The sequence below is a fragment of the Marinobacter excellens LAMA 842 genome (genome assembly GCF_001574445.1).
In the GTDB taxonomy this organism is placed as follows: domain Bacteria; phylum Pseudomonadota; class Gammaproteobacteria; order Pseudomonadales; family Oleiphilaceae; genus Marinobacter; species Marinobacter shengliensis.
The window spans coordinates 1-52,106 of sequence record NZ_LOCO01000027.1 but is presented as its reverse complement, the minus strand read 5'-3'; the positions used below and the strand labels follow the sequence as shown (position 1 = coordinate 52,106).

51 protein-coding genes and 1 pseudogene are annotated in these 52,106 nt (G+C 56.8%); 25 read left to right on the top strand and 27 right to left on the bottom strand.

The window, feature by feature from the left end:
- The first annotated feature begins 24 nt into the window (after window positions 1-24).
- Entirely contained in the window at window positions 25-1,437 is a 1,413-nt protein-coding gene (locus tag J122_RS17470) for an efflux transporter outer membrane subunit (RefSeq protein WP_227510264.1), read from the top strand.
- On the opposite strand, the gene J122_RS17465 is transcribed toward J122_RS17470, so the two are convergent.
- The 7 genes from J122_RS17465 to J122_RS17435 all read right to left on the bottom strand — a co-directional run bounded on the left by J122_RS17465 (window position 1,415) and on the right by J122_RS17435 (window position 8,855).
- Entirely contained in the window at window positions 1,415-2,209 is a 795-nt protein-coding gene (locus J122_RS17465) for an RES family NAD+ phosphorylase (RefSeq protein WP_061333409.1), read from the bottom strand. The genes J122_RS17470 and J122_RS17465 overlap by 23 nt on opposite strands.
- The gene (locus tag J122_RS17460) at window positions 2,206-2,571 is read right to left on the bottom strand and encodes an MbcA/ParS/Xre antitoxin family protein (RefSeq protein ID WP_061333408.1); all 366 of its coding nucleotides are present in this window, start codon (window positions 2,569-2,571) and stop codon (window positions 2,206-2,208) included. The genes J122_RS17465 and J122_RS17460 overlap by 4 nt, the downstream gene beginning before the upstream one ends.
- A gap of 77 nt (window positions 2,572-2,648) precedes the next feature.
- Window positions 2,649-4,208, bottom strand: a complete 1,560-nt coding sequence (locus J122_RS17455; RefSeq protein ID WP_061333407.1) for an FGGY-family carbohydrate kinase — start codon at window positions 4,206-4,208, stop codon at window positions 2,649-2,651.
- Window positions 4,209-4,213: 5 nt separating this feature from the next.
- Window positions 4,214-5,800: a glycerol-3-phosphate dehydrogenase/oxidase gene (locus J122_RS17450; protein ID WP_061333406.1), complete on the bottom strand. Its 1,587-nt coding sequence runs from the start codon at window positions 5,798-5,800 to the stop codon at window positions 4,214-4,216.
- A 7-nt stretch (window positions 5,801-5,807) separates the two neighbouring features.
- Complete coding sequence (locus tag J122_RS17445) at window positions 5,808-7,412, bottom strand: FAD-binding oxidoreductase (protein ID WP_061333405.1); 1,605 nt, start codon at window positions 7,410-7,412, stop codon at window positions 5,808-5,810.
- Window positions 7,413-7,521: 109 nt separating this feature from the next.
- Window positions 7,522-8,181, bottom strand: a complete 660-nt coding sequence (locus J122_RS17440) for a transglutaminase-like cysteine peptidase (protein WP_061333404.1) — start codon at window positions 8,179-8,181, stop codon at window positions 7,522-7,524.
- Between the two features lie 8 nt (window positions 8,182-8,189).
- Entirely contained in the window at window positions 8,190-8,855 is a 666-nt protein-coding gene (locus J122_RS17435; RefSeq protein ID WP_061333403.1) for a type II secretion system protein N, read from the bottom strand.
- Between the two features lie 237 nt (window positions 8,856-9,092).
- On the opposite strand from J122_RS17435, the gene gspE reads away from it, so the two are divergent.
- Genes gspE through gorA form a run of 11 tightly spaced genes read left to right on the top strand, consistent with a single transcriptional unit; the run spans window position 9,093 to window position 18,946 of the window.
- Window positions 9,093-10,583: a type II secretion system ATPase GspE gene (gene gspE, locus J122_RS17430; RefSeq protein WP_230714764.1), complete on the top strand. Its 1,491-nt coding sequence runs from the start codon at window positions 9,093-9,095 to the stop codon at window positions 10,581-10,583.
- A 3-nt stretch (window positions 10,584-10,586) separates the two neighbouring features.
- On the top strand, window positions 10,587-11,801 hold the full coding sequence (gene gspF / locus J122_RS17425; RefSeq protein ID WP_058091060.1) for a type II secretion system inner membrane protein GspF: 1,215 nt from the start codon (window positions 10,587-10,589) through the stop codon (window positions 11,799-11,801).
- 54 nt (window positions 11,802-11,855) lie between these two features.
- Window positions 11,856-12,308, top strand: a complete 453-nt coding sequence (gene gspG, locus J122_RS17420) for a type II secretion system major pseudopilin GspG (RefSeq protein ID WP_061333402.1) — start codon at window positions 11,856-11,858, stop codon at window positions 12,306-12,308.
- 6 nt (window positions 12,309-12,314) lie between these two features.
- Complete coding sequence (gene gspH / locus J122_RS17415) at window positions 12,315-12,845, top strand: type II secretion system minor pseudopilin GspH (RefSeq protein ID WP_061333401.1); 531 nt, start codon at window positions 12,315-12,317, stop codon at window positions 12,843-12,845.
- Window positions 12,839-13,216, top strand: a complete 378-nt coding sequence (gspI, locus tag J122_RS17410) for a type II secretion system minor pseudopilin GspI (protein WP_061333400.1) — start codon at window positions 12,839-12,841, stop codon at window positions 13,214-13,216. Before gspH ends, gspI begins: the two co-directional genes overlap by 7 nt.
- A complete protein-coding gene (gene gspJ, locus J122_RS17405) occupies window positions 13,216-13,977 on the top strand; it encodes a type II secretion system minor pseudopilin GspJ (RefSeq protein ID WP_082780631.1) in 762 nt (253 codons plus the stop codon). Before gspI ends, gspJ begins: the two co-directional genes overlap by 1 nt.
- Window positions 13,974-14,984: a type II secretion system minor pseudopilin GspK gene (gspK, locus tag J122_RS17400; RefSeq protein ID WP_058091057.1), complete on the top strand. Its 1,011-nt coding sequence runs from the start codon at window positions 13,974-13,976 to the stop codon at window positions 14,982-14,984. The genes gspJ and gspK overlap by 4 nt, the downstream gene beginning before the upstream one ends.
- 2 nt (window positions 14,985-14,986) lie before the next feature.
- On the top strand, window positions 14,987-16,294 hold the full coding sequence (gene gspL, locus J122_RS17395) for a type II secretion system protein GspL (RefSeq protein ID WP_061333399.1): 1,308 nt from the start codon (window positions 14,987-14,989) through the stop codon (window positions 16,292-16,294).
- Between the two features lie 4 nt (window positions 16,295-16,298).
- Window positions 16,299-16,832, top strand: coding sequence for a type II secretion system protein GspM (gene gspM / locus J122_RS17390; RefSeq protein ID WP_058091055.1), 534 nt, complete (start codon window positions 16,299-16,301; stop codon window positions 16,830-16,832).
- Window positions 16,833-16,880: 48 nt separating this feature from the next.
- Complete coding sequence (locus J122_RS17385) at window positions 16,881-17,558, top strand: GNAT family N-acetyltransferase (protein WP_061333398.1); 678 nt, start codon at window positions 16,881-16,883, stop codon at window positions 17,556-17,558.
- 26 nt (window positions 17,559-17,584) lie between these two features.
- A complete protein-coding gene (gene gorA, locus J122_RS17380; RefSeq protein ID WP_061333397.1) occupies window positions 17,585-18,946 on the top strand; it encodes a glutathione-disulfide reductase in 1,362 nt (453 codons plus the stop codon).
- 13 nt (window positions 18,947-18,959) lie between these two features.
- Here the strand turns inward: gorA and J122_RS17375 are convergent, their stop codons facing one another.
- The 3 genes from J122_RS17375 to J122_RS17365 all read right to left on the bottom strand — a co-directional run bounded on the left by J122_RS17375 (window position 18,960) and on the right by J122_RS17365 (window position 24,138).
- Complete coding sequence (locus J122_RS17375; protein WP_061333396.1) at window positions 18,960-20,891, bottom strand: response regulator; 1,932 nt, start codon at window positions 20,889-20,891, stop codon at window positions 18,960-18,962.
- Window positions 20,888-21,694, bottom strand: coding sequence for an ABC transporter substrate-binding protein (locus J122_RS17370; RefSeq protein ID WP_227510263.1), 807 nt, complete (start codon window positions 21,692-21,694; stop codon window positions 20,888-20,890). Before J122_RS17370 ends, J122_RS17375 begins: the two co-directional genes overlap by 4 nt.
- A gap of 224 nt (window positions 21,695-21,918) precedes the next feature.
- Window positions 21,919-24,138: a TonB-dependent receptor plug domain-containing protein gene (locus J122_RS17365; protein WP_082780630.1), complete on the bottom strand. Its 2,220-nt coding sequence runs from the start codon at window positions 24,136-24,138 to the stop codon at window positions 21,919-21,921.
- A 123-nt stretch (window positions 24,139-24,261) separates the two neighbouring features.
- Between J122_RS17365 and J122_RS17360 the strand changes: the two genes are divergently transcribed.
- On the top strand, window positions 24,262-24,936 hold the full coding sequence (locus J122_RS17360) for a J domain-containing protein (RefSeq protein WP_061333394.1): 675 nt from the start codon (window positions 24,262-24,264) through the stop codon (window positions 24,934-24,936).
- Here J122_RS17360 and J122_RS17355 read toward each other — a convergent pair.
- The 4 genes from J122_RS17355 to J122_RS17340 all read right to left on the bottom strand — a co-directional run bounded on the left by J122_RS17355 (window position 24,904) and on the right by J122_RS17340 (window position 29,135).
- Window positions 24,904-25,911 carry a bile acid:sodium symporter family protein gene (locus J122_RS17355; RefSeq protein ID WP_061333393.1) on the bottom strand — a complete coding sequence of 336 codons (1,008 nt, stop codon included), beginning with the start codon at window positions 25,909-25,911 and terminating at the stop codon, window positions 24,904-24,906. The genes J122_RS17360 and J122_RS17355 overlap by 33 nt on opposite strands.
- The gene (locus J122_RS17350) at window positions 25,908-26,588 is read right to left on the bottom strand and encodes a FadR/GntR family transcriptional regulator (RefSeq protein ID WP_061333392.1); all 681 of its coding nucleotides are present in this window, start codon (window positions 26,586-26,588) and stop codon (window positions 25,908-25,910) included. Before J122_RS17350 ends, J122_RS17355 begins: the two co-directional genes overlap by 4 nt.
- A 79-nt stretch (window positions 26,589-26,667) precedes the next feature.
- Window positions 26,668-28,152 carry a flavin-containing monooxygenase gene (locus tag J122_RS17345; protein WP_061333391.1) on the bottom strand — a complete coding sequence of 495 codons (1,485 nt, stop codon included), beginning with the start codon at window positions 28,150-28,152 and terminating at the stop codon, window positions 26,668-26,670.
- A gap of 74 nt (window positions 28,153-28,226) precedes the next feature.
- Window positions 28,227-29,135 carry a LysR family transcriptional regulator gene (locus J122_RS17340; protein WP_061333390.1) on the bottom strand — a complete coding sequence of 303 codons (909 nt, stop codon included), beginning with the start codon at window positions 29,133-29,135 and terminating at the stop codon, window positions 28,227-28,229.
- 116 nt (window positions 29,136-29,251) lie between these two features.
- Between J122_RS17340 and J122_RS17335 the strand changes: the two genes are divergently transcribed.
- Together J122_RS17335 and J122_RS17330 are read left to right on the top strand one after the other, a co-directional pair.
- On the top strand, window positions 29,252-30,859 hold the full coding sequence (locus J122_RS17335) for an NADH-quinone oxidoreductase subunit L (protein ID WP_061333389.1): 1,608 nt from the start codon (window positions 29,252-29,254) through the stop codon (window positions 30,857-30,859).
- A complete protein-coding gene (locus J122_RS17330; RefSeq protein ID WP_061333388.1) occupies window positions 30,859-33,252 on the top strand; it encodes a YbcC family protein in 2,394 nt (797 codons plus the stop codon). The genes J122_RS17335 and J122_RS17330 overlap by 1 nt, the downstream gene beginning before the upstream one ends.
- 3 nt (window positions 33,253-33,255) lie before the next feature.
- On the opposite strand, the gene J122_RS17325 is transcribed toward J122_RS17330, so the two are convergent.
- The 6 genes from J122_RS17325 to J122_RS17300 all read right to left on the bottom strand — a co-directional run bounded on the left by J122_RS17325 (window position 33,256) and on the right by J122_RS17300 (window position 39,401).
- Window positions 33,256-34,377 (bottom strand): sulfate/molybdate ABC transporter ATP-binding protein, encoded by a 1,122-nt coding sequence (locus J122_RS17325; protein ID WP_061333387.1) that lies wholly within the window; start codon window positions 34,375-34,377, stop codon window positions 33,256-33,258.
- A gap of 1 nt (window position 34,378) precedes the next feature.
- Window positions 34,379-35,236, bottom strand: a complete 858-nt coding sequence (cysW, locus tag J122_RS17320; RefSeq protein ID WP_061333386.1) for a sulfate ABC transporter permease subunit CysW — start codon at window positions 35,234-35,236, stop codon at window positions 34,379-34,381.
- Window positions 35,237-36,109 (bottom strand): sulfate/thiosulfate ABC transporter permease CysT, encoded by an 873-nt coding sequence (gene cysT / locus J122_RS17315; protein WP_058091040.1) that lies wholly within the window; start codon window positions 36,107-36,109, stop codon window positions 35,237-35,239. It lies immediately after the preceding gene.
- A 9-nt stretch (window positions 36,110-36,118) separates the two neighbouring features.
- Complete coding sequence (cysP, locus tag J122_RS17310) at window positions 36,119-37,123, bottom strand: thiosulfate ABC transporter substrate-binding protein CysP (protein WP_061333385.1); 1,005 nt, start codon at window positions 37,121-37,123, stop codon at window positions 36,119-36,121.
- 122 nt (window positions 37,124-37,245) lie between these two features.
- Window positions 37,246-38,214 (bottom strand): beta-ketoacyl-ACP synthase III, encoded by a 969-nt coding sequence (locus J122_RS17305; protein WP_061333384.1) that lies wholly within the window; start codon window positions 38,212-38,214, stop codon window positions 37,246-37,248.
- A gap of 131 nt (window positions 38,215-38,345) precedes the next feature.
- Entirely contained in the window at window positions 38,346-39,401 is a 1,056-nt protein-coding gene (locus J122_RS17300; RefSeq protein WP_061333383.1) for an NAD(P)-dependent alcohol dehydrogenase, read from the bottom strand.
- A gap of 177 nt (window positions 39,402-39,578) precedes the next feature.
- Here J122_RS17300 and J122_RS17295 point away from each other — a divergent pair, with 177 nt between their 5' ends.
- Window positions 39,579-40,280, top strand: a complete 702-nt coding sequence (locus tag J122_RS17295; RefSeq protein WP_061333382.1) for a hypothetical protein — start codon at window positions 39,579-39,581, stop codon at window positions 40,278-40,280.
- On the opposite strand, the gene J122_RS17290 is transcribed toward J122_RS17295, so the two are convergent.
- Window positions 40,277-40,558, bottom strand: a complete 282-nt coding sequence (locus J122_RS17290; protein ID WP_061333413.1) for a YebG family protein — start codon at window positions 40,556-40,558, stop codon at window positions 40,277-40,279. The genes J122_RS17295 and J122_RS17290 overlap by 4 nt on opposite strands.
- Window positions 40,559-40,713: 155 nt before the next feature.
- Between J122_RS17290 and J122_RS17285 the strand changes: the two genes are divergently transcribed.
- Together J122_RS17285 and J122_RS17280 are read left to right on the top strand one after the other, a co-directional pair.
- Window positions 40,714-42,177, top strand: a complete 1,464-nt coding sequence (locus J122_RS17285; protein ID WP_061333381.1) for a malate:quinone oxidoreductase — start codon at window positions 40,714-40,716, stop codon at window positions 42,175-42,177.
- A gap of 21 nt (window positions 42,178-42,198) precedes the next feature.
- On the top strand, window positions 42,199-42,660 hold the full coding sequence (locus J122_RS17280) for a methyltransferase family protein (RefSeq protein WP_156471777.1): 462 nt from the start codon (window positions 42,199-42,201) through the stop codon (window positions 42,658-42,660).
- A gap of 10 nt (window positions 42,661-42,670) precedes the next feature.
- On the opposite strand, the gene J122_RS17275 is transcribed toward J122_RS17280, so the two are convergent.
- Together J122_RS17275 and J122_RS17270 are read right to left on the bottom strand one after the other, a co-directional pair.
- Window positions 42,671-43,585, bottom strand: a complete 915-nt coding sequence (locus J122_RS17275; protein ID WP_061333380.1) for a pirin family protein — start codon at window positions 43,583-43,585, stop codon at window positions 42,671-42,673.
- 211 nt (window positions 43,586-43,796) lie between these two features.
- Window positions 43,797-43,970 (bottom strand): annotated as a pseudogene (locus tag J122_RS17270) (hydrolase); the annotation flags it as partial.
- Between the two features lie 12 nt (window positions 43,971-43,982).
- On the opposite strand from J122_RS17270, the gene J122_RS17265 reads away from it, so the two are divergent.
- Window positions 43,983-44,903: a LysR substrate-binding domain-containing protein gene (locus J122_RS17265; RefSeq protein WP_061333378.1), complete on the top strand. Its 921-nt coding sequence runs from the start codon at window positions 43,983-43,985 to the stop codon at window positions 44,901-44,903.
- 73 nt (window positions 44,904-44,976) lie between these two features.
- Window positions 44,977-46,695 carry a protein adenylyltransferase SelO family protein gene (locus J122_RS17260; RefSeq protein ID WP_061333377.1) on the top strand — a complete coding sequence of 573 codons (1,719 nt, stop codon included), beginning with the start codon at window positions 44,977-44,979 and terminating at the stop codon, window positions 46,693-46,695.
- On the opposite strand, the gene J122_RS17255 is transcribed toward J122_RS17260, so the two are convergent.
- Window positions 46,690-47,589 (bottom strand): LysR family transcriptional regulator, encoded by a 900-nt coding sequence (locus tag J122_RS17255; protein WP_061333376.1) that lies wholly within the window; start codon window positions 47,587-47,589, stop codon window positions 46,690-46,692. The genes J122_RS17260 and J122_RS17255 overlap by 6 nt on opposite strands.
- Before the next feature lie 89 nt (window positions 47,590-47,678).
- On the opposite strand from J122_RS17255, the gene J122_RS17250 reads away from it, so the two are divergent.
- The 3 genes from J122_RS17250 to J122_RS17240 all read left to right on the top strand — a co-directional run bounded on the left by J122_RS17250 (window position 47,679) and on the right by J122_RS17240 (window position 49,539).
- A complete protein-coding gene (locus J122_RS17250) occupies window positions 47,679-48,428 on the top strand; it encodes an NAD(P)H-dependent oxidoreductase (protein ID WP_061333375.1) in 750 nt (249 codons plus the stop codon).
- 84 nt (window positions 48,429-48,512) lie between these two features.
- A complete protein-coding gene (locus J122_RS28065) occupies window positions 48,513-48,827 on the top strand; it encodes a type II CAAX prenyl endopeptidase Rce1 family protein (RefSeq protein WP_227510262.1) in 315 nt (104 codons plus the stop codon).
- Window positions 48,828-49,131: 304 nt separating this feature from the next.
- Entirely contained in the window at window positions 49,132-49,539 is a 408-nt protein-coding gene (locus J122_RS17240) for a RidA family protein (protein ID WP_061333373.1), read from the top strand.
- Window positions 49,540-49,617: 78 nt separating this feature from the next.
- Here J122_RS17240 and J122_RS17235 read toward each other — a convergent pair whose 3' ends face one another.
- Window positions 49,618-50,340, bottom strand: coding sequence for an SDR family oxidoreductase (locus J122_RS17235; protein ID WP_061333372.1), 723 nt, complete (start codon window positions 50,338-50,340; stop codon window positions 49,618-49,620).
- A gap of 60 nt (window positions 50,341-50,400) precedes the next feature.
- Here J122_RS17235 and J122_RS17230 point away from each other — a divergent pair, with 60 nt between their 5' ends.
- Window positions 50,401-51,072 carry an AraC family transcriptional regulator gene (locus tag J122_RS17230; RefSeq protein ID WP_082780629.1) on the top strand — a complete coding sequence of 224 codons (672 nt, stop codon included), beginning with the start codon at window positions 50,401-50,403 and terminating at the stop codon, window positions 51,070-51,072.
- Between the two features lie 110 nt (window positions 51,073-51,182).
- Window positions 51,183-51,431 (top strand): YdcH family protein, encoded by a 249-nt coding sequence (locus J122_RS17225; protein ID WP_061333371.1) that lies wholly within the window; start codon window positions 51,183-51,185, stop codon window positions 51,429-51,431.
- Window positions 51,432-51,503: 72 nt separating this feature from the next.
- On the opposite strand, the gene J122_RS17220 is transcribed toward J122_RS17225, so the two are convergent.
- Window positions 51,504-51,953 (bottom strand): 2Fe-2S iron-sulfur cluster-binding protein, encoded by a 450-nt coding sequence (locus tag J122_RS17220; protein WP_061333370.1) that lies wholly within the window; start codon window positions 51,951-51,953, stop codon window positions 51,504-51,506.
- A gap of 29 nt (window positions 51,954-51,982) precedes the next feature.
- A partial coding sequence (locus J122_RS22550; RefSeq protein ID WP_227510266.1) for an ATP-binding protein occupies window positions 51,983-52,106 on the bottom strand: 124 nt, incomplete at its 5' end.

The following is a 52,106-nucleotide window of genomic DNA, read 5'->3' as shown; positions in this document are numbered from 1 at the left end:
ATGCCCTGGCGTCGGAATAAGACTATGACTATGAACGCCCGAATATTGGTTTTACTGCCGGCTCTCATGGTTGCCGGGTGCGCCACGTTCACACCGGAGCCGGTGCCTTTGCCAGTTACTCCACCGGAGCAATGGTCCGCTCAACTCGATGAGGGGCAGGGCATCGATGCCAGCTGGTGGCAGGCTTTCAATGATGACAATTTGAACCGGCTGATTGACAAGGCCCTGGCGGCCAACCCCGACTTGGCGGCCACTGCCCAGTCCGTCATTCAGGCCGATTTGCAGCTGCAGTCCGCCGGTGCTGGCCTCTTGCCCTCGGTGGGGGCATCGGCCAGTACCGGGCGGCAGGCTTCCCGGGCCTCCGGTGGTGATACCAACACCGGGGGTTCAACCAGTGCCGGCTTATCCGTGGACTATGAGCTGGATCTTTGGGGGCGGTTGTCTGCCGTCGAAGGCGCAGCTCTGGCATCTTTCCAGGCCACCCGGTTTGACTACGACGCAGCTCGTATCACCCTGATTGCATCGGTCGCCAGCACCTGGTTTGAATGGCTGGAGTTACAGCAGAGAGTAGAGGTGGCACGGAATAACCTGGCGATTGGCGAGCGTACTCTGACATTGGTGGAGGCCCGCTTCCGCAATGGTGCTGCCAGTCGGGCTGAGCTGGCGCGCCAGCAAACTTCGGTATTGAGCCTGCGTAACGCGGTGCCGCCACTGGAATACCAGGCCCGGCAACGGCTGGTAGCATTACGGGTGCTGACTGGAGAATTACCGTTTGAGGGCGACAAGCCAGATGCCGATATCTCAGAGGTAAGCATACCGGTGATCAGTCCCCTGGCGCCGGCCAGTCTGGTCACACGTCGACCCGACCTGGCCGCCCAGGAGGCAAGATTGGTGGCTGCCAGCGCCGATATTGAACAGGCCAGGGCAGCCCTGTTGCCGTCGGTTTCCCTGAGTGCAGCGGTTCGGTTATCCACCGACAGTTTTCTCAGCCTTGCTGATCCGACTCGAAGCGTGAGTGGTCTGTTGGGTTTGAGTCAGTCGTTGTTTGATGGTGGCCAGAGGCGAAACGCCCTGGCGATTTCGGAATCCCGGCGGGTGGCCCTGCTCGAAGGCTATCGGGGCAGTCTGTTGACGGCATTCCAGGAAGTGGGCGATGCCCTTGACCGGGATTCTCTGTTTGAGCTTCAAGAGCAGCGCCTGCAAGAGATCCTGGTGCGTGCTGAAGAAACACTCAGGCTGACCGAAGTTCGTTATCGGGAAGGCGCGGACGACTTGTTGACCCTGCTGGAGAGCCAGCGCAATGTGTTCGACGCCCGTCAGCAACTCAGCCAGATGCGCCTGAACCGACTGATTGCCGCCGTCGACCTCTACAAAGCTTTGGGCGGAGGTTGGCAGCGCGATGACGGGGTGGTGGCTACAGGGCCGGTTGAGGAATAACACCCTCTACCAGAAAGGCTTCCCGACCAAAGTTGTGAACCTGCTTACGGCCATCAGCCAGCGTCAGACTCATGGATACTTGCTGGTCTGAGGTGGCGACGATGAGTTTGTGGTACGACTTCGGCGCCGTGTCCCGGAGTGCCCGGGGGCTGAACAGCGCCACGTTGAGTCCGTCCATTCCGCGCTCAGGTTGCCAGGGTAGCTGGTACAAGCCGGCTTGAAGAGCCCTGGCAGAGAGAAACTGAAACGCTTCCGCGCCGCATTGGCGCAGGTCGCTACCCAGCGCCTGGGATTCCCGGTAGCTGACCGGGTCGGTCAGGGTTTCTTGAAGGTCCTGCCACTCAGGGGCCTGAAGCCGCACTCCGTGGCTTGAACGAAAACGGGCGGTGAAAACCGTGTGCAGCGTGGTCAGCGGCCGTTTGAAGGGTTTTGACACGTGGCTGGTGAACACAAACCGATAGAAAGCGGTCTCTGCCAGGGCTGTCGGAATGCTCATGGCGCCGTAGAAAAGGCTGGGTTCGAAGCTACGGCCGAACCGAGAGCCGTATTTGAGTGGCGGGTATCGAAAGGGCGTTGACAGCAGGTAGTGCAGTTTACTGGCCTGCTCGGGGATCGTCGGTTTGCTGGCATCCAGCAGTTGCTCCAGGCGCGCCTGTTCCTGCATGTTGTCAACGATTCGGGTGGTGGCGATGTCTTCCTGACTCTCAACCACCCGAAAGACCTGCCCCTGTAGGTTCGTCAGGGTGTTTTTAATACGCTCCTTGTAGTTCAAATCCTTCCCCGCATGGCATCCAGATAATGAATCACCCGGACCAGCCCTTCCGTTGACTGAATCATATCCCTGGGGGTGTCCTGAAAGTAATTATTTGGCGTATTGAGCCAGTGGGCCATGGCCTGGTTGTCGCCACCGGTCAGGGCGTAAACGCTCCGATACAGGCGAACGAACAGCAGCGCCAGTTCTCCCGCCTTGCTGTCTGGATCAATGCCATCGCGGGTCAAACCGCTGCGATTGCGGCCAACAATGGCGGCGGCTTCGGCCTGGGAAATACCAAACGCCTTGGCGGAGTTCAGCAAGGCCTTGGCCAGCAGGGCTTTGTCGCTGGTCTGAGGGGCCAGGGTAGCCGGCTCGTTCATGGCTAGGGCTCCTTTGTGCATTTTTCACCATTATATACCTAAATGGCGAAAATGCATCATTCTGTGCTCGTCAATCATTACTCGGGGTAGCCGGTGATACTCCTGATTTTCCGATACAACGGTTGTAACCTTGGGTACATGTCCAGATACACCTCGGAATAGAGGCGCTGGTAGAGTTCAGTCGCTTGCTCAGACGGGGCGAATACCTGGCCGACACGAGTCATTTCCCGCACTGCGGTGTCAAAATCCGGGTGCAGCCCCAATCCCACGGCGGCGTCTATCGCCGCGCCCAGGCCGGAGGTTTCATAGGTGTGCGGTCGCTCGGCAGGCAGTCCGAAAATATCGGCGGTCAACTGCATGGCAGCATCGCTTTGTGAGCCGCCACCGGCCACCCTGAGCCGGCGAATTTTCTGACCGCTGCGTTTCTCGATCCGCTCCTTGCCTTCGCGGAGTGCGTAGGCAAGGCCTTCCAGAATGGCGCGATACAGGTGTGCCCGAGTGTGGACGTCGCCGAACCCGATGATCGACCCCTTGGCTTCGGGGCCCGGCTGGCGCACACCCGGGCTCCAGTAGGGTTGCAGCATCAGGCCCATGGAGCCAGGCGGTACCGTATTGACCAGTTCATCGAACAGGACCTCCGGTTCAATCCCCCGTTGTTCGGCCAGCTTTTGCTCCCGCAAACCAAACTCTTTCTTGAACCAGCTGACCATCCAGAAGCCCCGGTAGATCATCACTTCCGTTGAGTAGTGACCGGGCAGGGCGGACGGATAAGGTGGCATGAACCGGGTGGGCTCAACGTACCGATGATTAGTGGTGTTGATCGTCGCGGTGGTGCCGTAGCTCATGCAGCCGATGTCCGGGCTGAGCCCGCCGGAGCCGAGTATTTCGCAGGCCTTGTCTGACGCCGCCGCAATAACTGGCAGGCCTGCTGGCAGGCCAAGGTGACTGGCTGCTTCCGGAACCAACTGGCCGATGACTTCACCCGGTCGTACCAGGTCCGGCAGCATGTCACGGGTGATTGGCATGGCCTGCCATTTGAAATCCCGGTTACCGGCCCACTGCTGTTTTTTGTAGTCAAAAGGCAGGTAGCCCACCTGGCTGCCGGTGGAGTCTTTGTACTCGCCCGTCAGGCGGTAATTCAGGTAGCCGGAGAGCAACAAAAACTTGTGGGTTTGTGCCCAGAGTTCCGGTTGGTTCTGGGCAATCCAGTTGGCCTGGGTTTTCTCCCGGAACCGCTCAATGGTGTCTTCCAGTCTCGCCAGTTTGAACAACAGTCCCCAGGGGCCCTTTAACGGGCCGTCCACCCGGGCATGGCGTTGGTCCAGCCAGATAATGGCCGGGCGCAACGGTTGCCCGTGTTTGTCCAGGTTGATTACCGTGCCCCTCTGGGTCGTCACGGTTACGCCGGCGACCTGGTCCGGTGTCGCATCGGTACTTTGCCAGAGCGCCTGGCAGGCCAACCCGAGATTGCGCCAGAAGTAGTCAGGATGCTGCTCGGCCCAGCCCGGGTGTTCTGAGAAGTAGGGTTCGATTTCCTGCTTGCCCTTGCCGTGCAAATTGCCCTGTTGGTCAAACAGCAGCGCCCGGACGCTCTGAGTGCCATTGTCGATCGCCAGAATCAGCGGTGTGTTGGCCATACTGTTTACCTGCCCTCAGATGGCAGGGCATAAGCCTGCTGATACAGCGACAGATAGCGCTCCACTTCCCGTTGCCAGTGGTCGTTAGTCCAACCCAACCGGCGTTGGCATCGTTCCTGGATGTCTGGCAGCAGGGCTCTGGCGCCGGCGGGGAAGACAAGCCCCAGGCGGGTTCGGCGAAGTAAAAGGTCATCCAGGTGGTGTACCTGCTCAGATTGGCAGGCCCACTCCAGTTCAGCCCAGAGCACGTTGGAATCGGCGATTTCAGTGAAATCCGCATCGCGACACAGTTCGCCCAGGGCCGGTCCGTAGTAGCCCTTGAGACGGTGCCAGGTCAGGTGGCGAACCTGAGTGGGTCGCGGAAGGTCGGCCGGTGGAGTGAACACTGGCTGGTCATCGGCCCGGAGCCTGTGGCTGCCATCCGGCCCGAGCGCGGCTTCCAGAGCCTCCCGGGCAATCTGTCGGAAGGTCGTGAGTTTGCCACCGGCGACGCTGATCAGGCCCTTGTCCCGGCGCAGGGCGTGCTCACGGTTCTCACGGGAGGGGGCTTTGCCCTGACCATCCGTCACCACGGGCCGGACACCAGCCCAGGTGGAGATCACATCCTGGGCGGTCAGGCTGGCGCTGGGGAACAGGTGTTCAGCCACTTTCAACAGGTAGCGAACCTCCTGGTCGTTAATAACCGGTTCCTGGTCCAGGTTTCCCGGATGGTCAAGATCGGTAGTCCCCAGCACCGTTGTGCCGGCCCACGGAAAGGCAAACACCGGGCGCTTGTCCTCGGGATGGAACAAAGACACCGCACAGGTTACCGGTAGCCGTTGCCAGGGCACGACAAGGTGGCTGCCCCTGAGCGGGCGAATGCTCAGTGGTTGTTCTGACGGGCCCTGCTGTTGCAGTTTGTCTGCCCAGGCACCGGTGGCATTGATAACCGTGTTGGCTGATACGGAAATGCCAGCTTGCAGTGGCTCTCCCTCCGGAACCAGAACAACACCATTAACCCTACCGGCCTCATCCCGGGTGATCCGGTTGGCGGATACATAGTTGAGGCAGAGGGCGCCGTCCCGGCTCGCCTCTGTGATCAGCCTTTGCACAAGCCGGGCGTCGTCGGTGAGGGCGTCGGTAAACAGGCTGGCACCCAGAAGGCCGGCCTGGCTCAGACCGGGCGCCCACTGCTGGCTTTGTGAGGGGGTCAGGCGTTGCCGGCTGCTCACACCGGCAAGCCGATCGTATACCGATAACAAAGCCTGGAACAGTCGGGGGCCGGGGAACTGGCCCCGGTAATGGGGCATGACAAACCGGAGTGGGTCAACCAGCCCCGGGGCCTCCTCCATCATGCGCTGGCGCTCCCTGACGGCATCCCGGGCCAGGCCAATATGGCCACTGCCCAAGTAGCGTAATCCGCCATGAACCATCTTTGACGATCGGCTGGAGGTGCCCCAGGCAAAGTCTTTCTGTTCCACCAGAAGGGTTCTCAGGCCGCTCCCGGCGGCTTCTCTGGCAGCACCTGCGCCGGTGATGCCGCCACCGACAATCACCACATCGAATCGGGCATCACCGCTTTTCAGTTCTGCGAGAATCTGCTGTCGTGTCATACCGACCTCAGTCCAGAAGGGTTTTGGGATTGAGGCGGGCGTCTGGGTCAAAACTCTCGGTCAGCGCACGGATGGCGCGCATGCCCAGTTCACCTTTTTCCACCGGCAGGAAGGGGGCATGGTCCTTGCCAACCCCGTGCTGGTGGCTGATGGTTCCCCGGTTGCGGACGATCAGTTCCGAGGTGGTGTTTTTCAGGTGCTGCCATCGGGCAACGGTTTCCGGATAGGTATCGGCTACGCGGAACACATAGGTTGTGTAGATGGAACAACCCTGTCCGTAAAAATGGGACAGGTGGGTGAACACGTGGGTTCTTTCTCCGTCCTTACTGAGACCCTCCCGCAGGTTGCTCTCAATGCGATTGAGCAGGTTATCGACGTTATCCCAGTCTGTCGCCGTTTCCAGGGTGTCTACCGCATAGCCCATTTGCCAGAGCGCCTCCCGGAAGTAGGGCATGGTGAAGCGCTTTTCAGCCCACTTGGTGCCAAGTTTGGTGCCTGTATAAACACCACCATGGGCACTGCACACTTTCCTGGCTTGAGACAGGGTAGAACGACACTGGGCTTTGGTGCCGGTAATGCCAAAGGTCATCATGCACTTACCTTCGCGTACCCCACGGAACGACAGGAATTTCTCAAGCATGCCGATCAGTTGGGGGTGGCCGGCCAAAGCCAGTTGGGTTTCGGTTTCTATGGCGTTGCTTAACCGCAACATGGACAGGGGAATCCGGTTCTGAACCAGTTTTCGGCAAGCCGTTTTTGCCTGTTCCCAGCCTGGGAAGAACACGACATAGAAGGCTTCCTGGTCAGCCAGGTGGCTGACACGGGCTTTAACCTCAGTGATCAGCCCCAGACGACCTTCGGAGCCCAGAATCATCTCCCGGATATCCGGCCCGGCGCTGGATGCGGGCAGGGTGGGCAGGTCCAGCGTGCCCTGGAGGGTTTCGATTCGGCCTCCGGCAAACAACTGCTCAATTCGGCCGTAGCGAAGGGACTGTTGTCCGCTGGAGCGGGAGGCCACCCAGCCGCCAATGGTGGAGAGCTCGAAGGACTGGGGAAAGTGGCCCAGGGTATAGCCGTGAGCACGTAACTGCGCCTCGACCAGGGGGCCCGGCGTGCCGGCGCCAAACGTGGCCAGTTGGCTTTCCCGGTCCAGGTCCAGAAGGCGGTTCATTTTGGCCAGGCTGACGGTCAGAACCGGTTTGCCCTGGTCGATGGGGTTGATGTGCCCCGCCACGCTGGTGCCGCCACCGTAGGGAATCAGATGCAGGTCGTGGTCGTTGGCGTAGCGCAGCAAGGCCCGAACATCCGAATTGGAGTCTGGAAATGCAACCCCGTCGGGAAAGGTCCCGATCTCACCACTGCGAAGGGCGAGCCAGTCCACCAGGCTTTGGCCCCGGGCGTGGCGCACTCGTACCTCCGCGCTGGTATCGATCAAATCATCAACCTTGGCGTCGGCAGGCAGGCGTGTGGCCGGTACCTTCAGGCAGACCTTCTCCAGGGTGGCATCCTGTAACGGATTGGCAGAACCAACTCGCTGTTCAAGAAATGCCTGGCCCTGCGCAGGCAGCTCCAGGTTGAACTGATCATCACCCCATCCATTCCAGCGTCGCATCGACCACAACTCCCGATTTCATGAAAAGTGTCGGCATTCTATAGCGTTGGCGCCAAAACCCAGTGGCAGAGTGCGACATTGGCTTTGTCATTTGGCGCCATGCGAAATGCTAATGTCGCAGGGACTCGGTCAACCGCCGGTTCAGGTCCTGCCAATGCTCAAGCCTTTGGGCATCGCCAATCCGTGACCGCTCCCCGGAGGAACGGTTGAGCCAGAGACCTTCACCGTTAAAGCTATAAACGGGCTCTAGATCAGTTCTTTGAGAGGCAGGTTTAATGTCGTTTATCAGGTTGTCGAGGATCAACGGATCGGCGTCCGGGGTCTTGTACCAGGCCAGAACCATGTGGGCCTGGTTCAGCTCCAGGGCTTTGACATAGACAATACGCAGCTCTTCGTCGGGAACGCCCATGGCTCTGAGTGTCAGGTACTTGGCAATGGAGAAGTCTTCGCAATCTCCACCATTTGTGGTCAGCAATTCTACGGGCGTGGCCCAGTAGTCTTCTTCACCCCAATGCTGGATGTCACTGACGAAAGGGATCCGATTGAAGAACGAATTGACCAGGCGAAGCTGTCGGTCGATCGGGGCATTACGGGCCAATTGATGCAGCCGCTGCCAGTCTTGCAGCCTTTGATGGGCTTCCTGGCCGAATTCACTCAGCACGTAGGTCATCAGCCGGTCACTGAGTTCAATGGCGCCCGCCAGGGAAAAAGCAAATACCAGGGGGATTAGGATGGAATGGCGACGTGCAGACCAGGTTGCCGTTGCCATATCAGGCCTCAATTACTGTTCTGTAGCCGTTGGCGTAACTGCTCCAGTCGCTGTCTGATCTCCTCTCTGCGTTGTTGTTCGCCCGCTGGCGTGGCCGTGCCGCTGGATGATGCACGTTGTGCAGGCTGCGGTGTTTGCCGTTGCTGTATCTCCTGGTCGAGTGCTTCTGCATTGCTGCTGGCCAGAGAAACGCCTGAGCGATCATCAAGCTCCGGAAAATAGAGGTTTTCGAGTTTGCCGGCGCGCTCGATAATGACCCGGTTAGGGAACACGGTGCGTAGCTTGGCGTTGCCGGGAAGCTCGTTGCCCACCAGGTAAGCTTCGGTCTTGCCCTTGTCATCTTCAATCAGCGCGCTGCCCGGGAACTCGCCGTCAGCAGCCAACACACCGCGCAGCGAAAGCCTGAGGTTGGTTTCTGGCAGATTTTCGGTATCCACCTCCACAGCGCCACCGGTGTCCGTGGCTGCACCGAACAGGGTCAGGTTTGCCAGCTGTACCTCTGGCACGTTCTGTCTTGTTGTGTCCGTTCCATTGCCTGCTACCTGCGCCTGGGGCAGGGTACGCTGCGACTCGTTTTGCCAGAACTGGTATGCCTGCCAAGTGGTCAGCCCTAGCATGGCCACAACCGCAGTCACCGCAAGTAACAATGGTATCCTTTGATCAAGAGCGAGCATCGGGTTTCCTGAATGAATGATCGTAGGCGTAAAAAGCTCACAGGTTATCAGACTGAAATGAATTAGTGGCAGTATAGTGTATAGAGTTGTTCAGTGGTTCCCATTCCTGTGGTAGCCTTTTTTAGTGCCTTTGTATGGCTAAAGAATTAAAGGATTTTTCCGGCGCCGGAAAGTCCCAGAAGAATAATGAATGATCTGACGGAAACAACGAGGAAGACCTTGACCACCGAAACTGAAATGCAGCCGCAGGATGCGCCGCTGGGCCGTCTTCCGTTCACCTTTGCCAAGCGCAACGGTGTCATTCTTACCCGCAATGAGGATGGTGAAGCGATTATCCTGGTGCGACCGGGTGCGTCCCACTCTGCACTTGCTGAAGCAAACCGGATCAGTGGTGGTCGGGCCCGCTTTACCACAATTGAAGCAAACCGTTTTGACCAGGCTCTGAACGCTGCTTATCAGAATGATTCAGCCGAAGCCATGCAGATGGTGGAGGGTATTGGCGATGACATGGACCTGGCGTCGCTGGCGGATTCTGTGCCGGAGACCGAAGATCTTCTGGAGCAGGAAGACGACGCCCCGATCATTCGCCTGATCAATGCCATTCTTACCGAGGCAGTGAAAACCAACGCTTCGGACGTTCATATCGAAACCTATGAAAAGCACCTGGTGGTGCGCTTCCGCGTCGATGGCGTGCTGCGTGAGGTGGTTCAGCCCAAAAGGGCCCTGGCGCCTTTGCTGGTTTCCCGCATCAAGGTCATGGCAAAACTGGATATCGCTGAAAAGCGGGTGCCCCAGGATGGTCGTATTGCGCTCCGGGTTGCCGGCCGGGAAGTGGATATCCGGGTGTCCACCATGCCGTCATCCAGTGGCGAGCGAGTGGTGCTGCGTTTGCTGGATAAACAGGCGGGCACCATCCGCCTGGAATCGTTGGGCATGGCGGGAAATGACCTGAAGATCCTGCGCAAACTCATCTACCGCCCTTACGGAATTCTGCTGGTTACTGGCCCGACCGGTTCCGGTAAGTCGACCACCCTGTATGCGTCATTGCAGGAAATAAACGACCGAAGCCGCAATATTCTGACTGTCGAAGACCCCATCGAATACAACCTGCCCGGTATCGGCCAGACCCAGGTCAACACCAAGGTGGATATGACCTTCGCCCGGGGGCTTCGGGCTATCCTGCGCCAGGACCCGGATGTGGTCATGATTGGTGAGATCCGGGATCTGGAAACCGCGGAGATTGCCGTTCAGGCCAGTTTGACCGGTCACCTTGTGCTTTCAACCCTGCATACCAATACTGCCGTAGGTGCCATTACCCGCTTGATGGATATGGGCATTGAGCCATTCCTGATCTCCTCAAGCCTGGTGGGCATTGTTGCCCAGCGCCTGGTTCGGGTGCTGTGTACCCATTGTCGCGAACCCTATACGCCGACCGAAGAACATTGCGAATTCCTTCAGCAGGACCCGGCCAATCCGCCCACCATCTATCGGGCTAAGGGCTGTGAACACTGTAACCAGCTGGGATACCGTGGGCGTATTGGTATCTATGAGGTGGTGGAAATTACCGAAGAAATCAGCACGCTGATTCACAAACGGGCAGGGGAGATGGACCTGGAGAAAGCCGCTCGCCTTCGTAGCCCGAGCATTCATGCGGACGGGGTCAAAAAGATCCTGGAAGGCACGACCACCGTGGAAGAAGTTCTGCGCGTTACCCACCGGAGCCAGTAATCCATGCCAGCCTACGTTTACAAAGCGCTGGACCAACGGGGAAAGCAAAAGCAGGGTGTATTGGAGGCAGACGCTGCTCGTGCCGTGCGCCAGCAGTTGCGGGAGAGAGGGTTAACCCCGCTGACCGTTGAACCGGCCGTTGACAAACAACAGGCCCGAACCAACCCATTCAGTAATCGAGGTTCCCTGAGTGCCGCGGACCTTGCCCTGGTAACCCGCCAACTGGCCACCCTGATTCAGTCAGGCATCCCCATCGAACAGGCACTCAGCGCAGCCGCCCAGCAATCCACCAAGCCCCGCATCCGTAGCATGTTAATTGCGATTCGGGCCAAAGTGATGGAAGGCTACACGCTGGCGGACAGTTTTGGTGAGTTTCCAAGAGCATTTCCCCGGCTTTATCGCTCCACCGTTGCTGCCGGTGAACACGCCGGCCACCTGGACCTGGTACTGAACCGGCTGGCGGACTACACCGAAAACCGCCAGGAAGCCCGGCAGAAAATCCAGCTGGCCGCGATCTACCCGATCATTCTCAGTGTGGTTGCTATCGCCATCGTGGTCTTCCTGCTGACCTACGTGGTGCCGGATATCATCGAGGTGTTTGTCCGGCAAGGACAGGACTTGCCCGGGCTGACCATGGCCATGTTATCGGTGTCGGAATTTCTCGGCACTTATGGTGTCTATCTCTTTATCCTGTTGATGTTGGCACTGGTTGGTTTTCGGGTTGCCCTGAACAAACCCGGGTTCCGGATGAAATTCCACAAGCAGTTATTACATCTTCCGTTGTTCTCGGGCATGGTTCGGGGTGTGAACACGGCGCGCTATGCAAGCACCCTGAGCATCCTGACCACCAGTGGTGTGCCACTGGTAGAGGCCATGAAAATCGCCGGTGAGGTACTGTCTAACGACTACCTGCGTAAAGAGCTGAAAGATGCGGCACGTAAAGTCAGCGAGGGCGGCTCGTTGCATCGGTCGCTGGATCAGACTGGCTACTTTCCGCCAATGATGTTGCACATGATTGCCAGTGGCGAGGCCAGTGGTGAGCTGGACGGCATGTTGGAGCGCACTGCCCGGATGCAGGAAAACACCCTGCAGTCGAAGATTGCAGCCATTGTCGGCCTGTTTGAGCCGTTGATGCTGCTGGTGATGGGCGTCGTGGTGCTGATCATCGTACTGGCGATCATGCTGCCCATTTTGAACATGAGCAATCTGGTGGGCTAACGCCTGCCATGAAAACGGATTAACCCAAGACCCAGGTCAATGATGAGTGGAACAATGAGTATGAAACAGAACCCGAACCCGGCCCGTAACAAAGGCTTCACGCTGATTGAAATCATGGTGGTGATGGTCATTCTTGGCTTGTTGGTAGCGATTGTGGCGCCCAACATTATGGGCCGTAGCGACCAGGCGAAGGTGACGGTAGCCGAAACCCAGCTCAGCAATATCGCTAACGCCCTGGACCTCTATCGCCTGGATAACAGCCATTACCCGTCTACCCAGCAAGGTCTGGAAGCGTTGGTGCGCCGGCCCAGCGGATCACCGGAACCCCGTAACTGGAACGCAGACGGCTACCTGAAAAGCGTCCCGGAAGATCCCTGGGGTAACGAGTATCAGTACGTGAGCCCCGGAACGGAGGGGCCCTACGATCTTTACTCCTTCGGCTCTGACGGTCAGGAAGGTGGTGAAGGCGATGCTGCCGATATCAGCGTCTGGAAAACCGGGAACTGATCGATTGTGAAACGCAGGGCGAACCAAATCGGTTTTACGCTGATTGAAATTCTGGTTGTCCTGATTATTGTCGGGCTTCTGGCCGCGTTGGCGGTGTTCAACATGGCCGGAAGTTCCCAGAAGCGTGAGTTGGAGAATACCGTTCAGGATCTGTTCCTGCTGATGCAAACCGCATCGGAACAGGCAATCCTGAACAATCTGGAGCTTGGGCTGTTAATCGAGGACGACAACTATCGATTCGTGTCGTATCAGGATGATACCGGTGAATGGAAGATGTCCGGGGAGCGGCTGTTCCGTGCCAGGCCCTTGCCTGAATGGCTAACCCTCACTGATTACATTGAAAACGACGCGCCCCGCCTGACCTCGGCAGAAGATCGTCTGCGCCCGGACGTGGTGTTTTTCTCCAGTGGCGAAACCACACCCTTTATTCTTGAGTTCACCATCGGCAGCAACACCGACGACATGCACGTGATCGAGTCCGACGGTGTATCCCCGCTCCAGTGGCGCAAACCGGGCAGTGAGGATGAGGCATGGTAAACCGCGCCGGAGGTTTCACTCTGCTTGAAGTGCTGATTGCCTTGCTGGTGTTCGGTTTGATAGCCACTGCAGCGGCGGAGGTAGGCAGTCAATACATTTCAAGCTACGAACGGGTTCGCGATAAAACCCTGGCCGGCTGGGTGGCAGATAACCGGATCAACGAACTCCGTTTGCAAGAGGCGTTGCCGGGCATTTCCGAAAACTCCGATGATCGGGATTTCGGCCAGTACCGGTGGCGGGTCACCACGGTTGTTCAAGGTACCGCCGAGCCGAGCATGCGCCGGGTGGAAGTAACCGTTGCCCGCTACACTGACAGTGGGGGCGATCCGGTTCCTGTGCATACCCTGTCAGCATTTCTTGGGGAGAAGTGATGCGCTCCCGTTCAGGCTATTCAGGTCTTTATACCAGTTCCGGTTTTACCCTGATGGAAGTGTTGATTGCGGTGACCATCACCGCTGTTATCGGTCTCGGAGTCTGGCAGGTGATCAATGGCGTGGTGACTGCGCGGGACCGGGTGAACGACGTGTCTGGTGAGTTCGAAAACCTCCAGAAAACCATGTTATTGCTGGAGCGGGACCTGAACCAATTGGTTAACCGGCCGATTCGGGACGTCTACGGCGACTTCCGGCCTGCACTCAGCAGTCGTGAGGACGCCTTTGAACTGGTATTAACCCGCCAGGGCTGGCGAAACCCCCTCGGCCTGAGGCGTAGTGGGCTGCAACGGGTTGCCTGGGAATACACCGGGACCGAGCTCCGGCGCCGCTATTGGCCGACGGTTGACCAGGGACAGGAAGACAATAGCCAGGATCTGCTGTTACTGGACAACGTGGTGTCTCTTGAAATTCGCTTTCTGAACAGTCAACTGAACTGGCAGGATGACTGGCCGTCAGATCAGGACCTCGCCAGCCTGTCGCCCGGTGCCAGGCCGGTGCTGCCCATGCCGAGGGGCATTGAAATTACTCTGGAGCATGAACTGTTCGGAGAACTGGTCAGAACCTTTGCCCTGACTGACTTTGACCTTGCCCAGGCACAGGCCGTGGTTAACCAGCAGCAGGAGGCAACTGGCAACTCGGATACCGATGAAGAAGAATCTCAGGAAGTTCAGGATACCCAGCAAGGGGCCGGCACATGAAGCGGCAACCTGTCAGGAGTAAGCCGTCCGGACAGCAGGGCGTAGCGCTGATCATGGTGCTGCTGGCCATGGCGCTGGTGGTGATGCTGGCCACAGGCATGAGCAGGCAACAAAGTGTTCAGGTGTTCAAGGCCGGGCATTACCTGGCGCAGCAGCAGGGGCACAGCATTGCACTGGGCGCCGAAGAGTTCGCCCGCCGGATTCTGGTACGCGATTTTGAGCAGGACCGGGAGGACGGCGTGATGGTGGACAGCCCCGATGAATTCTGGGCTCAATATGCTGCCATCCTGCCACTGGACGACAACGGTGTGGCGGAGGTTCAGATAGATGACCTGGCAGGGCGCATCAATCTCAACGACCTGGTTACCCCAAACGGCCAGGTAGACCCTTTGACCCGCGACAGACTGGTGCGGCTGTTCCGGGCTCTCGGCATTACCGCTGTTTCAGTCGACGCACTGATTGACTGGATTGATGCAGATGACCAGACGATCAGTGCCTATGGCGCCGAAGATGGCCAGTACCTGATAGCGGAGCCGGCGTATCGGGCGGCCAATCAGCCGTTTGTGTCAATCACCGAATTACGCCTGATCGATGGGATGACTGAGGAGATCTATGTGGCGCTCAGGCCCCATGTCAGTACACTGCCGGTCAGTGGTATCGGGATCAACGTGAATACCGCCACTGGCGCGGTGTTGATGTCGTTGCACGATGACATGACGGAAGCTCAGGCAGAGTCAGTCCTGGCCAAGAGAGAAGAAGAGCGGTTTGAGAATTTGCAGGATTTCCTCGCCTTGCCAGAGTTTTCCGGTATGGGCCTGAAAACCACCGGGCTGACCTTGCAAACCCGTTTTTTTGAAGTTGTTTCACGGATTACCTACGATAATCGTGTCGTTAATATGGTCAGCACGGTATTCAGGAGTCCGGAGGGTGAAGTCCGGACGGTGCACAGGGATTCCGGGCAAAAGAATCGCATCACCAAAGAGCCATATACATTCTCAGAAGGATAGCCATGTCTTACCGCCTTTTTGTTCGGCCGGTCCCGCCCTTCGCAGACCTGGACCAGAACCCGGAATCACAGCTGTTCAGCTGGCTGTTACAGGATGCCAGTGGCGATACCCAGGCCAGTGGTGCGGCAGATACCCGGGATGCGATTGAGCAGACCCTCGGCCAGAATGCATTGGAAAAAGTGCTGCTGATCGGCCTTATTCCGGGTGACGAAGCCCTGTTTTGCCTGGCTGATATTCCGGCCAAGCAAAGCCGGTTTGTACACCAGGCGCTGCCATACGCGGTGGAAGAACAGATTGCCCAGGACATCGAGAGCGTTCACTTGGCGCTTGGCCGTCATACTTCGGATGGATACCATGTCGCGGCAATAGATCAATCCCAAATGGGGCAGTGGTTAGAGCTGTTTACAGGTTGGGAGCATGTGCGCCTGGATGCCATTTACCCGGATGCCTCCCTGTTGCCGACAACTGATAACGGCTGGACCGCCTGCCTCGACGGCGAGTGGGCCATGCTGGTAAGTCATAGAGGTGAGTGGCTGCGACTGCAGACCGCCAATCTAGGCATGCTGGGTGTTACCCTGGCGGCGCCAGCCACTGAAGAAGTGGTCGCGGAGATACCGGTCACTGTTTATGGAACCGAGCCCGAGCTGGAACTCTGGCAGCCGGCATTGTTGGAACTGAGCGGTGCCGATGGCCGGGTACATCTGGCGCAGAAGCCTCTGGAATTTACGGCGCTGGAGCTGCTGGCGTGGTCCCACCATCATCATATGTGTCACCCGGTCAATCTATGCCAGGGCGCCTTCTCCGTTAAAACGAACGGCAGCAGCCCGTTGAAGCCCTGGAAGCCACTGATTGCGGTTGCGTCCGTCTGGTTTGTGATTCAGCTGGGGCTTGAGATTGGTATGGGTGTGTATCACAACCAGGAGGCCGAGGAGCTGCAAAGCCAGGCCATGGCCATCTACCGTGACGCCTTTCCCGCTGACCGCCGTACCCACGCGGGCAATGTGCGCCGGGTGATTGAGGGCCAGTTGAGGGTGGCCGGCGCTGGCCGGGAAGAAGTGGATTTCATCACCCTGATGAAATACACCGGAGATCAGTACAGCCGGGTTGCGAATGCTCAGGCGGTTACCTTTAATTCCATCAACTACAGCCGGAACCGGGGAGAGCTAGTGGTAGACGTCCGGGCCGACAGTTATGAACGGATGAGTAATCTGAGAAACGGCCTGGCCAATCAGGGATTGCGTGCGCAGATTGGTTCTGTGGTTAATGAAAGCTCCGGCTCCCGTGGCCGGTTGACGGTTTCGGGAGGCTAACGCCATGTGGGCACGAATTAAAGACCAGCCGGCGGTCGGTAAGCTTATCGCGAGATACGATCAACTGCCGGTGCGGGACAGGCAGGCGCTGGTGATGCTGGGCATTGCTTTGCTGTTGGCCATTCTCTATTTTGGCATCTGGCGGCCTGTGGCTGATTTCAGCAACCAGGCGGAAGCCAGTCGTGAAAATGCCGAGCAACTTCTGGCCTGGATGCAGGCAAACCAGGCAACCATTCGTCGCCTTGGTGGCGCAGGTTCCGGTTCATCGGCGGGGGCCGGCGTTGAAAAGCCCGAGGACGGCCGGGCTCTGATGGCCCTGGTTACCCGCTCCGCAGGTGAAGCGGGGCTTTCGCTGCAGCGATTTGAGCCAAGCGGCGAGTCTGCCATCCGGGTCTGGCTTGAAGCCGCACCGTTCGCCGAGGTAGCGGCCTGGCTGGAACAGCTTGACGCCCGGCATGGGGTGATTGTAGATCAGGCTGCCATGGACAGGGGAAATGAGCCGGGGCGGGTATCCGTGCGGCTGACACTGACGATCTGAAAGGGGCATGCCCCAAGCTGACCGGTCATTCCGGAGGAGCGCGAGTAAATGCGTGATAAGCAGGAAAACAATAATAATTCTGATGCTGTCGTGGTTCGTCTTGATGAGACTGCCCGCAACGAGGCCCAGTCGATTCTTTGCCATGCGTACCGGGAAGATCCAACGTTCCAGTACCTGTTTGATCATCGCCGGGCCGGTTATGACCAGCGGGTAAGAGCCACGGTGAGAGAGCTGATTGACCTGTACCTTGAGCTCAATCAGGATGCCGTTGGTGTGATGAAAGGGGATACCCTGATTGCCGTGGCCTTCATCGGCGACCCGGAACTCCGGATGAACCTCGCCGAGCAGCTTAGCTGGCGAATTCGCATGGTGCTGACGGCGGGGTTTGCCTCGACTCGCCGATACCTGGATTACCATCAGAAAATCCGCGACCTGTTGCCGCACCCGCAGGCTCATCAGTTGCCTTTGATGGGGGTCAACCCAAAATATCAGAATCAGGGGTATGGTCGGGTTTTGCTCAAAGCGGTCGAGAAGCTTTGTGAGGAAAATCCCCGGGGCAAGGGGCTGGTACTGGATACCGGTAACAGCCGATATCTGCCGTTTTACGAATCCGAGGGCTTCCGCAGCCTGGGTAAGATACGCCTGGGTGATTTTGAAGATCATGTCCTGTTCCGGGAAATTGGATCTGAAGCTAGTGACGCCCGGAACGAGGCAACGCCGCATTAACACAGTATTTGTCATCAGGAGTGAATGTGTCAGACAGCCATGATTTTGATTTGATCGTAATTGGTGCCGGTTCCGGTGGGGTCCGCCTGGCTAGAATGTCGGCACAGCGGGGCGCGAAGGTTGCCGTGGTTGAGTCCCGCTACCTTGGGGGTACCTGTGTTAACGTTGGCTGTGTTCCGAAAAAACTGTTTGTGTACGGCGCCCATGTTCATGACGAACTGGAAGATGCCGCAGGCTATGGCTGGCGAGTTCCGCTGGATCAGGTCAGCTTCGACTGGCCCACACTGGTGGCAAACAAAAACGCTGAGATTGAGCGCCTGAATGGCATCTATGGCCGCCTGCTCGAGAATGCCGGAGTTGAGATCATCAATGGCACGGCAACCATCAGTGATGCCAATACCGTCACGGTAGGCGAACGGAGCTATCGTGCAAAACACATCACAGTCGCGACGGGAAGCTGGCCGGTAGTGCCGGATGTTCCCGGTAAAGACTGCATCCTTACCTCCAACGAAATGTTCTACCTTCCGCAATTACCCCGTCATGCCGTGGTTTGGGGTGGTGGTTATATTGCGGTGGAGTTCGCCGGTATACTGGCCGGGCTAGGGGTGGAAACCACCCTGTTGTACAGGGGGGATCTGTTCCTGCGGGGCTTTGATAACGATGTGCGCCGGTTCACCGAGCAGGAAATGCGGAAAAAGGGCGTCGACTTGCGTTTCAACGCAACCATCGAATCCATTGAGACCCAGGGCGCCCACTATCAGGTTATGTTGTCTGATGGAGAACGCCTTGAAACGGGCCTTGTGATGGCGGCAACGGGCCGGAGAGCCCTGGTTGATGGTCTGGGGCTGACAGAACTGGGTATTGAACTCAACGCTTCGGGTCACATCGTTGTGGATGACCACTTCCAGACCTCCGTACCCTCAATCACCGCGCTGGGCGATGTCATCGGCACACCGCAGCTCACTCCAGTGGCACTGGCCCAGGCCATGGTGCTGTCTCGTCGGCTGTTTGGTGACGGTCAGGGCGATATGGATTACAGTGCTATTCCGACCGCTGTATTCTGCCAGCCGAATATCGGTACCGTTGGTCTGACTGAGGAAGAGGCCAGGGAAGCCGGGTACAGGCTGCGCATTTACCGTTCAGAGTTCCGACCGATGAAATACACATTGAGCGGACGGGACGAGAGATGCCTGATGAAACTGGTGGTGGACGATGAGACCGACAAGGTGCTCGGCGCTCATATGGTGGGGCCAGACGCCGGCGAGATCATTCAGGGGCTGGCCGTTGCTATCAAGGCCGGTGCCACCAAGGCGCAGTTTGACTCAACCATGGGTATTCACCCGACGTCAGCGGAAGAATTTGTCACCATGCGTGAACCGGTAGCGTAAGCTCGCCGGTTCTTTACAATCGAATCCAGCGGCTTAGTACTTCCCTGAGCGTCTCGCGGCGTACCGGCTTGGGTATGTAATCATTCATGCCGCTGGCCCGGCAGCTGGCCTCGGTTTCTGTTGAGACATCAGCCGTCAGGGCGATGATCGGCGTACCGCATTGGCCGTTCCCCTGTTCCCATTCGCGAATCATTCGGGTTGCCTGGTAGCCGTCCATCACCGGCATCTGGCAATCCATCAGGATGACATCGTAGCCTTCGTGTTTGTTTTTTACCTTGTCGACCGCTTCCTGGCCGTTATTCGCGGTATCGGTTTCAAAACCGAGCTTGTTCAGCAGCGTGGTGGAGACCTTCTGGTTCACCTCATTGTCCTCGACCACCAGGGCCCAGGATTTTTTTCCCAACTGCTCCCTCGGGATATCCGTGAACTCCGGTTGAACCGTGGCCGGGGCATCCGCCAGCTCAAATGGCAGCTCAAAACGGAACGAGGAGCCCTCTCCGAAATCTGATTCCACCTGAATATGGCCACCCATCAGTTCCACCAACCGCTGAACCAGAGAGAGCCCCAGTCCGGCGCCGTCATGGGCACGGGTGTTACCGGAGTCAACTTGCTCGAATGTGTGGAAAATATTGTGGAGGCGGTCACTGGGAATACCCGCTCCGGAATCACTGACTGAACAGCCGAAAAGCACACAGCCGCTCTCAAGCGATAACCAACTTGCGCGAACACTGACAAACCCGTTCGCGGTATATTTAATCGAATTATCCAGCAGCCCTGCCAGAATCTGTCGGACTCGAGGTGCGTCGCCAACCACCACCGGTTTGTCTGGCCAGTCTCCCAGAAAATTGATATCCAGTGCCAGGCCTTGCTGCTCTGCTGCATGGCGATAGGAAGCCGCACAGTTGGCCAGAATGGACCTTAGATCAAACTCCTGGTGTTCCAGTTCCAGAGTGCCGCTGTCCATGCGGGCATAATCGAGAATATCGGAAATGACGGTAAGCAGGTCCTCTGTCGCCTGCCGGGCAGTGCCCAGGTAATCCCGCTGTCGCTTGGTTAACGGTTCCTCCTGGATTAACTCAACCATTCCCAGTACCCCATTGAGCGGGGTTCTGAGCTCGTGGCTCATGGTTGCAAGGAATTCAGATTTGGCATGGCTTGCCAGTTCGGCCTTTTCCCGGGCCTCTTCCGACACCGCGAGGGTCTGGTCGCGAGTGGTTCTGAGCTTCTCCAGATGGTCCGCCAGCTCGTTCAGTTGTTTCTGTATGGCGACAATCTCTTTGGAGTTTCCCTTGGTGGTCACGGGCTGGGAGTCATAGTCGCCGGTAATCAGTTGATCAACCCGGCTTGCCACCTTGCGAATGGGCTGCAGGATATTATTGAGGAAATGGTTAACCAGAACGATGGTGAACAGCAGCATGGCGACACCAACTGCGATAGAAGACCACAGAATACTCTGCTGACGATCGGCCAGCACGCGCGGTTCGACGCCCACTTCAACTGCACCAACCCGCAATGAACCAGAACTGAACCCATAGCCGGGGTTGAACCAGCCAGTGCCTGCTCCAAGGTCCAGGGGTTCCAGCAGGATTTCCGCAGAATAAATATCGAAGTTATGGTGTCGCTGTGACGAGCTGTCAAGACTATTGCTGACAAAGCCGAGTTCTTTTCCGACCACATCGGTTACGCGTATCCACTCGGCTTTGCTTCGCCGTAGTGACTGATTCAGTGTCTGCTCCAGGGCGGCAATATTGCCGGAAACCACAGCGTACTCGAGTGCCGGGGCCAGGCTGTCCGCCAGCATCTGGCTGCTTTCAGCCAGGTCGGTACGCGCGTCCTCCAGCCGGGCCGAGGTAAAAAATGCCATTAACGCAACAAACATGACAACGGCTGGCAAGGCCCCAAGCAACAGAAGTTTTCTGGACAGGGATGCATTCTGCCTGTTCATTCCAAATCCTCCTGGCTGGATAGCATCAGGTCGTCCAGATACTGCGATATCCATTCACGGCTCGGGAGCGGAATGTTGAGTGATCGGGCCACTTGCTCGTTGACCTCAACACGAAACTCGTTCGGATACGCGGGTTCAGGAAGAATCCCGGTTTCAAAGTATGCCTGGAGCAATTCGCCAGCCTTGGCAGCCATCGCAGGAAATGGGGCATAGCCGGAGGCCAGTACGCCCGCCTTGACATAAGCCTGGCTGGGACCAATGACAATCCGGTTACGCCGATAGGCTGTCAGCAGGATGTGCTTGATATTTCTGGGGTTGTAGATGGCGTCGTCAGAGCCGGCGAGCAGAAAATCACCGTAGTTCAGGGCCCTGATAAGGGTAGGAATCAACTGGTCGTCGCTATCCGTGACGAATACGCGTGCTTCGAGACTGTACTCCGCCAGCTGGTCAATCAAATCTTCATAGATCTCGACAGACTCCGTGGAAGCCAGCAATGCAATGCGATTGGACTGAGGCAGTATCGCCTTACCGGCCAGTGCCTGCCGCAATAACGGAACGTCATAGAAGACGGCAGACACCTGTCCCGGAGTGCGGTTAACGTACCCTTGGATAAACTTGCGCTCTACCAGCAACGCCAGTATCGGTGTGTTCCTGTTGATCTGACGAATACGGGTAAATGCGGCTGGGCCAATGGTGATGACGGGGCTGCCTGATGTACGCAGGCTTTGATCATCATGGATGAACACCAGTTCTGCCGTATCTCCGATCTGTTCACGTAGTAGGCGGGTAACATGTTGGTCCAAAGATGTGTTGCCTGAGCCTGCAATGTAGATAGTCGGCAGTGTTGGCTCACCGTTCTGACCGGAGACAAAAGGGGACCATGGCAGCAGAAGCATCAGCGCCACCACCATCGCGGCTCGGCTGATCCCTTGCAGGACTCGTGGCAGTTTAGTGTCAGAAAATCTGGATGAGATCATACCGTCCCGATTGGTGTGCTATCCCGTTGGTCAATCCTTTCAGCATAGTGTCAGAACCGGACTCCTGCCTCCACAAAGAACTGGTTGTGGTCTTCGATGTTGTTATCGGAGCTCAGTTCTGCTTCCCGGTTCAGATAGTGTTGCATGGTAAAGGCCACTTCAGCGGTATACCGCGGCTGATAGAAGCGCTTGGCAACTCTCGCATCAATGCGCTCGAATTGACTACGCCCAAATTCGTCTGCCCAGTAGAAGGCGGATGAGGCCTTGAGCCCCCACGGCAGGTCCTGAATCAGTGCCAGACTGCCGGAATGTCGCACAGAAAGCCGGGTCAGCAGACTGACCGCCTGGTCCTGTTTTCCAGTATCCAGATCACCGTCCTGGTTGATGATTGGCTGACCGGTGTACCAGGTATCCTGATCCAGGTAGCCGTAGCTGGCGCGGAAGGTTGTGCCGGGGTATTCAATCATCGCTTCCACTTCAAAACCTTGCTGATCCACGGCAACGTTGTTGTCGATGCTCCAGTCCTTGAGCTGAATAACACCGCTGATCATGTCCCGCATTTCATCCTTGAAGCCCCGCACTTCCAGAGACAGCATAGCCCGCTCTAGCGGGAACTGGCCGAAGTAGCTGACTTCCCGGGATATGATTCGTTCTTCCCTCAGGTCTTTGCCGAGCGTAAGCCACCCCAGGTCTTCGTACGCATCCGCGGTTGTTACCCTGCGGCCCTCAAGATCGGAATAAATCGCAGGGCGGACATTGCGGAGGGTGTAGCCCCAGTCCGGATTCTGCTCGAAACCATCCGGGGTTCTGACCGCCTGGGAATAGACAAAGCGGAGGGCGTGCCGGCTATTGAGCGTGAAATTCGCAGCCAACCGGGGCGAGAAGTAGTGATCGTCTGTTGTGCTTGTGCGCTCCCAGTTACCGCCTGCGTTAAGGGTCAGCCAGTTTATCGGCGTATATTCCACGTTGCCGAAGAAGCGGGACTGGTAATTGTTACCGCGGCCGTTGAAATAGGTTTCAGAGCGGAAGGTATCTTTCCGGAATCCCGCGCCGGACACAATTCTCAGGTCGTCGCTGAGCAGAATGGTGTCCTGAAACTCCAGTTCCAGGCGGGTATCCTCTGAATCCGCGTCTACCTGGGCAATGGCGGGCGCGCCACCCCCGTCTACAAAGCAGAGCCGTTCTCGACTGCCATCCGGGAAATAGGTGTACTGATACAGCGGTGTGTTGTCTCTGAGGCACTGCACAGTGCTATCCGGAAAGCCAACGGTGTACTGTTGCCGACGGTCAAAATTTTGAACACTGGCCATCACATGGAAAAAATGACGCTCGGACGCAATCACGTTCAGTTTGGATTGCAGGTAGTAATCCCGCACATCAATATCCGGATTCTCGAACGGGTTCAGCTCGCCGCTTTTGTCCTTGTCCTGGTAATTCATGCCATCCACCACGCCGCCCCGCAGCTCAACATCCGTGCGGTCGTTGATCTTGACGCGGGAATCATAGGTAAAGGAGTTGATGTCGTGGCCATCATGGAATGGAAAGCGTTCGCCGCCGTCTACCTGGTAGTCGAAGCCATCGAACTTGCGCTTTTCATAGGTTAATCGCCAATCCATATCCGGGTCGGCGTTGCCCACGGAACCAAAAGTACGCAGATGCCCCCGAGAGCCCCGAACCACCCGTGCTTCCACTCCGGCGGTATCGGCCGGGTCCCGGGTGATGATGTTGATGGTGCCCAGGAAGGCATTAATGCCGTAGGCAGCCGAGTTGGGCCCCCGGGCTACTTCTATGCGTTCAATCATCTCAAGAGGCACCGGCATGGTTTCCCAGTCCATATCAGACAGGGTTGCCTTATGCGCAGTTCGACCGTCTACCAGGACCTGCATACGACGCTGTTCATAATGCACAGTGCCATGGTAGGTGGTAACCGGTTGGTGGCTACCAACGAAATTGACCACCATGCCAGGAACCAGGCGGAACACCTCGTACAGGTTCTGGATGCCAAGGTCCCGAATCATATCACCGGTGATCACGGTGGTACTTCCGGGAACCCGGGTTTTGGGCTGGCGCAGCCGGGTGGTGGTCAGGACCTCTGGAATGTCTTCGCCAAACGCCACCAGTCCATTGCTGAACTCAGGAACACTGGTGTCTGCACCGGCAGTGCTGGTCGACAGGGCGAAAATGGCTGAGGCAAGCAGGGAATGGCCGAAGGTTCTGCGCGTGCGGAGCCGGTTAGCGCGATTTTCTGACAGGTAATTCGTAATGCGCATGGGTGTCGTTCTATAATCTGCCGAGCGGACTGATTTGTTGTGGTTCTCCCTGAATCCTAGGGGAGAACGATTGATTTGTCTCTATAAAGATTACAGATTTTACAGATCCGGAGTGACTGTTTTATGAATTGCTGGGACATCCTTGGCATCGAGCCGACCGGAGATCGCGAACGCATTCGGCAGGCCTACGAGCGCCAGATGAAATTTGCCTCGGACAACGAGGCCCGGGCGCTTGAGCAGGCGTTCAGGGAGGCAACCGGTGGCATGCCGGCGGCCAGCGTCGCCGCCCAACCCGAGCCATTCGCCGGAGAAGTCCGCCGAGAGCAGACGGAGGAATCCGGGGTTGAGAGCAACGCAGAGCGGGCGCTGGACGCCCACGAAGCCCAGGTTGTCCGCGAAGTGGTGATTCAGATTAAAGCCCTGATGAACGACAACCAACGCCAGCAGGATGCTGGTATCTGGAAGGCCATCTTGTGCGAACCGCCTGCAGATCAGTTACCGCTGCGCAGGGAAATCGCCAAAAGCCTTGAGCCCCAGATTCGTCCGATGGCGGAGAACGGCAGTTTTCCCCGTCCGGTAGCGCAGTTTCTGGGCGACTGGTTCGACTGGTTCAGCGTTCGCGACGCAAACCCGGAGCCCGACCCCCGAAACTATCCGGACGAAGAGATGTCCAGGGATCAGGCCAGCGCCGATCAGGCAGACCAGACACCGCAGATGGTCAACTTCTGGCCCGCCGTGATCGGATGGATCGTCGGCCTGGTGATTCTAGCGAGCCTCTTCGGCGGCATGGGCGGCTGACGCCCGGTCGATTTTCTCCCGATATTTCTGGGCCAGGATGGCCCCGACGATCACTTGAATCTGGTTGTAGCACATGATTGGCAACACGATCATGCCAAAGCCCGGATGGCCAGAGAACAGCACTTTGGCCATGGGCAGCCCGGACGCCAGGCTTTTCTTTGAACCACAGAACACCACCGCGGCTTCGTCTTCCAGACTGAAGCCCAGCTTTCTGACCATCATCATCGCCACCAGCATGAATAAGCCAAGCAGACCGAAGCACAGCAGAATGGTCAGCACAATGGCTTGAAGCGGCAGGTTCTGCCAGAGGCCGCTGACCACTGAGTGCGAAAAGGCCGAGTAGACAATGATCCAGATGACGCACTGATCGTATCGCGCCATCAGCGATTCGTTGCGGGAAAGGAAACCTCCCAACACCGGCCTGAAGGCGTGGCCCACCGCGAAAGGCAGGAGCAGTTGCAGGAGGATGTCCTTCAGGGCATCCGCTACGGCAAACTCCCCAGTCCCGGAAGTGGAAACCAGCAGTAGCAGCAGGAAGGGCGTGAGCATCATTCCGAATACATTAGAAGCCGCCGCGCTGCAGATTGCAGCGGGCACATTACCTCTGGCCATGGCGGTATAAGCAATGGAGGATGATACCGCTGACGGCAGCACGCCCAGATAGAGAAATCCCAGCCCCAGGTCTTTGGGCATCCATTCCGGCACCAGGTTGCTGAGGCCGTTAATGGGCAGCACCGCCAAGGGAAAGAACACGAAGGTGAGCGTGGTGATCAGGATGTGCAGACGCCAATGGGTGGCACCGTCGATAATCTGCTGCCGGGACAGGGCAGCGCCGTGGAAAAAGAACAGCAGGGCCACCGCCACAGTACCCGCAGTGGCGAGAGTCTCTGCTGCCCGACCGGTAACCGGCAGGAATGACGCCAGGACGATGGCGCCAAGCAATAGAAGGGTGAACGTATCGAGACGGAATTTCATGGCTGATTCTGCCGGTTAATCACGTCAAGGCTGGGGGAGAGCAGGGCGCGCGAAAGCATTTCTGCCTTGGCTGGATCCTTTCGGCGGATGGCTGCCAGCAGAAGTTCGTGGTCCTCCTGGCTGGGTTCTGGCAGGTCGTCATCGCGCTCCGTACGTTCGATTGTCTGGCTGACGGCGTGCGAAAAATAATCATAGAGCTCGATCAAAGCTGAGTTGTGGGAAGCGCGCACCAGGGCATGGTGGAACCATTCATCATGGTGGATTCGATCGGTGAGGTTGTCGCCAGCTCGTGCCCGTGCATCCAGCGCGTCGCTCATCGCTTTCAGATCGCTGTCTGTGCGCCGAGTGGCCGCCAGCCTCGCGGCCTCCGTTTCCAGCATCAGCCGCACCTCGAGTTGTTCCGCCAACTGGCTGCGGGCAATACGCCGCAGCGTTTCTCCAGCGTCGCGATTGGCACGTACGTAGGTACCATCGCCCTGGCGGGTTTCCAGCATGCCCACATGGACGAGCACCCGAACGGCTTCACGGATGGTGTTGCGGCTGATTCCCAGGGCTTCAGACAGCTCGGCTTCAACCGGAAGCCGGCTTCCGACAGGCCATTGGCCGTTTTCGATGGCGCCCCTCAGGCTTTCGATAGCGGTCTCCACCAGGGAGCCTTTTTTGATTGGCTTTAACATTTCCGATCACCCAGACAAATGATGAACCAATCATCCTATGTTTAGCGTTGAACTGCAACCGATTAGTTACAGCAGAGGACTAACGGCCTGCTTCAGGCTCCAGAAACTGATAATCAGCGGTGTCTGCAGCGCGGGTAGAGAAGCGATAGCTGAACGTGAACCCGGGCCAGTTGATGGTGTTACGGCCATGTTCATCCAGATACCAGGAGGTACATCCGGAATCCCAGACGCTGTTCTCAAGGCTGTGCTGGACCACCTGGCAATAGCGGGATTGCCGATCTTCCCGCACTTCCATGGCAGCCCCGGGGTATCTGGCCAGGGAATCAAGTGAGCTGATGACATAGCGGAACTGGGATTCCAGCATAAACAGAATCGAATTGTGGGCCAGATTGGTGTTGGGCCCATACAGCATGAACAGATTCGGAAAGCCATTCACGGTAATGCCTTTGAACGCTTTGCTGCCGTCTGCCCAGGCGTCGTTCAGGGCAACACCCTGACGACCAGTGATCTTGATGGGTGACAAAAACTCCGTCGCCTTGAAGCCGGTTCCGAAAATAATGGCGTCGACGGGGCGGTGTTCTCCAGTGGAGGTTACAACGCCGGTTTCATCGATCTCAGAAATTCCCTCAGTGATCAGATTCAGGTGCGGCTGGTTAATGGCCGGGTACCAGTCGTTGGAGATCAGAATCCGTTTACAGCCGATACGATAGTCCGGAATGATGTGCTTCAGTTTGTGGGGGTCGGTCACCCATGTCTGCGCTTCCTTCCTGGCCTGTCGGGCAAAGATATCCAGTAGCCGGTTGAACCGGGTAAAGGCAAGCCCGCGTGACTCGTTCTTCCAGTAGATCATGGCCCGGTAGAGCCTGTCCCAGGCCGGCAGTTTCCGGAACAGTGATTGCTCAAGCGCGGTAAATGGGCGGTCGGCTTTCGGCAATACCCAGGCAGCGGAGCGTTGATACAGGTCCAGCGCTGCAACTTTTGGCGTAATTTCCGGAACAAACTGGATGGCGCTGGCGCCGGTGCCGATCACCGCAACCCGCTTGCCGGTCACATCATAATCGTGGTTCCAGCGCGCAGAATGGAAGCAGGTGCCCTTAAAACGGTCAATGCCGGGAATGGCGGGTATGGCAGGGCGGTTCAACTGCCCGGTGGCCGTGATCAGCACATCAGCGCGATATTCATGGCCCGATTCTGTACCCACTACCCACTCATTCGACTGGCTGTCAAAGCTGGCCGTGGCTACGGCACGGTCGAACTCGATATGGCGCGCCAGGTCGTACTTCTTAACACAATGCTCCATGTACCCGAGTATTTCGGCCTGGAGGCCAAACTTCCGGCTCCAGTCGTGTTTAGGCTCAAAGGAGTAGGAGTAAAGGTGCGACTGAACATCACAGGCCGCGCCGGGGTAGGTGTTGTCTCGCCAGGTTCCGCCAACGGCACCTTCTTTTTCCAGCAATGTGATTTGCTCATAGCCGGCTTTTTTTAGCTGAATAGCCATGCCGAGCCCGCCAAATCCGGTGCCGATTATGATGACAGAAGGTTTTTGAGGGGCGCGCGATGTCATGGCTACTTCCTGATCTTGTTGTATTTTTACTCCCTATGACTATAACGGCCCCGGCGCCGCATCAAAAGACCAGTTTAACCAGAATCATTGTCCGGAAAGGTCAATAGTCGTTCCGGAGGTTGAGCCATTAACTCCTGCAGGGCCGGAGACTCAAATTGCCGGCGAATACGAATGGCATAGAATTCTTCGAACACGCCCGGCAATGCACCGTAATCCCTGAGTTCACCTTTGCGCAATTCGTCACGCACAACCACCGGGGGCAGGATGGCGAAATGCCCGCTGTCACGAGTTAGCAGGCGCATCATCGCCATGTCATCCACCTCAGCCAGAATAATCGGGTGAATCTGGTGGTACTCACACAGCTGGTCAAAAGCCTGCCGGATATTGCTGTCCTGGCCCGGCACTATCAGTGGTTGGTCACGCAGCATGTCAGGAAAGCCGACCCGGGATTCGGCGGCCGCCGGCCCGATAATGCTGACAGGTTGCCTGGCAATACGCCGTGATAGCCAAGGGGTTTCGTCGTCACCGTGAACGGGTTGATTGGACAGAATAAGATCCAAACGGTGGGCCGATAGTCTTCGTAGCAGATCTTCCAGGCTTCCGCTCTGGAGCTTGAGGCCCAGATCCTGGCGGCCGAGCAGTGGCCGAAGGAAGCCTTCCTGGAAGTTCCTTGACAGAGTCGCTACCGCGCCAACCTTGAGCACCTCCCGATTGGTCTGGCGCCCGGTTCGGAAAAGGGCTTCCAGCTCCGCGCCCTGGCGAAAAATATCTTCCGCATAGGTGAAGGCGACGCGGCCGGCTTCGGATAGTTTTAGCCGTCGCCCCTCCCGGATGAACAGTTCATGGCCAAGACTGTCCTCGAGTTTCCGGATCTGACCGGACAGCGCAGACTGGGAGATATGCAACGCATCCGCTGCGCGGGTCAAATGGCCTGTGCTGGCTACTTTCCAGAAATAGTATAAATGATGATAGTTCAGGCGCATGGATATTCCCCGGCTTTACCTTTGTTCTCTTTTGGTGAACAATTTAATCGTTATAAACCATTTTATCTATGAATTCATAATCGGCAAAGTAGCTCTGTTCGCAAAAGGAGTTCGTTATGCCGACAATCACCAGCGTATTTTCCACCTCCGCCCTGGCTACCTGGCTGGCCTTGCCGATCCTGCTCCTGGCACTGGCCGGCTTCGCCAACTGGACTCGATCGAAAACCAAGATTGACCATTGCTGGCGCTTGGCGGAGTTTTTGCTGCAAACGCTGATTGTGGTCACCGGTGTGGTGGGCTTTCTTTTGTTGCTGAAGTCGGCCGGGCTGGATACGCGGTTGCCGGAACTGGGGGCACCGCTCGGGCTGTATCCCGATGGCCTGTCGGTATGGATGGCGCTGATGGTCAGTTTTGTCTCCTGGGTGATTCTGCGATACTCCCGGGATTATCTGCGTGGCGATGCCGCCTTCCCGGTGTTCTTGCCCTGGTTCCTCACCACAGTGGCCAGTGTGCTGGTGTTGGTATTCACCAATCATCTGCTGGTTCTGGCATTCGCCTGGATTGGTGTCAGCCTGGCCTTGCACCAATTGCTGACGCTCTACCCGGAACGGTCGCAAGCCCGGTTGGCGGCAGCACAGAAGTTCATTACCAGTCGCCTGGGTGATCTGGCGATTATTGGTGCTGTGGTGTTTATCTGGCGCCACTACGGCAGTTTTCATATTCCCGAAATCTACGCATTGGCCGGGGAAATAGGTGGCTCGTCCCCCAAGCTGACGACCGCGTCCGTACTGCTTGCCGTTGCCGCGGTGCTCAAATGCGCACAGATTCCATTTCACGGGTGGCTGATCCGGGTGATGGAAGCGCCTACGCCGGTATCGGCACTGCTTCATGCTGGAGTAATTAACCTCGGCGGGTTCCTCTGGCTGCGGCTGTTCCCGGTGTTTGAAGGGTTTACAGTGGGCCACTTCCTGTTGCTTGTCGCTGGCGGCGTGACCGCCATCGTGGCAGTGTTTGCCATGATGACTCAGAGCTCGGTAAAACACGCGCTGGTCTGGTCCACAAACGCTCAGATGGGTTTTATGCTCTTTGAGATTGCGCTGGGCGCCTACACCCTGGCATTACTACATTTGCTTGCCCACTCACTTTACAAAGCGCACTCATTGCTGGCGTCTGGCCGGGCGGTAAAGGCCACGGCGGTCTACTTCTCCGGTAGCCCGGGGGCATCGCAGCTGTTGCTCGCCGGCGTGGCATCAGGTTTGGCGGCAGCCATGCTGTGGATGCTTCCCGATCTTGTGGAGGGCAAAGCGATACTGGCGGCCTTACTGGTGCTGGCAGTTGCCGCGTCGGTTCTCGGACTTCCATCGGGTAGCACGGCCCGTGCCCGGGTATTGGTTGTCGTCATGGCGATCAGTCTGGTACCGCTATATGGTCTTCTCCACCTGGTACTGGGGCCTTCGGTTGCGGGCGCAGATAATTTTGTGCTCTGGCCGGCGGCCAATGTGTTGGCCTGGGTAATGCTGGGGCTTCTGGCCGGGATGTCACTACTTGTGCTTTTCCGGCCGGATTGCTCTTGGTTGCAGCGGTTGAACCTGCCGCTCAGCCAGGGCCTGTATCTTGATCAACCGTTCGAACGGGTTACCCGACGGTGGGCCAGGCAATGGCTCCAGGGGGGCACGGAAAAGACGAAAAAAGCCCGTTACGTTCTGTCATCGGGAGAATCTTAATGAATTCCACCTTACGCGTGCCGGATGTTGATCAGAACCAGGCTGTTGATCAGGTCGCTATGGCCTGTGAACGGATTGCCCCTAGCTGGCCTCTGGATCGGTGGATAGCGGTGAATCCCTGGTGGGGCCACAGGCATCAAGGTATCGAGGAAGCCGCCATCGAACTGGTTTCCCGCAGGGGGCAGGGCATGTTAATGGCGCCGGAATTCTATCTGGAGGCCTGGCACGGGGGCCGTATCCGAGAGGGCGACCTGATAGCTGCAGCCAGGGCGCAGGGGGTAGACAGGCCGACGCAATTATTGCTTGAACAGTTGTCCCGGTTACGACCACGTGATGTGAAACCGGGGCTGGCGCTGTCACACGTTAAGCCATCGAGTGACGGTGATGTGCTATCACAGACTATGCAGTTTCTCGGGCTGCTCTGTGGTCGCTATTTTGATCATCGGCAGGGACAATGGCTGACGAATACCAAGGGTACCGACCTGTATCGCTACTGGTTATCCATGGCCGGACCCCGGGGCCTGGCTTCAAAAGCGCTGGCAGCGCAACTTCCGGATGATTGGCAGAGTGCTGCAGATTTTCTTGCTCAAGCTTTGCCCTATACTCCAGATCAGTTCACGGCGGCGGGACATTCATTGCTGCTGCATCTGCCGGGCTGGGCGTCATGGTGCCGCGGCGAAGATTGGCGAGCGTCCCTCGACGGCCAGCCATCCCACCTCTGCCACCAGTTAGCTACGGTATTACTGGCTTGCGAGTGGATGGCTGCGTCTGCGCTACCGGCCGATGAGCGGGCTAAATGGCAACAGGCGGTCTCTGGTGGGCAGCTGGCGAGGCACGCTCACGGTGATGATGCACTGATGTGGGTTTGGCATCGCGCCTATGAAATGGCATGGCAGCGCAAGTTCAGGGACTGCTTGCGGTGCCCGGAGGAACAACCCGAAGAATTGGCAAGCAGAATCCCTGAAGTCCAGGCGGCGTTCTGCATTGATGTCCGTTCAGAGGTGTTGAGGCGGCACCTGGAAAGCGCTTCGGCAAAAATAGACACTCTTGGTGTTGCCGGGTTTTTTGGGCTGCCCGTGATGCATCAAAAACTTGGCCCGTCAGACGATGAAGCCCGGTTGCCGGGTTTGCTGGCGCCGGCTTATCGTTATGTTGATACCCTTGGCAGTCTTTCGGCAGACCTGGAGCGCAACAAGCGGCTGGACGGGCGGGAACAGGTACGGGAAACGGTTCGACATGCGAAATACGGTAGCCTCTCAACCTTTACGTTGGTGGAAACCACCGGACTGGCGTGGGCATGGAAGTTGGTTCGGGACGGCTTACATAAGAACCGAAAAACCAGGGTGGCGACGCCCGAAGGCCGCCTGTTCCACCGCTATGGCGGAGATCCCTTATCGGATCCAGAGCGGGTTAACCTTGCTGAGGGGCTGCTGAGATCCATGTCGTTGACCGGCAATTTTGCACCATTGCTGGTGTTTGTTGGCCATGGAGCTCATACCGATAACAATCCGAATCAGGCCGGGCTTGCCTGCGGAGCCTGCGGCGGTAAAAACGGCGACGTTAATGCCAGCATTGCCGCACAGTTGCTTAATGACCGCAGTGTGCGCGTCGGGCTGGCGGAGCGGGGCATTGTCTTGCCGGAAAGCACTCTGGTTGTGGCTGCGGAGCACTGCACGGTGACGGATCAGGTACGCCTTCTGGGGGGAACGGCCATACCCGCCAGCCATCAAAGGATTGCCAGTGAACTATTGCAGTGCTTTGAAAGCGCTTCGGTGGCCACACGCCGTGAGCGGGCAGGAACGCTCGGATTGAATGGTCACTCCGATGAGGGCCTCCTGAAAGAACTCAACAAGCGCACCCAAAACTGGGCGGAGGTCAGGCCTGAATGGGGGCTGGCAAACAATGCCGCCATGATTATTGCGCCCCGGCACCGCAGCCGTTCAATCAATCTTGCCGGCCGATGTTTCCTTCACGAATACAGGCCAGAGCTGGATGATACAGGTTCAGTGTTGTCTGCGCTGATGTCGGCCCCGATGGTGGTGGCAAACTGGATCAACCTGCAGTATTTCGGATCGGTTACCCAGCCGTCGCTCTACGGCGCGGGCAACAAACTGCTGCATTCGGTCGTGGGAGGCAATATTGGGGTAGTCGAGGGCAACGGCACCGATCTTCGCATCGGATTACCCTGGCAATCCGTTCACGATGGTGAACGTTTGCGCCATGAACCTATACGGTTGACCGTGGTGATCGACGCGCCAGCAGAGCGAATTGAGCAAGTACTGCAGGCTCAGGACGACGTCAGAGCCCTGGTTGAAAACCGGTGGCTCTGGCTATGGCGGATGGATGACAGCGGCCTGGAGCAGTATTCCGAAGGCCGCTGGGTGGCGGCCTGAGGATTACATATTACTGGCGTTAGCCGCTGTGGTATAAGCCCAGTCGACGGATCGTGGCTGGGCACTATCGGCAACGAACAGGTGGCCGATGTCTGGCACCGCGTACCACAGTTCACCCCGGCTTGGGTTGTGGCGGGCGAATTCGTTGTGGCTCATGCCAACTTCCCAGATCTCGTCACTGTTCCAGCCCACCGGCACAAGCTCTATCCGCACTTCCGAGCCAATCAGACTGATGGCTTCGATGCGCAGCGGTAAACGGGCGTGAATCGCTGGCGCCCGGGCAAGGTGGACCTCATGGGGGCGCAAGTACAGCTGGGCTTCCTGGTCAGACTTCTGCCCGGGCAGAGACACCCAGGCATCCCCCTGAACCAGCTTATGATTTTTCACGAGGCCGGAGATCACATTGACATGGCCCAGGAAGTCGAACACAAACCGACTTTCGGGCCGTGCATACAGATCGGTAGGTTCGTTGACCTGTTCCACCTGTCCCTGGCTCATGACCACCACCTGATCGGACAGCTCCAGGGCTTCTTCCTGGTCGTGGGTGACAAAGATGCTGGTGAAATGAAACTCGTCATGCAGCGCCCGTAACCAGCGACGCAGGTCTTTGCGCACTTTCGCATCAAGCGCGCCAAAGGGCTCGTCCAGCAGCAGTATACGGGGCTGAGTGGCCAGGGCCCTGGCCAGGGCGACCCGTTGCTTCTGGCCACCGGACAATTGCGCCGGATATCGGTCGGCCAGTTGCGGCAACTGGATCATCTCCAGCAGTTTGGCCACCCGCTGACGTATTTCGGATTTTGTCGGCCGCTGTTTGCGGGGCAGGGACTCCAGGCCGAATGCAATATTCTCTGCCACGGTAAGGTGACGGAACAGGGCGTAGTGCTGAAACACGAAGCCAATATTACGATCCCGAACGTGTAGGTTGCTGACGTCATCGCCGCCAAACAGGATTCGGCCGGAGTCCGAAGATTCAAGCCCGGCAATAATCCGCAGCAGAGTGGTTTTGCCCGAGCCGGATGGCCCAAGAAGCGCAGTCAGTTTACCTTCAGGAATCTCCAGAGAGACGTCTTTCAGCGCCTGGAAACGGCCGAAGGTTTTGGAAATCTGGTCGATAGTGATGCTCATATCAGACACCTCCTTTCTCGGGCGTCAGGATCGTTGGGCGGGATTGGCGCCACTCTACAAAGGCTTTAACGACTAACGTCAGGATGGCAATAGTTGCCAGCAGGGCGGCACTGGCGAAGGCGCCTACCACGTTATAATCTTGATAAAGCAGTTCAACATGAAGCGGTAAGGTATTGGTTTCACCGCGAATATTTCCTGAAACAACAGACACGGCACCGAATTCACCCACGGCGCGGGCATTGGTCAGTACGACGCCGTAGATCAGCGCCCACTTGATGTTAGGCAGGGTAATCTTCCGGAAAATACGCCAGCCAGAGGCGCCCAGAACGACGCCGGCTTCTTCTTCCTCACTGCCTTGCTGTTGCATCAGCGGGATCAGCTCGCGGGCAACGAACGGGCAGGTCACAAACACGGTGACCATGACAATGCCCGGCCAGGCAAACATCAACTGGACATCGTGGGTGGCCAGCCAGCCGCCGAGCCAACCGTTCCGGCCGTAAAGCAACAGATACAGCAAGCCGGCGATGACCGGCGACACGGCAAATGGAATATCGATCAGGGTCACCAGCAGTTTCCGGCCCGGAAACCGGAACCGGGTAACGGCCCAGGCGAGGGCAGTACCGAAGATGAGATTGAGTGGCACCGTCAGTGCAGCAACCAGCAAGGTCAGGCCGATGGCGTGCAGGGTGAACTGGTCCAGCACGTTACCGGTAAAGGTGCTCCAGCCGGCACTCAGGGCCTGGAAGAAAATGACCACCACCGGAATCACCAGCAGAACAAGCGACACCAGAACCGCAGTACCAATGAGCAGGCGGCGCACCCAGGGTTGATCGCCTACGCGATGATGTTCAGCTGCCATCTATCGACCCTCCAGGCGGCGCAGGTATCGGCCCTGCCAGAGGTTGATGGCAAATAGCAGTACCAGTGAAGCCAACAGAACAACCGAGGCAATGGCACTGGCCGCAGCATAGTCGTACTCCTGCAAACGGATAAATACCATCAGGCTGGTGACTTCGCTGACGTAGGGGGTATTGCCGGCAATGAATATGATGGCGCCAAATTCACCCAGGCTGCGGGTGAAGGAGAGCGCAATGCCAGTGACCAGTGCAGGCCACAACGACGGAAAGATGACCTTGCGGAACACCCGGCCGTCGGAGGCACCGAGGCTGACGGCGGCTTCTTCATCGGCTGGCGACAATTCCTCGAGTACCGGCTGCACAGTGCGCACCACAAAGGGAATGCTCGTAAAGGCCATGGCAACGACAATGCCAAGTGGAGTGAACGCCACTTCAATGCCCAGCTTGGCCAGCCATTGGCCGTACCAGCCGTTTTGGGCAAACAGGGTGGCCAGCGTGATGCCGGCAACGGCGGTAGGCAGCGCAAACGGCAGGTCGACAAAGGCATCCAGTATACGCTTGCCCGGGAAGTCATAACGCACCAGAACCCAAGCCAATAACAAGCCAAAGACACCGTTAAACAGCGATGCGGCCAGAGCCGTCCATAACGTCACCTTGTAGGATTCAACCACCCGGGGATCGGTGATGGTGAACCAGAACTGATCCCAGGTCATGCCGGATGTTTCCACCACCAGGCCAGATAACGGGAGCAATAAAACCAGGCTGACGAAAAACAGCGAAATGCCGAGGCTCAAACCGAACCCCGGCAATACCCGTTTGCTACGACCTGAAAAGCGCCGCGCTGGGGCGGCGCTCACTTGAGCGGGAGCAGACATCTCAGCCTCTTACCGACGCCGTTGTAACTGGTCGAGTTTGCCACCGCTGCTGAAATGCTTGCTCATGGCGTTTTCCCAGCCGCCAGCAATCTCATCGATGGATTTCAACTTCAGCTCACGGAAACGGTCTGCGTTTTCCTCGATAACCTTTTGGTTATGGACCCGGTAGTTGAACCCGGCCAGCAAGCGCTGGGAATCTTCAGAATACAGATGGCTCAGGTACTCTTTTGCCAGTTCTTCAGTCCCGTTCTGGCGGGTGTAATCATCAATCCAGGTCACAGGAAACTCGGCAAGGAAACTGACCTTAGGGGTGACTACTTCATATTCGCCGTTCTCGAAACGATCGGCGATGTTCAGGACCTCGGATTCAAAGGTCAGCAGCACATCGCCAATGCCGCGTTCAACAAAGGTGGTGGTGGCGCCACGGCCGCCGCTGTCGAAGACTCTAACCTGGCCAAGCATACTGGCCATGAACTGGTCGATTTTTGCCTCATCGTCACCATAGGCATCCTGGGCATAACCAAGAGCAGCCAGATAGGTATAACGACCATTACCGGATGTTTTCGGATTAGGCATGACCAGGGCAACATCTTCGCGAACCAGGTCATCCCAGTTCTGGATATTCTTCGGGTTGTCCTTGCGCACCAGGAACGCCATGGTGGAGTAGTAGGGGGAGCTGTTGTTTGGCAAACGCTCTGCCCAGTTTTCCGGGATCAGTTGACCGCGTTCGTGCAGGATGTCGATATCGGTAACCTGGTTAAAGGTGGCTACGTCTGCCTTGAGGCCCTGAATGATGGCTTGCGCCTGGCGGGAGGAGCCAGCGTGGGACTGACGAATGTTGACCGTTTCACCGGTTTTTTCCTGCCAGTGCTTCTGGAACTCCACGTTGTAGGCCGCGAACAGTTCCCGGGCGATATCGTAGGAGGTGTTGAGAAGCTCTCTGTCAGCGGCCAGTGCAGGCTGGGCGGAAAGCAGGGCGGCGCCCAGTGCAAATCCTTTAAGCAGTTGTTTCATCAGACGCTCCTCAGAACCGGAAATAGTGAATCTGAGAAGCAATCTAACAAAGTTTTTTAAGAACCAAAAATACTAAAAGAAAATAATAATAGCGCTTTCGGGAATGAGGGCGCCGTCCCTGATCAGTATTTCAGCAATGCGGAGCCCCAGGTGAACCCTCCGCCGAAGGCCTCCAGCAGAACGGTTTCACCCCGTTTGATACGTCCATCCCGAACGGCCTCATCCAGCGCCAGAGGAATGGACGCTGCGGAGGTGTTGCCATGACGATTAACGGTCACCACAACCTGGTCCATGGACATATCCAGTTTTCGGGCCGTGGCGGCAATGATGCGCAGGTTTGCCTGATGCGGTACCAGCCAGTCGATGTCGGATTTGCGCATCTGGTTGGCCTGCAGGGTTTCATCCACAATCTGCCCAAGGGTGTTTACGGCAACCTTGAACACCTCGTTGCCTTTCATTTCTACAAACGCATTGCCTGCCTTGATGGCATCGAAGTGGTTAGATACGCCGCAAGGAACGTGCAGCAGATCCTCGTAGCGGCCATCGGCGTGGAGGTGAGTGGACAGAATTCCGGTTTCTTCGTTGGCCTCAAGAATTACCGCACCGGCACCATCACCGAACAGGATGCAGGTGCCCCGGTCTTCCCAATTGATGATTCTGGAGAACACCTCAGCGCCGATGACCAGTGCCTTCTTACTGGTGCCGGTTTTTATGAACTTCTCAGCGGTTGCCAGGGCATAGACAAAGCCGCTGCATACCGCCTGGATATCAAAGGCCGGGCAACCCTGAATACCAAGCCTGGCCTGGAGAATACAGGCACAGCTCGGAAAAACCTTATCCGGGGTGGTGGTAGCAAAAACAATAAGGTCAATATCCGTTACCTCAATGCCGGCGGCTTCGATGGCCCGCAGTGTGGCTTGCTCTGCCAGATCCACAGTGGACTGGCCGGGCAGGGCTATGTGACGTTGTTCAATGCCGGTGCGCTCGCGAATCCATTGGTCAGAGGTGTCCACCTTCTGCTCCAGGTCGCGATTGGTAACGATGTTGTCCGGCAGGTAGGAGCCGGTTCCGGCAATGCGTGCAAAAGTCATGCGCTGTGTCCAGGGTCGATTACGATAACAATAGACCCATGCTAACCCTTTGCAACCGGAATGGTTATTAGCGGATTGTCAAAGACCACCCGGGCGACACAATGCCAGCCCGGGGTGTTAACGGGTGGTAATCAGCCTTGCTTGAGCGTGTCCATATCGATCACGAAGCGGTACTTCACGTCGCTCTTTTTCAGTCGCTCGTAGGCTTCATTGATGTTGCGGATGTCCAGCATTTCAACGTCACAGGTAATGTTGTGTTCCGCACAGAAATCCAGCATTTCCTGGGTTTCCGGCATACCGCCGATCAGCGAACCGGCAACCACCCGCCGCTTGGTTACCAATAGTCCCGCCTGGAGTGCGGGCTCCACAGGCGTCAGCAGCCCTACCAGAATATGGGTGCCATCGTATTTCAGGCACTTCAGGTAAGGGTTGAGATCGTGGGCCACGGGAATGGTGTCGAGCAGGAAGTCGAAGGAATCCGCAGCGGCCTTCATCTGCGCCTTGTCTGTGGAAATGATGACGTGGTCAGCACCCTGCTTCTTCGCCTCCGCCACTTTGCTTTCTGAACGGGTGAAGATGGTGACTTCCGCCCCCATGGCCTTGGCCAGCTTCACACCCATGTGGCCCAGGCCTCCCATACCAAGAACGCCCACTTTGTGGCCCTTGCCGACTTTGAAGTGCTTAAGCGGGGAGTAAGTGGTGATACCGGCACAAAGCAGCGGTGCAGCGCTGGCGGGGTCCAGGTTTTCCGGCACACGTACCACGAAACGATCGCTTACCACGATGTTCTCGGAGTAACCGCCATGGGTGACGGTGCCATCGTGGCGATCCAGGCTGCCGTACGTCATGGTGGAGCCTTCAATACAGTATTGCTCCAGCCCCGAATCGCAGGCAGAACAGGTGCGGCAGCTATCAACCATGCAGCCTACGCCCACCAGATCACCGGGCTGGTAGCGGGTAACATCCTGGCCTACGGCAGTGACACGGCCAATGATTTCGTGGCCAGGAACAACGGGATACTGGGATCCGCCCCAGTCGTTCTCGACGGTATGCAGGTCACTGTGGCAAACGCCGCAGTAATCAATTTCAATGGCGACATCGTCTGGTCTCAGCGCGCGCCGGTCAAAGGAGTAGGGCGCCATGCCGGAAGTAGGGCTTGTGGCAGCGTATGCGCGGGTATTTGCCATTAGAAACTCCTTGCTGAATGGTAGTCCGTGGTACGGGAGTTGTTACGTTAACATCGATTTTCAGACCAGTGTACGAACAAAAACCTTGAGAGAAATACGGTTTTCCCACCCGGCTCACATTTCCGAGGTGGCTGAACCTTTAACTTACACGATTTACTTTATGGTGAGAGGGGCTTCATGTCAGTGCGGTTGCAGGGTGCCAGTCAGTCAATCATTGTTATGGGCGTTGTCGCTCTCTGGTTTCTCTCGTTAACACCCGCTCATGGTATGACATCGGCACAACAGGCCCGCGTTCATCAGCTGGAAGCCGGGTTCCGTGACGCCGCCCAGCACGACAAGGTATGGACCAACACCTGGGCTGGCATTTACGGCGGCGCAGCCGTGGCTTATGGCGCGGTTTCCCGAAATGCATCAGATGCGGATGACCGGTTTGATGCCCGGGTGTCTGCCGTCAAATCGGTATTGGCGCTGGGCAATCTCTACCTGAACCCCCAACCCCATCGCCCTGCGTTAAAAAAGTATAGAGCGGCTGCGGCGTCAGCCTCTGATGACGCCGAGCACTTGAAACTGGCAGAAGCGCTGAGGGAAGAGCTGGCCCGACAGGAGCGTGGCCGGCAAGGCCTGAATGCCAGAATGCTGCCGTTTGCGGTGAATCTGGCAGCAGGTCTAACCATTGGCGTGATTGATGACCGCCCGGAAGACGGTGCCATTAACTTTGCCGTAGGCATGTTGGTCAACGAAGTTGCTATACGCACCCAGCCTGACTCCATGGCGGGGTACGGCAAACCAGTGACAGTAAACATTGGTCCGCAGCCGTTGGAAGTCGCCTACCAGTGGATTGTCACACCGGCCAGTGTTGGCCTGGGCATTCGTTTCTAGTCAGCCGGAGTCTCGGCTTCAGCCAGGATCTCCGGCTTCTTCAGTGCCTTCTGGAACAGATCCTTGTTCTCGGCAATCAGCAAGGCGCATTGCTCCGCCAGTTGCTCAGGCATGTCAGGGATCTTCTTCTCAAACCAGAGCTGGATATTCTCCGAGAGCTCAAGCATTTTATCGCGGGCATCAGCTTCAGCTTTGGAAGTGAAAAGCATCGAGTCGGGATTCTTGAGTGCCATTTCGAGTCCGTCGCGGTCTGAGTAGAACAAAGATTGAACAGCCATTAAGAAGATTCCTCGCTGTTTATGGATGACTGTATAAATATACAGGCCCATAGTATCCTATTCTGATGTCGTTATCGAGCCTTCTGGAATTATGTTAGGTTCTGCGGAAGATACTTCAGTTAAAGACATTCAAACGGACACTGGCGGCTATCTCTATGAAAGTAACCATCATCGGCGCAGGCATTATGGGGACGACGTTTGCCATCCTGGTAAAGGAACTGGCCCCGGAACTGGATGTAACTATTTTGGAGCGCCTGGAGCGGGCGGGTGCCGGTAACTCCTGGGCATTCAATAATGCCGGCACCGGTCACGAAGCCAACTGTGAGCTTAACTACACGCCGGTGGACGAAGAGGTAATTTCCGTTGAGAAGGCCCTGAAAATTCACGCCCAGTTTAACGTTGCCAAACAGTTCTGGGCCTACCTGGTTGATAAAGGCGCTATTAAAGAACCGACCAGCTTCATCAACCAGACCAAGCATTGCACCATCGTATCTGAATCCTCCATCGAGGAGTTGAAACTGCGATTCAAAGAAATGTCGGCCCATCATTTCTTCGAGCATATGCGGTACTCCGAAGACTTCGATGAAATTAAAAGCTGGATTCCCTTCACCATGGAAGGCCGCGCACGCGATGAGAAAATGGCCGCTACCGTTATCGAAACCGGCACAGACGTCAACTTTGGCGCCTTGACTGAGCTAATGGCTGAGTACGCTGTGAATCACCTGGGTGTAAAGATCGAATATGGCGTGCATGTTAAGCGAGTGCATCGCAGCCCGGCAGGGAGCTGGCTGGTGGAAACCCAAACCCGGGGCGCGCCACTACAACACCGCGCTGACGTTCTGTTTGTCGGTGCCGGTGGCGGAGCCTTCCCGATTCTGAAGAAAAGCCACCTGCCGTTCGCCCGCCGGTTTACAGGGTTTCCCGTAGGCGGGCGATTTCTGCAAGCCAGGATCACCCCGGAACAGGCGGATCAATACCGGGCCAAAACCTATGGCAAAGCTGAGGTCGGGGCCCCGCCGATGTCGGTTCCGCATCTGGATTTACGGGTGGCCGACGGCCAGCACTACCTTTTGTTCGGCCCGTTTGCCTCGTTTAAACCCGTCCTGGAGAAAGGCAGGGGCTTTGTCGATTACCTCCGGGCCATGCGGCTGCATGACATTCCAGGGCTGCTGAATGTCGCCCTTGAGCACTTCCCGCTAGTGAAATATCTGATCTCCGAAACCTTCAAAGGCGACAAAAGCATGCTGGAGGCCCTCGACAAGTTTGCCCCAGGCCTGAGCAAGAAGTTTGACTGGAAACCGATAGAGGCCGGGCAGCGGGTTCAGATCATCAAGGACGGCGACCTTCAGATGGGGACAGAGATTATCGTGTCTTCCGATAAAACCTACGGCACCATTCTGGGGGCATCCCCAGGCGCTTCAGTATCACCGGAGGCGATGCTTCGGGCGCTTGAGCAGTTAATGCCAGGTATCGTTGACAACGAAGACGCCAAAACGAAACTGAAAGCCATGTTTCCGGAGGATAATCTGGACACGCTGATCAACAACCCGGAACGATATCGGGAAGTGCGGGATGCTGCCAACAAATCCCTTGGCATCACATCAAAACTGTCCGGTTAAAAAGTTGGAAAGGAACGACAAGTGAAAGCGCTCGAGCTAAAGGTTCCACCGGTTATCCTGACGCTACTCTTCGGGGCTGCCATGTGGGCAGTTTCCCGGGTGCTGCCTTCCGGGTACTTCGCGTTTCCAGGAAAGGTTCTGCTGTTTGCCGTTGTTTTGATTGCCGGTATTGTCATCGCACTAATGGGCGTTCTCGCTTTCAGGCGCGCCGGTACCACGGTAGACCCACGTACGCCCCACAAGACGAACAGCCTGGTGGTCAATGGCGTGTATCGCCATACCAGAAACCCCATGTATGTGGGGTTCCTGATGATTCTGGCAGCCTGGTGGTTATATCTCGGCAGCGTATTCGCTGCGTTATTGCTTCCGCTCTATGTACTGTATATGAACCGTTTCCAGATCAAGCCTGAGGAGCGTCATATGCGGGACCTTTTTGGTGACCAGTTCAATCAGTACGCGGAGAGGGTTCGGCGCTGGTTGTAAGAACGCCCCGCTAGCCCGGAAGAGGGATATACTCATCCTCATCGCCAGGAACGGAGGGAAATCGGCTGTTTTCCCAATCACGTTTAGCCTCTTCAATTCTTTCCTTACGACTGGAAACGAAGTTCCATTCGATAAACCGTTTACCAAGGGGCTCGCCACCAATCAGTGCGAGCCGCGTTTCCTCCAAGGCTTCAACGATGACGCCTTGCTGCTCTGACAGAACGGCCATGGAGAACTCGGGAATCTCTGTTTCGCCTGCCAGAAGTCGTCCCTTCGCCACATAGAGACCGCGTTCCTGGGAGTCCGGCAAGGTAAGCTTTTGGCCAGGCTTCAGCCAGGCCTCTATATACAGGGTGTCGGCAAACACCTTCACCGGTGAGGTCTCACCATAGGCAGTCCCCATCATCACACGAACTGGCACATCACCTACCGACACGGAGGGCACTGTGCTCTCCGGGTAGTGGTAAAAGGCGGGATCGGTTTCTTCTTCCGCCTCAGGCAACGCCAGCCACAGCTGCAAGCCATGGAGTGTGTGATCAGTTGCGGTAATCTCCGGGCGTTCCCGTTCCGAATGCACAATACCATGCCCGGCCACCATCAGATTGATATCGCCCGGGCGGATGGGTTGCAGGCTCCCGAGGGAATCGCGATGCAGTATTTCGCCTTCAAACAGGTAAGTGACCGTAGCGATACCAATATGCGGGTGAGGGCGCACATTGATACCATCCCCCGCGGGAAAATGTGCAGGGCCCATGTGATCAAAGAAAATCCAGGGCCCGATCATTTTTTGGCCCACCACCGGAAGTACCCGCCGCACTGAAAAGCCGCCGAGGTCTCGTTCTCGAGGTTGCAGGAGTTGAACCAGAGCGCCGCATTCTTTGGTAATTGGGCAGTCGAATTCGGTTTGTGGTGAGAGATTGCTCATTTGGGCTCCAGATCTGACGGAGAGGCAGGTTTATGTAAGAAGATTGGTTCCAGGTGTAGGCTCTGTCAACTGAAGAACCCCGCACCCAAGCGCTTTGGCTGCGAGGTTTGACCGCATTATCCCTGCTGGGCGCCGTAGCTTTGCATCAGGTTGGCATAATGGGGCAGGTGCTTGGCCAGGATGCCGCCAAAACCTTCGATGTCATTGCGCCAGTCACCAGGATGGTCGGGATATCAAAGAACTTGGCAATGTCTGCCAGCGCCAGCACATTGTTCTTGAAGTCGTCTGGCGAGAAAGCCCAAACCAGCGACAACAGGCCGGACTGTTGGTCTACCATCAGCAGAGCCACATCATCCTTGTTCAAACGATTGTATTTAAACGCCATATCCATTCTCCTATGCAGGATCTCAACGACCTCTTTTACTTCGTCAAGGTGGTGGACCACGGTGGCTTTGCGCCGGCGGGAAGGGCGCTTGGCGTGCCCAAATCCAAACTGAGCCGTCGAATCGCGATGCTGGAGGACCGCCTGGACACCCGGTTGATCAATCGCTCTACACGACGCTTTACCATCACAGAGCTGGGACAGGAGTATTACCGTCACTGTGTTGCCATGTTGGTGGAGGCCGAGGCCGCTCAGGAGGTGATAGATCGATCGCGGGCGGAGCCCAGAGGGGTAATCCGGATGAGCTGCCCTCCAGGCTTGATCTATTTTCATGTTGGCCAGCTGTTAGTGCGCTTTATGGCCAAATACCCGGAGGTGAAAGTCGAGATTGACGCTACCAGCCGCCGGGTGGATGTCCTGAAAGAGGGGTTGGACCTGGCGCTACGGGTCCGATTTCCTCCGTTGGAAGACAGCGGGCTTACCATGAAGGTGCTGTCAAAAAGCCCGCAATGTCTGATGGCTTCCAGGGATTTCTTCAACCATTACACCAAACCTGAAAATCCGGATGAGCTGGCAAATCTGCCGAGCCTGGATTTTGAACAATCCGACGGCAAACACATCTGGTGCCTGGATGGACCGGGTGGCGCCACGGCGCAGGTACGGCATTCGCCCAGGCTTGTCACTGACGATGTGTTTACACTCAGACAGGCGGCCCTGGAGGGCTTGGGAGTAGTGCGTATGCCGTTGATTGTAGGTGGTCGGGACCTGGTTGAGGGACGATTAATCAATGTGCTACCGGGTTGGCAGCCAAGGGGTGGAATACTTCATGCGGTATTTCCGTCCCGCAGGGGATTGTTGCCTGCGGTCAGGGCACTGTTGGACTTCCTCGGAGATTCAATGGATGAGGTGGATTTTCCACTGATGGAGCAGTCGTGACGTTCTGCTTGCGAAGAGTTACACCCTCTGTCAGCGTTGTTTCTCAGGCCCAATCCACGTATCAGGAGTCTTTATGGTCAAGCGACCGCTACCGCGTAATAATGCCCCGATGATCACGAACCTAAACGATCTCGCAGCGTTGGCGGACTTCTCGCTCATGGACACCCTCAACTGTGATCCTGAGGGAAAAGCGACTGGTGATGACCATGCGCCCCGGCAGGTGTTTTCGGGACACTATGTTCCGGTCAGCCCCACGCCCATTGAAACCCCGGAATACGTGGCGCATGGCAAGAGTCTGTTTCGCGAACTGAGCTTCGCAGACAGCCTGGCGCAGTCAGATGACTTTGTGCGGATGTTCTCGGGCGATTTAACCAGTGTTCCGGAGCCTCTGCGCAGAACCGGCTGGGCGTGTGGCTACGCACTGTCAATCTACGGCACCGAGTTCTACCAGCAATGCCCGTTTCAGACTGGCAACGGTTACGGCGACGGACGCGCCATTTCCGTGCTTGAGGCCGTCATCAACGGCCAGCGCTGGGAAATGCAGCTCAAAGGGGGAGGGCGCACACCCTACTGCCGTGGCGCAGACGGCCGGGCCGTTCTTCGCTCCAGTGTTCGTGAGTTCCTGGCTCAGGAACACATGCACGCGCTGGGCGTTCCCACGTCACGGTCTTTGAGTCTGTACGTGTCCAAAACCGAGAAAGTTCGGCGCCCTTGGTATTCAGAGGGCTCGGGCTCGATTGACCCGGATGTGCTGGTATCTGAGCACGTAGCCATCTCCACCCGCGTTGCACCGTCGTTTATCCGGGTAGGGCAACTCGAACTCTTCGGGCGCCGAGCCCGTAAGAACGAACACCCTAAGGCCATGGAAGAACTCGAAAAGATCGTCTTGCACCTGATCGATCGTGAGTACGATGGCCTTATCGACCAGACATTACCCACCGCCGAAAAGGTCGTGTTGCTTGCCCGTGAGTTCCGCAGCCGCCTGACGTCGCTGGTGGCGAACTGGATTCGCGTTGGCTACTGCCAGGGCAACTTCAACAGCGACAACTGTGCAGCCGGTGGATTCACCCTCGACTATGGTCCGTTCGGATTCATCGATCTATTCAACCCGCAATACCAGCCTTGGACCGGCGGCGGGCAGCACTTCTCATTCCTCAACCAACCCGCAGCGGCAGAACGTAATTTCCATTCGTTCTGCACGGCGTTGCGGCCGTTGTTAGAGGCATATCCGGATAGTTTGCGGCAACTGGACGAACTCGAGGGCGGTTTTCCCCAGGTGATGCAAGCGCAATTGGAAAAGATGTGGGCCGCCAAACTTGGGCTGGATGCGTTCGACGAGGGCTTGTTCCGGAAGCTCGCAACCTTGATGGTGCACACGCCCGTCGATTACACCATGTTCTTCCGTGAGCTTTCAGCAGTGCCTGACGATGTCGAATCACTTCAGAAAAGCTTCTACAGAAACCTGGCGGGTGCTACGAACCCGGAGGGTCTGGAACAACGCTGGTCAACATGGCTCGCAAACTGGAGATCGCTCACTGGGTCTGTTGACCGTGAGGTGCTTTCCCGCCAGATGAAACTCGTCAACCCGAAGTACAGTTTGCGGGAGTGGTTCGTTGTGCCTTCCTATCAGCAAGCGGCAGAAGGAAATTACGAGTTGCTGCGAGAACTGCAGGGCATTATGACCCAGCCATATGCCGAGCAATCGAAAGACGTGGAGAACAAATACTACCGGCTGAAGCCGCTTGAACTTTTCAGGGTTGGTGGTACGTCACACTACAGTTGTTCGTCATGACCTAGAGTGCTCTTCAAGCCGCTGTCGAATGTACTCGCCAATCTCTTGCGTGAACACTCTTATCCGGTTGGTGCGCCTCAAATCGGAATGGGTAAGTAACCAAAGCGGAACGGAGAGCTCCGGTATCGGATCTGTTAATCGACGTAGCCTGGGGTCTGCTTCTCCCAGGTAGCAGGGCAGCACGGCCAGGCACGGTCCATGATGTAATGCCGTTTGCATGCCCAGCATGGAGTCAACGCGGTAGTGACACCGTTGGTCCAGCTCATGCTGCGTCATCCAGGCCTCCAGAGTGCTGTCGCCCATATGAGCGTCCGGGCCAATCCATTGGTGTTCCGTTAATGAGTTCAGCGGAATGGGCGTGTCGTGCCAGTACTGTTTCTGGCCATAGATCGCCTGCCGAATAGAACCAACCCTCCGCCCAACAAGCGTCTCAGGTGGGTTCCGGGTAGGGCGAATGGCAATATCCGCTTCCCGTTTACTCAGGCTGTGAACCTGATTCGAAACCACAACCTCTAATTCAATTTCAGGGTAGTTAACACGAAAGTCAGCCAGTGCCGGTGCCAGCAAGCCAGTATATAGGGTATCAGTGGTGGTTAGCCGAACACTGCCCGAGAGCTTTAGATCCTGCCCGGCGAGTCTGCGCTCTGCGCCAAGAATATCGGCTTCTACCCGCCTTGCAACCGCAGCGAGGTCTTCTCCCGCAGAATTCGGTGTATAGCCAGTGCGTGATCGCTCAAACAGTGCCACGCCAAGTCGTTTTTCCATGTCAGTAAGGCGCCTAAACACCGTGGCATGGCTGATACCCAGTCTTCGACCAGCGCCCGAGAGGCTGCCAGTGTCGGCAATGGCCCATACCATCTGAAGATCGTCCCAACGGATAGACTGTTCATTCATGCAAATACAGTTCTCGCATTTAGATAATTCATGTGTGTGTGCGAACAGCATAGACTAACTCGAAATACCTTCAACTGGAGAAACGGGTTATGAATGTATTGGTGGTACTGGCTCATCCGGAGCGAGCATCGTTCAATGGCGGCCTTGCCGATATTGCAGAGAAACGCCTTCAGAATGAGGGGCATTCGGTGGACATAGACGATCTATACGGGGAAGAATTTGATCCGGTTGAACGTGCCGATCACTATCCCGATAGGTTTGATCCTGATTACTTTGCGCCGTTAAATGAACAACGAGCTCACTATGAAGGGAAACGGTTACCTGCTGAAGTTCAGCGGGAGATCACTCGGCTCGAATGGGCGGACCTGGTGATATTTCAATTCCCTTTGTGGTGGCACGCCCAACCGGCGATCTTGAAAGGTTGGTTCGACCGGGTTTTGGTCTATGGGGGGCTGTATTCCGGCAGCCGGCGATACAACAGAGGCCATTTCAGGGGCAAGAAGGCGATTTGTTCTGTTACAACCGGTTCTCCGGAAAAGGCATTTATGCCCTTTGGTCGGGCCGGGAATATGGTGGAATGGCTGTGGCCCATTCATTCGTCGCTCTATTACGTGGGATTTGATGTGCTGGCACCCCAGGTAAGCTATGGAATTCAAGGCGGTGGTATTCGGTATCAGGATGAAAGCACGTTCAGAAATCAGCTGGAGCAGAAAAAACGCGCCTGGGCGGAACGGCTACCTCTGCTTTCTCGCGAGCCCTCGATTCCGTTTACTGGCTGGGATGATTGGGATGAGGCAGGAGTGCTCAAACAAAGCCATGTGATGCGCTGGCGGCTCTGACCGGCAAGTTCTAAATTCGTCGGCCGAGACAGGGTCACGCGGGAGTGCGCCTCTGGTATTCTGCCACCCAATTAAATTGAGGAAGTGCTCATCCGGTGGGGGCTGATGACAACCCTTGTGTGGCTAGCTTGGCGCGTTCTTCAACGAGGAAAAGGGGCTCCATCCAGCACCGTAGTTTGGCTCGGTATTGGGATAAGCGCATTGCTGTTCGGAGTATCCCACGTTCCTTCCGTTGTTGCCGCTGTGGGTAGCGTTCCCCTGACAATCGTCGCGTACATCACCCTCGGAAATGCCCTTTTCGGGCTGGTTGCCGGCATTCTCTTCTGGCGTTATGGGTTGGAGGCTGCCATTACCGCACATGTGCTAGCGCACGTTATCGCATACGCCATTCATGGCTGAAGGTCACTGCAAGGAGGCTGTTGGTGGCTACTGTCATACTGAAAAGTGCTGGCGCTCAGAAGTGAAGAGAGAATTTAATCAGAGATGTTTGGGTCAACTTCCTGTCAGTGAGGTTGACCTCCATCTCCAGTTCGGTCCACTTGTCCAGGAAGCTCTTGAGAAAAGGCAGAACCACTATCCGGCCGTATGCCTCCGTAACTGATATGCGCAGGGTGCCTGTAGGCTGAGGCAGGTCCTGACGAATGTCGGCTTCAGGTTCCTCCAGGTCTTGTAAAATTATTATTTTGAAAAACGAGGAAAGATCATGTCAGATGCAATCGTTCGCCTTAATCCCCCAACATTGCCAAATGCAGGAGAGATGGGCTACTCCCAAATCTCCATAGTAGAGCCCGGCCGCATGGCTTTCGTCTCCGGCCAAGTAGCCTGGCAACCTGGTGGTGAGCCTGTTCCAGATGACCTCGCGGAACAAATGAAATTAGTTTCGAAGAATGCCCGGGCTGCCTTGGATGCCCTGCATGCCAAACCTGAGCATGTGGTAATGGCCCGAATCTATGTCACTGATCTTACGAGTGAAAGGTTAGAGAAGCTTATGCCTGCATTTATAGAAACGTTTGAGGGCGCACAGCCCTGTGTAACGGGTATTGGAGTTCAGGCCCTCGCAGCGCCTGAGTTTCAAGTTGAAATGGAATTGATCGTGCGAATCCCCGATTAGAATAAAGGCGCACAGAACCACCCTCCGTAGGATTCTGTGCCCAACAAACACCACTAATTACTCAGCATCAATTGAGCGTCATGCCGGACTCGCGGTCGGTCGAACAACAATATCGCTGGTATCCACATCGTCAGGCTGGTCGATAACATGGGCGATGGCCTTTGCTATGGCATCGGGCTTCAGAGCGATTTCGCGGAAACTCCTCATCGCTTCGGCAGTGCCGGCATCAGTAATGGTATCGGCCAGTTCCGATTCGACTACGCCAGGGTAGACACAGGTAACACGGAGGTTGTTGTGTTCCTGGCGCAGGCCGTCAGAGATCGCCCTCACCGCATACTTGGTCGTGCAATAAACGGCGGCGGTTGGAACAACGTAAAGCCCTCCTATCGAGGAGATGTTGATAACCTGACCGCAGCGCTGAGACTGCATGGTAGGTAGTACGGCTGCGATCCCGTGAAGCACGCCGCGGATGTTGACGTCGATCATGCGGTCCCATTCGTCAATCTTGATCGCAGCCAACGGCGAGAGCGGCATGACACCGGCATTGTTGATGATAACGTCGATACGACCATAAAGCGCCAGCGCTGCATCGGCGAAGGATTTGACGTCTTCGGCTTGGGTAACATCCAGCGGGCGATACTCCACGCTGCCGCCCTCAGAGCGTAAATCATGGGCCAACGCCGCGAGCCGCTCAGTGCGGCGAGCGCCAATAACCAGCCGATGCCCCTGTTTTGACAGAAGTCTTGCTGTGGCCTCGCCAATACCGCTGCTGGCACCAGTTAGAAGAATAACTTTGCTCATAAAAGAATCTCCGTATGGTTTTATTGGAGCGCGCTTGGCTCAGGGACTGGCTGACGATCTATGAGATTTACCAAGGGCGCTCTGTTAGCGGTTTCGATTCGACTCAACATGGCGACGGTGGCAGAACTGGTCACCATGGTGGGGCACGGGGAGGCCCGTTCCAACGACTCGCCGCAGTGTATGTTCTCAACTCCTCTTAAAATGACTATGGCGAACGCAACTGTACGGCTGCTTGAGGCGCTTCGCTCTCCCGAGGAGGCACAGGTCCTGGCGCCCAGCATCGTGCGCGAGATCTGCTACAGGGTTTTGGTTGATGAACAGGGTGGGGCAGTACGAACGGCCCTGGCCCAACAAGGCCAGTTTGGCAGAATCGCCAAGGCGCTAAACCGTATTCACGCCGATTTCGCAGAGCCTCTGGAGGTTGGTCGGCTGGCCAACGAAGTCGGTATGAGCACATCAGTATTTCACGTGCACTTCAAGGCGGTGACGCAAACCAGCCCTCTGCAGTACATCAAGTCCACCCGGTTGCACCATGCTCGCATGATGATGATAAGGGATGGCTTGCCTGCAGCGGCCACCGCTATGCGGGTGGGCTACGAAAGCCCTTCGCAGTTCAGCCGCGAGTTCAAACGCTTCTTTGGGCGTCCACCTGGTGAGGAGGTGCGTGAGATGAAGGCCTTGTTAACGCTGCTTCCGCCAGAACGGATCGAAGCCCTGGCAGTGCCGCATTGAGAGGAACTCACTCAGCGAGTGTCGCCAATGGTGAATTACCATCAATGAGTGTTCTCTGAATCAAGTACTACACTCTTCTCTACAGTCCCACCAATAAGGAGTCAGGACCGATGGGCATTTCGAACCATGAGCTTCACCATGAATTTCCTCAACACAGTGACCTGATAGACCGGCTATCCGAACAAGACGCCCATTTCAAACAGCAACTCAAAGAGTATGCCAAGCTGGATAAGGAAATTTATGCGCTTGAACGGCGAGATGTTCCGGTATCGGACGAAAGTTTTACCCGAATGAAATCAGAACGCGCCCATCTCAAGGACCAGCTTTACAACGCCCTGTTGAAAGCAGCCGACGATTGACCGTCTGGTATTCCAGTTCTCCGGTCATCGCCGACCTTGAGGGCACCCCCCGATAGGTTCGGGGAAAGGGGGTCAAATATCGATCTGGACGTCCTCACTCATTGGCACTGCGCAGCAGGTCAATACTTCGCCTTTGCCTGGCATTATCACCGGGCTTCGCTGATAGTGCACGGCGCCAGAGACCAGTCGGGTGGCGCAAGCACCGCATTTGCCCGAGCGGCAGTTGTAGTTCGGTTTCAGGCCCGCGGCTTCGGCAGTTTCCAGGAGTGTACCACTTTGATGGGTCCATTCAGCTTGGACGCCTGAGCGGGCAAACCTGATATTTGCGCGATCAGGAAGTACCACAGTCGGGGTTATTTCCTCGGATTCACCGAGGTCTCCAGCACCGAAAAATTCATAATGGATATGCGAGCGGTCTACCCCGATTTCACGCAATCCTGAATAAAGTGCGTAAACCGCTGAAGGTTGCCACCCATTCCATGTGAAGCCTGCCACCCGGACCGGAGCAAGGCTGCCACCCATCGGAGCGTAGCGACGCGGGGTTTCTCTTCTTACTCCGAAGTCTCGGTGGCCGTCAACTTTGCCTGTTGTTTTCGCATGGATTCGCCCCGCAGGTTGATCTTGTAGGCGTTGTGTACGAGCCGATCCAGAATGGCGTCTGCCAGAGTGGCGTCA

Bases quoted from the DNA above. Each gene is read 5' to 3' on its own strand.
- J122_RS17470 (WP_227510264.1), top strand. From the start codon at position 25: ATGACTATGAACGCCCGAATATTGGTTTTACTGCCGGCTCTCATGGTT.
- J122_RS17460 (WP_061333408.1), bottom strand. From the start codon at position 2,571: ATGAACGAGCCGGCTACCCTGGCCCCTCAGACCAGCGACAAAGCCCTG.
- J122_RS17455 (WP_061333407.1), bottom strand. From the start codon at position 4,208: ATGGCCAACACACCGCTGATTCTGGCGATCGACAATGGCACTCAGAGC.
- J122_RS17450 (WP_061333406.1), bottom strand. From the start codon at position 5,800: ATGACACGACAGCAGATTCTCGCAGAACTGAAAAGCGGTGATGCCCGA.
- J122_RS17445 (WP_061333405.1), bottom strand. From the start codon at position 7,412: ATGCGACGCTGGAATGGATGGGGTGATGATCAGTTCAACCTGGAGCTG.
- J122_RS17440 (WP_061333404.1), bottom strand. From the start codon at position 8,181: ATGGCAACGGCAACCTGGTCTGCACGTCGCCATTCCATCCTAATCCCC.
- J122_RS17435 (WP_061333403.1), bottom strand. From the start codon at position 8,855: ATGCTCGCTCTTGATCAAAGGATACCATTGTTACTTGCGGTGACTGCG.
- gspE (WP_230714764.1), top strand. From the start codon at position 9,093: ATGCAGCCGCAGGATGCGCCGCTGGGCCGTCTTCCGTTCACCTTTGCC.
- gspF (WP_058091060.1), top strand. From the start codon at position 10,587: ATGCCAGCCTACGTTTACAAAGCGCTGGACCAACGGGGAAAGCAAAAG.
- gspG (WP_061333402.1), top strand. From the start codon at position 11,856: ATGAGTATGAAACAGAACCCGAACCCGGCCCGTAACAAAGGCTTCACG.
- gspI (WP_061333400.1), top strand. From the start codon at position 12,839: ATGGTAAACCGCGCCGGAGGTTTCACTCTGCTTGAAGTGCTGATTGCC.
- gspJ (WP_082780631.1), top strand. From the start codon at position 13,216: ATGCGCTCCCGTTCAGGCTATTCAGGTCTTTATACCAGTTCCGGTTTT.
- gspK (WP_058091057.1), top strand. From the start codon at position 13,974: ATGAAGCGGCAACCTGTCAGGAGTAAGCCGTCCGGACAGCAGGGCGTA.
- gspL (WP_061333399.1), top strand. From the start codon at position 14,987: ATGTCTTACCGCCTTTTTGTTCGGCCGGTCCCGCCCTTCGCAGACCTG.
- gspM (WP_058091055.1), top strand. From the start codon at position 16,299: ATGTGGGCACGAATTAAAGACCAGCCGGCGGTCGGTAAGCTTATCGCG.
- J122_RS17385 (WP_061333398.1), top strand. From the start codon at position 16,881: ATGCGTGATAAGCAGGAAAACAATAATAATTCTGATGCTGTCGTGGTT.
- J122_RS17375 (WP_061333396.1), bottom strand. From the start codon at position 20,891: ATGAACAGGCAGAATGCATCCCTGTCCAGAAAACTTCTGTTGCTTGGG.
- J122_RS17365 (WP_082780630.1), bottom strand. From the start codon at position 24,138: ATGCGCATTACGAATTACCTGTCAGAAAATCGCGCTAACCGGCTCCGC.
- J122_RS17360 (WP_061333394.1), top strand. From the start codon at position 24,262: ATGAATTGCTGGGACATCCTTGGCATCGAGCCGACCGGAGATCGCGAA.
- J122_RS17355 (WP_061333393.1), bottom strand. From the start codon at position 25,911: ATGAAATTCCGTCTCGATACGTTCACCCTTCTATTGCTTGGCGCCATC.
- J122_RS17350 (WP_061333392.1), bottom strand. From the start codon at position 26,588: ATGTTAAAGCCAATCAAAAAAGGCTCCCTGGTGGAGACCGCTATCGAA.
- J122_RS17345 (WP_061333391.1), bottom strand. From the start codon at position 28,152: ATGACATCGCGCGCCCCTCAAAAACCTTCTGTCATCATAATCGGCACC.
- J122_RS17340 (WP_061333390.1), bottom strand. From the start codon at position 29,135: ATGCGCCTGAACTATCATCATTTATACTATTTCTGGAAAGTAGCCAGC.
- J122_RS17335 (WP_061333389.1), top strand. From the start codon at position 29,252: ATGCCGACAATCACCAGCGTATTTTCCACCTCCGCCCTGGCTACCTGG.
- J122_RS17330 (WP_061333388.1), top strand. From the start codon at position 30,859: ATGAATTCCACCTTACGCGTGCCGGATGTTGATCAGAACCAGGCTGTT.
- J122_RS17325 (WP_061333387.1), bottom strand. From the start codon at position 34,377: ATGAGCATCACTATCGACCAGATTTCCAAAACCTTCGGCCGTTTCCAG.
- cysW (WP_061333386.1), bottom strand. From the start codon at position 35,236: ATGGCAGCTGAACATCATCGCGTAGGCGATCAACCCTGGGTGCGCCGC.
- cysT (WP_058091040.1), bottom strand. From the start codon at position 36,109: ATGTCTGCTCCCGCTCAAGTGAGCGCCGCCCCAGCGCGGCGCTTTTCA.
- cysP (WP_061333385.1), bottom strand. From the start codon at position 37,123: ATGAAACAACTGCTTAAAGGATTTGCACTGGGCGCCGCCCTGCTTTCC.
- J122_RS17305 (WP_061333384.1), bottom strand. From the start codon at position 38,214: ATGACTTTTGCACGCATTGCCGGAACCGGCTCCTACCTGCCGGACAAC.
- J122_RS17300 (WP_061333383.1), bottom strand. From the start codon at position 39,401: ATGGCAAATACCCGCGCATACGCTGCCACAAGCCCTACTTCCGGCATG.
- J122_RS17295 (WP_061333382.1), top strand. From the start codon at position 39,579: ATGTCAGTGCGGTTGCAGGGTGCCAGTCAGTCAATCATTGTTATGGGC.
- J122_RS17290 (WP_061333413.1), bottom strand. From the start codon at position 40,558: ATGGCTGTTCAATCTTTGTTCTACTCAGACCGCGACGGACTCGAAATG.
- J122_RS17285 (WP_061333381.1), top strand. From the start codon at position 40,714: ATGAAAGTAACCATCATCGGCGCAGGCATTATGGGGACGACGTTTGCC.
- J122_RS17275 (WP_061333380.1), bottom strand. From the start codon at position 43,585: ATGAGCAATCTCTCACCACAAACCGAATTCGACTGCCCAATTACCAAA.
- J122_RS17265 (WP_061333378.1), top strand. From the start codon at position 43,983: ATGCAGGATCTCAACGACCTCTTTTACTTCGTCAAGGTGGTGGACCAC.
- J122_RS17260 (WP_061333377.1), top strand. From the start codon at position 44,977: ATGGTCAAGCGACCGCTACCGCGTAATAATGCCCCGATGATCACGAAC.
- J122_RS17255 (WP_061333376.1), bottom strand. From the start codon at position 47,589: ATGAATGAACAGTCTATCCGTTGGGACGATCTTCAGATGGTATGGGCC.
- J122_RS17250 (WP_061333375.1), top strand. From the start codon at position 47,679: ATGAATGTATTGGTGGTACTGGCTCATCCGGAGCGAGCATCGTTCAAT.
- J122_RS17240 (WP_061333373.1), top strand. From the start codon at position 49,132: ATGTCAGATGCAATCGTTCGCCTTAATCCCCCAACATTGCCAAATGCA.
- J122_RS17235 (WP_061333372.1), bottom strand. From the start codon at position 50,340: ATGAGCAAAGTTATTCTTCTAACTGGTGCCAGCAGCGGTATTGGCGAG.
- J122_RS17230 (WP_082780629.1), top strand. From the start codon at position 50,401: ATGAGATTTACCAAGGGCGCTCTGTTAGCGGTTTCGATTCGACTCAAC.
- J122_RS17225 (WP_061333371.1), top strand. From the start codon at position 51,183: ATGGGCATTTCGAACCATGAGCTTCACCATGAATTTCCTCAACACAGT.
- J122_RS17220 (WP_061333370.1), bottom strand. From the start codon at position 51,953: ATGGGTGGCAGCCTTGCTCCGGTCCGGGTGGCAGGCTTCACATGGAAT.